Source organism: Streptomyces sp. Isolate_45 (assembly GCF_024721315.2).
In the GTDB taxonomy this organism is placed as follows: Bacteria; Actinomycetota; Actinomycetes; order Streptomycetales; family Streptomycetaceae; genus Streptomyces.
In genome coordinates this window covers 1-55,907 of sequence record NZ_JANFAK020000045.1, presented here as the reverse complement: position 1 = coordinate 55,907, position 55,907 = coordinate 1, and the positions used below count along the sequence as shown (strand labels likewise).

General features: G+C 72.1%; 47 protein-coding genes, 2 tRNA genes and 1 pseudogene. 7 read left to right on the top strand and 43 right to left on the bottom strand.

Annotated features, from left to right (window positions below; genetic code table 11):
- Positions 1–270 precede the first annotated feature (270 nt).
- The 12 genes from NOD94_RS17150 to hrcA all read right to left on the bottom strand — a co-directional run bounded on the left by NOD94_RS17150 (position 271) and on the right by hrcA (position 10,906).
- The gene (locus NOD94_RS17150; RefSeq protein WP_281206813.1) at positions 271–645 is read right to left on the bottom strand and encodes a cytidine deaminase; all 375 of its coding nucleotides are present in this window, start codon (positions 643–645) and stop codon (positions 271–273) included.
- A gap of 49 nt (positions 646–694) precedes the next feature.
- A complete protein-coding gene (locus NOD94_RS17145) occupies positions 695–1,048 on the bottom strand; it encodes an MmcQ/YjbR family DNA-binding protein (RefSeq protein ID WP_281206812.1) in 354 nt (117 codons plus the stop codon).
- On the bottom strand, positions 1,045–2,349 hold the full coding sequence (locus NOD94_RS17140; RefSeq protein ID WP_281206811.1) for a hemolysin family protein: 1,305 nt from the start codon (positions 2,347–2,349) through the stop codon (positions 1,045–1,047). The genes NOD94_RS17145 and NOD94_RS17140 overlap by 4 nt, the downstream gene beginning before the upstream one ends.
- Positions 2,346–2,843, bottom strand: coding sequence for an rRNA maturation RNase YbeY (gene ybeY, locus NOD94_RS17135; protein WP_281206810.1), 498 nt, complete (start codon positions 2,841–2,843; stop codon positions 2,346–2,348). The genes NOD94_RS17140 and ybeY overlap by 4 nt, the downstream gene beginning before the upstream one ends.
- A gap of 13 nt (positions 2,844–2,856) precedes the next feature.
- Positions 2,857–3,894 (bottom strand): PhoH family protein, encoded by a 1,038-nt coding sequence (locus NOD94_RS17130; RefSeq protein WP_281206809.1) that lies wholly within the window; start codon positions 3,892–3,894, stop codon positions 2,857–2,859.
- Positions 3,895–4,033: 139 nt separating this feature from the next.
- On the bottom strand, positions 4,034–5,119 hold the full coding sequence (locus tag NOD94_RS17125) for a PfkB family carbohydrate kinase (protein WP_281206816.1): 1,086 nt from the start codon (positions 5,117–5,119) through the stop codon (positions 4,034–4,036).
- A 244-nt stretch (positions 5,120–5,363) separates the two neighbouring features.
- Entirely contained in the window at positions 5,364–6,269 is a 906-nt protein-coding gene (locus NOD94_RS17120; RefSeq protein WP_281206808.1) for a ribonuclease Z, read from the bottom strand.
- A 3-nt stretch (positions 6,270–6,272) separates the two neighbouring features.
- Positions 6,273–6,632: a histidine triad nucleotide-binding protein gene (locus NOD94_RS17115; RefSeq protein WP_281206807.1), complete on the bottom strand. Its 360-nt coding sequence runs from the start codon at positions 6,630–6,632 to the stop codon at positions 6,273–6,275.
- A gap of 133 nt (positions 6,633–6,765) precedes the next feature.
- Positions 6,766–7,509: a 16S rRNA (uracil(1498)-N(3))-methyltransferase gene (locus tag NOD94_RS17110; RefSeq protein WP_281206806.1), complete on the bottom strand. Its 744-nt coding sequence runs from the start codon at positions 7,507–7,509 to the stop codon at positions 6,766–6,768.
- Positions 7,506–8,597 carry a nitronate monooxygenase gene (locus NOD94_RS17105; RefSeq protein ID WP_281206805.1) on the bottom strand — a complete coding sequence of 364 codons (1,092 nt, stop codon included), beginning with the start codon at positions 8,595–8,597 and terminating at the stop codon, positions 7,506–7,508. Before NOD94_RS17105 ends, NOD94_RS17110 begins: the two co-directional genes overlap by 4 nt.
- Positions 8,598–8,752: 155 nt before the next feature.
- Entirely contained in the window at positions 8,753–9,889 is a 1,137-nt protein-coding gene (gene dnaJ / locus NOD94_RS17100; RefSeq protein WP_281206804.1) for a molecular chaperone DnaJ, read from the bottom strand.
- Positions 9,890–10,906 carry a heat-inducible transcriptional repressor HrcA gene (gene hrcA, locus NOD94_RS17095; RefSeq protein WP_281206803.1) on the bottom strand — a complete coding sequence of 339 codons (1,017 nt, stop codon included), beginning with the start codon at positions 10,904–10,906 and terminating at the stop codon, positions 9,890–9,892.
- 204 nt (positions 10,907–11,110) lie between these two features.
- Between hrcA and NOD94_RS17090 the strand changes: the two genes are divergently transcribed.
- Positions 11,111–11,842 (top strand): MBL fold metallo-hydrolase, encoded by a 732-nt coding sequence (locus NOD94_RS17090; protein ID WP_281206802.1) that lies wholly within the window; start codon positions 11,111–11,113, stop codon positions 11,840–11,842.
- Positions 11,843–11,870: 28 nt separating this feature from the next.
- Positions 11,871–12,671 (top strand): DUF3097 domain-containing protein, encoded by an 801-nt coding sequence (locus tag NOD94_RS17085; protein ID WP_281206801.1) that lies wholly within the window; start codon positions 11,871–11,873, stop codon positions 12,669–12,671.
- 54 nt (positions 12,672–12,725) lie between these two features.
- Here the strand turns inward: NOD94_RS17085 and hemW are convergent, their stop codons facing one another.
- The 3 genes from hemW to lepA all read right to left on the bottom strand — a co-directional run bounded on the left by hemW (position 12,726) and on the right by lepA (position 18,125).
- Positions 12,726–13,958 (bottom strand): radical SAM family heme chaperone HemW, encoded by a 1,233-nt coding sequence (gene hemW, locus NOD94_RS17080; protein WP_281206800.1) that lies wholly within the window; start codon positions 13,956–13,958, stop codon positions 12,726–12,728.
- 101 nt (positions 13,959–14,059) lie between these two features.
- Positions 14,060–15,952: a long-chain fatty acid--CoA ligase gene (locus NOD94_RS17075; RefSeq protein WP_281206799.1), complete on the bottom strand. Its 1,893-nt coding sequence runs from the start codon at positions 15,950–15,952 to the stop codon at positions 14,060–14,062.
- Positions 15,953–16,259: 307 nt separating this feature from the next.
- Complete coding sequence (lepA, locus tag NOD94_RS17070; protein ID WP_281206798.1) at positions 16,260–18,125, bottom strand: translation elongation factor 4; 1,866 nt, start codon at positions 18,123–18,125, stop codon at positions 16,260–16,262.
- 241 nt (positions 18,126–18,366) lie between these two features.
- On the opposite strand from lepA, the gene rpsT reads away from it, so the two are divergent.
- Positions 18,367–18,633 (top strand): 30S ribosomal protein S20, encoded by a 267-nt coding sequence (gene rpsT, locus NOD94_RS17065; RefSeq protein ID WP_281206797.1) that lies wholly within the window; start codon positions 18,367–18,369, stop codon positions 18,631–18,633.
- Positions 18,634–19,049: 416 nt separating this feature from the next.
- Here rpsT and holA read toward each other — a convergent pair whose 3' ends face one another.
- A complete protein-coding gene (gene holA, locus NOD94_RS17060; protein ID WP_281206796.1) occupies positions 19,050–20,042 on the bottom strand; it encodes a DNA polymerase III subunit delta in 993 nt (330 codons plus the stop codon).
- A 61-nt stretch (positions 20,043–20,103) separates the two neighbouring features.
- Between holA and NOD94_RS17055 the strand changes: the two genes are divergently transcribed.
- Positions 20,104–20,346 (top strand): hypothetical protein, encoded by a 243-nt coding sequence (locus tag NOD94_RS17055; RefSeq protein ID WP_281206795.1) that lies wholly within the window; start codon positions 20,104–20,106, stop codon positions 20,344–20,346.
- Between the two features lie 38 nt (positions 20,347–20,384).
- Here NOD94_RS17055 and NOD94_RS17050 read toward each other — a convergent pair whose 3' ends face one another.
- From NOD94_RS17050 to NOD94_RS16985, 14 genes and pseudogenes are all read right to left on the bottom strand, one after another.
- Entirely contained in the window at positions 20,385–21,245 is an 861-nt protein-coding gene (locus NOD94_RS17050) for a YceI family protein (RefSeq protein ID WP_281206815.1), read from the bottom strand.
- Between the two features lie 157 nt (positions 21,246–21,402).
- Positions 21,403–23,814: pseudogene (locus NOD94_RS17045) on the bottom strand (ComEC/Rec2 family competence protein); the annotation flags it as partial.
- 491 nt (positions 23,815–24,305) lie between these two features.
- Positions 24,306–24,902 carry a ComEA family DNA-binding protein gene (locus NOD94_RS41420; protein ID WP_348652335.1) on the bottom strand — a complete coding sequence of 199 codons (597 nt, stop codon included), beginning with the start codon at positions 24,900–24,902 and terminating at the stop codon, positions 24,306–24,308.
- A 695-nt stretch (positions 24,903–25,597) separates the two neighbouring features.
- Positions 25,598–26,443, bottom strand: coding sequence for a DegV family protein (locus NOD94_RS17035; RefSeq protein WP_281206793.1), 846 nt, complete (start codon positions 26,441–26,443; stop codon positions 25,598–25,600).
- A gap of 314 nt (positions 26,444–26,757) precedes the next feature.
- Positions 26,758–27,531: a hypothetical protein gene (locus tag NOD94_RS17030; RefSeq protein ID WP_281206792.1), complete on the bottom strand. Its 774-nt coding sequence runs from the start codon at positions 27,529–27,531 to the stop codon at positions 26,758–26,760.
- Positions 27,532–27,651: 120 nt separating this feature from the next.
- Positions 27,652–30,525 carry a leucine--tRNA ligase gene (gene leuS / locus NOD94_RS17025; protein ID WP_281206791.1) on the bottom strand — a complete coding sequence of 958 codons (2,874 nt, stop codon included), beginning with the start codon at positions 30,523–30,525 and terminating at the stop codon, positions 27,652–27,654.
- A 283-nt stretch (positions 30,526–30,808) separates the two neighbouring features.
- Positions 30,809–30,881, bottom strand: a tRNA-Ala gene (locus NOD94_RS17020).
- 162 nt (positions 30,882–31,043) lie between these two features.
- Positions 31,044–31,277 carry a hypothetical protein gene (locus NOD94_RS17015; RefSeq protein ID WP_266577344.1) on the bottom strand — a complete coding sequence of 78 codons (234 nt, stop codon included), beginning with the start codon at positions 31,275–31,277 and terminating at the stop codon, positions 31,044–31,046.
- A gap of 143 nt (positions 31,278–31,420) precedes the next feature.
- Positions 31,421–31,493 (bottom strand) — tRNA-Ala (locus NOD94_RS17010).
- Between the two features lie 133 nt (positions 31,494–31,626).
- Entirely contained in the window at positions 31,627–32,283 is a 657-nt protein-coding gene (locus tag NOD94_RS17005) for a histidine phosphatase family protein (RefSeq protein WP_281206814.1), read from the bottom strand.
- Entirely contained in the window at positions 32,280–32,726 is a 447-nt protein-coding gene (gene rsfS / locus NOD94_RS17000) for a ribosome silencing factor (protein ID WP_073915048.1), read from the bottom strand. Before rsfS ends, NOD94_RS17005 begins: the two co-directional genes overlap by 4 nt.
- A 129-nt stretch (positions 32,727–32,855) precedes the next feature.
- Entirely contained in the window at positions 32,856–34,568 is a 1,713-nt protein-coding gene (locus tag NOD94_RS16995) for an LCP family protein (RefSeq protein WP_281206790.1), read from the bottom strand.
- A 24-nt stretch (positions 34,569–34,592) separates the two neighbouring features.
- The gene (nadD, locus tag NOD94_RS16990; protein WP_281206789.1) at positions 34,593–35,210 is read right to left on the bottom strand and encodes a nicotinate-nucleotide adenylyltransferase; all 618 of its coding nucleotides are present in this window, start codon (positions 35,208–35,210) and stop codon (positions 34,593–34,595) included.
- A gap of 43 nt (positions 35,211–35,253) precedes the next feature.
- Entirely contained in the window at positions 35,254–35,418 is a 165-nt protein-coding gene (locus NOD94_RS16985; RefSeq protein WP_281206788.1) for a hypothetical protein, read from the bottom strand.
- Between the two features lie 140 nt (positions 35,419–35,558).
- On the opposite strand from NOD94_RS16985, the gene NOD94_RS16980 reads away from it, so the two are divergent.
- Complete coding sequence (locus NOD94_RS16980) at positions 35,559–36,662, top strand: M48 family metallopeptidase (RefSeq protein ID WP_281206787.1); 1,104 nt, start codon at positions 35,559–35,561, stop codon at positions 36,660–36,662.
- On the opposite strand, the gene NOD94_RS16975 is transcribed toward NOD94_RS16980, so the two are convergent.
- The 7 genes from NOD94_RS16975 to NOD94_RS16945 all read right to left on the bottom strand — a co-directional run bounded on the left by NOD94_RS16975 (position 36,634) and on the right by NOD94_RS16945 (position 43,276).
- Positions 36,634–37,854 (bottom strand): hypothetical protein, encoded by a 1,221-nt coding sequence (locus NOD94_RS16975; protein WP_281206786.1) that lies wholly within the window; start codon positions 37,852–37,854, stop codon positions 36,634–36,636. The genes NOD94_RS16980 and NOD94_RS16975 overlap by 29 nt on opposite strands.
- Before the next feature lie 68 nt (positions 37,855–37,922).
- A complete protein-coding gene (locus tag NOD94_RS16970; protein WP_281206785.1) occupies positions 37,923–38,480 on the bottom strand; it encodes a hypothetical protein in 558 nt (185 codons plus the stop codon).
- 76 nt (positions 38,481–38,556) lie between these two features.
- A complete protein-coding gene (locus NOD94_RS16965; protein WP_281206784.1) occupies positions 38,557–39,840 on the bottom strand; it encodes a glutamate-5-semialdehyde dehydrogenase in 1,284 nt (427 codons plus the stop codon).
- Between the two features lie 270 nt (positions 39,841–40,110).
- Positions 40,111–40,563, bottom strand: coding sequence for a hypothetical protein (locus tag NOD94_RS16960; RefSeq protein ID WP_348652336.1), 453 nt, complete (start codon positions 40,561–40,563; stop codon positions 40,111–40,113).
- Between the two features lie 81 nt (positions 40,564–40,644).
- Entirely contained in the window at positions 40,645–41,772 is a 1,128-nt protein-coding gene (gene proB / locus NOD94_RS16955) for a glutamate 5-kinase (protein ID WP_281206782.1), read from the bottom strand.
- A 92-nt stretch (positions 41,773–41,864) separates the two neighbouring features.
- The gene (locus NOD94_RS16950) at positions 41,865–42,302 is read right to left on the bottom strand and encodes a GtrA family protein (RefSeq protein WP_281206781.1); all 438 of its coding nucleotides are present in this window, start codon (positions 42,300–42,302) and stop codon (positions 41,865–41,867) included.
- Positions 42,299–43,276, bottom strand: a complete 978-nt coding sequence (locus NOD94_RS16945) for a glycosyltransferase family 2 protein (protein ID WP_281206780.1) — start codon at positions 43,274–43,276, stop codon at positions 42,299–42,301. Before NOD94_RS16945 ends, NOD94_RS16950 begins: the two co-directional genes overlap by 4 nt.
- 158 nt (positions 43,277–43,434) lie before the next feature.
- Here NOD94_RS16945 and NOD94_RS16940 point away from each other — a divergent pair, with 158 nt between their 5' ends.
- Together NOD94_RS16940 and NOD94_RS16935 are read left to right on the top strand one after the other, a co-directional pair.
- The gene (locus NOD94_RS16940) at positions 43,435–46,305 is read left to right on the top strand and encodes a bifunctional glycosyltransferase family 2 protein/CDP-glycerol:glycerophosphate glycerophosphotransferase (protein WP_281206779.1); all 2,871 of its coding nucleotides are present in this window, start codon (positions 43,435–43,437) and stop codon (positions 46,303–46,305) included.
- Positions 46,302–47,483 (top strand): glycosyltransferase, encoded by a 1,182-nt coding sequence (locus tag NOD94_RS16935; RefSeq protein WP_281206778.1) that lies wholly within the window; start codon positions 46,302–46,304, stop codon positions 47,481–47,483. The genes NOD94_RS16940 and NOD94_RS16935 overlap by 4 nt, the downstream gene beginning before the upstream one ends.
- A gap of 80 nt (positions 47,484–47,563) precedes the next feature.
- Here the strand turns inward: NOD94_RS16935 and galE are convergent, their stop codons facing one another.
- The 6 genes from galE to NOD94_RS16905 form a co-directional block, all read right to left on the bottom strand.
- A complete protein-coding gene (galE, locus tag NOD94_RS16930; protein ID WP_281206777.1) occupies positions 47,564–48,583 on the bottom strand; it encodes a UDP-glucose 4-epimerase GalE in 1,020 nt (339 codons plus the stop codon).
- A gap of 16 nt (positions 48,584–48,599) precedes the next feature.
- On the bottom strand, positions 48,600–50,237 hold the full coding sequence (locus NOD94_RS16925) for a glycosyltransferase family 2 protein (RefSeq protein ID WP_281206776.1): 1,638 nt from the start codon (positions 50,235–50,237) through the stop codon (positions 48,600–48,602).
- A 57-nt stretch (positions 50,238–50,294) separates the two neighbouring features.
- A complete protein-coding gene (gene obgE, locus NOD94_RS16920) occupies positions 50,295–51,740 on the bottom strand; it encodes a GTPase ObgE (protein ID WP_281206775.1) in 1,446 nt (481 codons plus the stop codon).
- Positions 51,741–51,908: 168 nt separating this feature from the next.
- Positions 51,909–52,163 (bottom strand): 50S ribosomal protein L27, encoded by a 255-nt coding sequence (gene rpmA / locus NOD94_RS16915; protein ID WP_048480572.1) that lies wholly within the window; start codon positions 52,161–52,163, stop codon positions 51,909–51,911.
- A 13-nt stretch (positions 52,164–52,176) separates the two neighbouring features.
- Complete coding sequence (gene rplU, locus NOD94_RS16910; RefSeq protein ID WP_030159347.1) at positions 52,177–52,497, bottom strand: 50S ribosomal protein L21; 321 nt, start codon at positions 52,495–52,497, stop codon at positions 52,177–52,179.
- Between the two features lie 280 nt (positions 52,498–52,777).
- Positions 52,778–55,907: Rne/Rng family ribonuclease (locus tag NOD94_RS16905; protein ID WP_281206774.1), on the bottom strand; the 3,130-nt coding region annotated here is incomplete at its 5' end.

The following is a 55,907-nucleotide window of genomic DNA, read 5'->3' as shown; positions in this document are numbered from 1 at the left end:
GGGACGGGCATGATTTATGGCGCCCTGTCCGCTGCTGCGTTGGTGGGGCGGTACCGCGCGCCAACAAATCACGTTTTGGTCCCGGACGACACCCCACCCCGCCCCCGACCCCGACCTGCGGCCCACTGTTCCGTCCGGCCCCGCCGATCCAGCCTCGCCGGCGTTTGAGGCGCGGGGTCCGGGGCGGAGCCCCGGGGGCCCGGCGCCCCGCGCCGATCGACCTGCCTGCGCCGCCCCGCGCAGCGGGGCTCCGTGTGGTGACCGGGCAGGTCAGGCGGTGGGTCCGGCCGGGGTGGTCGACTTCAGGGCGCCGTCCGGGCCCGCCAGGAGGACCGGGGTGTCCGGACCGCCCAGGTCCGCGACGGCGGCCCGGTCGGCCTCCGCCGGAGCCCCGGCCTCCGTCACCACGGCCGCCGCCTCCAGGGACCGGGCCCCGCTCGCCACGGCCATCGCGACCGCCGTCTGCAGGGCGCTCAGCTTCAGGGAGTCCAGCGCCACCGTCCCGGCGACGTACGTCCGGCCGGTCTCGTCGCGCACGGCCGCACCCTCCGGCACCCCGTTGCGGGCGCGGGCACTGCGGGCCAGCGTGATGATCTTGGTGTCCTCGGGGTCGATGCCCGTGCTCTCCGTCATGGTCGAAAGCATAGGGAGAGCGCGGGCGGGGCCCTACGACCGGCCCCGCCCCCGAACCCGCTCAGGGCCGGTCGAGCCGTAGCCGCTCCGCCTTCGGGAGCCCCGCGACGACCAGGTCGTACGAGTCCTCCACCAGCTCGCGCACCAGCGCGTCCGGCAGTCCGCCCACGGTGACCGTGTTCCAGTGCCGCTTGTTCATGTGCCAGCCGGGCACGATCGCCTCGTGCTCCGCGCGCCGGCGCACCGCGAGCTCCGGCTCGCACTTGAGGTTGACCTTCAGCGGCTCCGCGTCCAGGGCGCTGAGCGCGAACATCTTGCCCAGCACCTTGAACACCGAAGTCTCCGGGGTGAACGGGAACTCCTCGACCGCCGCGTTGAAGCCCAGGCAGAACGCGCGCAGTTCGGCGGGGGTCATTCGCCCTCCTCCCCGTCGGCCGCCGCCGGGGGCACCGGCTCGACCAGCACCGTCACGATCTTGTTCCGGCGGCCCGCCGGGGATTCGGCCGTCAGCCGCAGCGGGCGTCCGTCGGGCAGGTCGACCGTCGCCGAGGCGCCGGCGATCGGTACCCGGCCCAGGGCCTTCGCCAGCAGCCCGCCGACCGTCTCCACGTCCTCGTCGTCGAAGGCCAGCGCCCCGAATAGCTCGCCGAGGTCGGTGATGTCCAGGCGCGCCGTGACCCGGTAGCGGTCGCCGCCGAGGTCCTCGACGGGCGGCAGCTCGCGGTCGTACTCGTCGGTGATCTCGCCGACGATCTCCTCCAGGATGTCCTCGATGGTGACGATCCCGGCCGTGCCGCCGTACTCGTCGATGACGACGGCCACGTGGTTGCGCACGGACTGCATCTCGCGCAGCAGGTCACCGGCGTTCTTCGTGTCGGGCACGAACACCGCCTGCCGCATCGCCGTGGAGACCAGGTCGGCCTCCGCCTCCCGACTGATGTGGGTCTTGCGGACGAGGTCCTTCAGGTAGACGATCCCGACGATGTCGTCCTCGTTCTCCCCGGTGACGGGGATCCGCGAGAAGCCGGACCGCAGCGCGAGCGTGGTGGCCTGACGGACCGTCTTGTACCGCTCTATGCAGACCAGGTCGGTGCGGGGCACCATCACCTCGCGCACGAGGGTGTCGCCCAACTCGAAGACCTGGTGCACCATCCGGCGCTCGTCGTCCTCGATCAGCGATTCCTTCTCCGCGAGGTCCACCATCGCGCGCAGCTCGGCCTCGGAGGCGAACGGCCCCTTGCGGAAGCCCTTGCCGGGCGTGAGCGCGTTGCCGATGAGGATGAGCAGTTGCGGGATCGGCCCCATGATCCGGGCGAGCGGTACGAGGACGTACGCGGCCGCCGTCGCGGTGTTCAGCGGGTGCTGGCGGCCGATGGTGCGCGGGGACACGCCGACCGCGACGTAGGAGACCAGCACCATCACGCCGATGGCGACGAACAGCGCCGTCCAGTTCTCGCCGAACTCGTCGAGGCAGACGTACGTGACGAGCACGCCCGCCGCCATCTCGCAGGTGACGCGGACCAGCAGCGCCACGTTGACGTAGCGGGTGGGGTCCCCGGTGACCTGGGCGAGCTTCGCGCTGCCGCGCCGGCCCTCCCGTACGGCCTGCTCGGCGCGGAAGCTGGAGACGCGGGCGATCCCGGACTCGGCGCACGCCGCGAACCAGGCCACCACCACCAACAGGACCGCCCCCGTGATCAGCTGGGGGGCGTTCACGAGACGGTCGGTGCCGGGGACGGACCGGTCATGCCGCGCTCACCGCGCCAGCCGTCGACGATGGCCGCCTGGAGGCCGAACATCTCGGCCTTCTCGTCCGGCTCCTCGTGGTCGTACCCGAGGAGGTGCAGCACCCCGTGGACGGTGAGGAGCTGGAGCTCCTCGTCCATGGAGTGCTGCGTGGCCGCGTCCTCGCCCTGCTTCTTCGCCACCTCGGGGCACAGCACGATGTCGCCGAGGAGCCCCTGCGGGGGCTCCTCGTCGTCCTTGGACGGCGGACGCAACTCGTCCATCGGGAAGGACATGACGTCGGTCGGGCCGGGCAGGTCCATCCACTGGATGTGGAGCTGCTCCATGGCGTCCTCGTCGATGACGATGACGGAGAGCTCGGAGAGCGGGTGGATCCGCATCCGGGTGAGCGCGTAGCGGGCGATGTCGAGGATCGCCTGCTCGTCGACCTCGGTTCCGGACTCGTTGTTGACGTCGATCGACATGGTGCGCTGAGCTCTACTTCCGCTGGTGGCCGTTCGGGGCCTGCTGGCTGTCGTCGTACTTCTCGTACGCGTCGACGATACGGCCGACCAGCTTGTGGCGGACGACATCCTCGGACGTGAGCCGCGAGAAGTGGATGTCGGGCACGCCTTCGAGGATGTCCTGGACCTGTCGCAGACCGCTGCGCGCGCCACCGGGCAGGTCGACCTGCGTCACGTCACCGGTGATCACGATCTTCGAATCGAATCCGAGTCGGGTCAGGAACATCTTCATCTGTTCGGTGGTGGTGTTCTGCGCCTCGTCGAGGACGACGAACGCCTCATTGAGAGTGCGCCCCCTCATGTAGGCCAGGGGCGCCACCTCGATCGTTCCGGCCGCCATGAGGCGGGGGATGGAGTCCGGGTCGATCATGTCGTGCAGGGCGTCGTAGAGCGGCCGCAGGTACGGGTCGATCTTGTCGAACAGGGTGCCGGGCAGGAAGCCGAGGCGTTCGCCGGCCTCGACGGCGGGGCGGGTCAGGATGATCCGGCTGACCTGCTTGGACTGCAGGGCCTGGACCGCCTTCGCCATGGCGAGGTAGGTCTTTCCGGTACCGGCGGGGCCGATGCCGAAGACGATCGTGTTCTTGTCGATCGCGTCGACGTACCGCTTCTGGTTGAGCGTCTTGGGGCGGATGGTGCGACCGCGGCTGGAGAGGATGTTCTGCGTGAGCACCTCGGCGGGCGTCTCCGCCTCGCCGCCTCCCGATCCGTTCGCCTGGAGCATGGCGATCGAGCGTTCCACTGCGTCCTCCGTCATCGACTGCCCGGTGCGGAGCACCAGCATCATCTCGTCGAACAGGCGCTGGATGAGGGCGACTTCCGCCGCCTCACCGATCGCGCTGACCTGATTGCCCCGAACGTGGATGTCGGCCTTCGGGAAAGCCCTCTCGATCACGCGCAGCAGTGCGTCGCCGGATCCGAGCACCGTCACCATCGGGTGCGTGGCCGGAACAGTGAAGTGGGCGCGCGCCTGACCGGGCGCGGGGGTGTGGCCTGTCGGTGTCTGAGTCATGGGCCGGCACTGTGGCCTGCGCATACCTCCCGCTGAGGGGTCGCGCGGATCGCCGACCTCCGGAGTACCAAGCGTACGTCCGGGACGGCGCTTCCCCGAGGGGTTTTCCGGCGCCGCCGCGCCGGGAACGGGCGTGCGGTCACACGGGGTGCTTGAAGCCGATCGTCGGGACGGCGCGGCGGCGCGCGGAGGGCGTCGCTCCGGGGGGCACCAGGGCGTCGAGGAAGCCGTAGCGGTCCCGCAACGGGTCCGGGGCCGCGCGCCACCAGTGGGCCACCTCCGGCCAGCCCGGGGCGGAGAGGGAGCCGCCGAACTCCTGGACGGAGAGGGCGGCCGTCAGCCCGGCGAAGGCCAGCCGGTCGGCGAGCGGCCACCCGGCAAGGCTGCCGGTGACGAACCCGGCGACGTACACGTCCCCGGCACCGGTGGGGTCCAGCGCGTCGACGGTGATCGCGGGCACCTCGGCGGTCTCCCCGGTGCGGGAGTCGACCGCGTACGAGCCCTCGGAGCCCATCGTCACCACCGCCACCGGCACCTTCTCGGCGAGCGCCCGGGCCGCCGCGCGCGGACACTCGGTCCGCGTGTAGCGCATCGCCTCGCCCGCGTTGGGGAGGAAGGCCTCGCAGTGCTCCAGGTCGGCGAGGGCGCCCAGGTCCCAGCGCCCCGTCTCGTCCCAGCCCACGTCCGCGAAGATCCGCGAGCCGCGCCGGGCGGCCTCGGCGATCCACCCCTCGCCCGGCCCGGCGGCCAGCGAGGCCACGGCGGCGCGGGCCTTCGGGGGGCAGCTGGGGACCGCCCCGGGGCCGGCCGGGGGCGGGGCCTCGTGGCCGTGGGAGACCATCGTGCGCTCGCCCTCGTAGGCCATCGAGACGGTGACGGGGCTGTGCCAGCCGGGGATGGTCCGCGACATGGTCAGGTCGATGCCCTCGCCCTGTTCGAGGGCGTCCCAGCAGTACTCGCCGTAGTGGTCGTCGCCGAAGGCGGCGGCGAGGGAGGTCCGCAGGCCGAGCCGGGCCAGCGCGGTGGCCATGTTGGCTACGCCGCCGGGGCTGGAGCCCATGCCGCGCGCCCAGGACTCCGTACCGCGCACCGGGGCGGAGTCGAGGCCGGTGAAGATGATGTCGAGGAAGACCGTGCCGGTGAGGAAGACGTCGCAGCCCGGTTCGTGGGGATCGCGGAGCGGTCCCAGCGGGTCCAGCTTGTCCAGCTTTTCCTGCGGGCTGATGAGGCTGTCCCGACTGGTCACGGTGTACTCCCCGGTGCGCGAAGGTCTGCGAAGCTGTGCGGAGGTCTACGAGGGTCTGCGATGTGCCGTTTCTTCCGGTGGGCTCGCGACGGAAGGCCGCGGAAGACCCGGTGCCGCCCCGTCCGGCGGAGCCGAAACCCAGTGTGACGCACCTCACCACCGGATCGCCGCCCTCCGCGGCGCGAGCCCGGGGACGGCACCGGGGGCGGGCCCGGTCGGCCGGTCAGGTGCGCTTCGGTACCGCGACCGTGACCAGGTCCGCAGCGATCGTCAGCTCGCCCTCGAACCCGGCCGCCCGCGCCTCCCGCTCGAACGCGGAGGGGTCGGAGTACCGCTGCGAGAAGTGCGTGAGGACCAGGTGCCGGACGCCGGCGTCCCGCGCCACCCGGGCCGCCTGCCCCGCGGTGAGGTGCCCGTGGTCGGTGGCGAGCCGCTCGTCGGCCTCCAGGAACGTCGACTCGATCACCAGCATGTCGCAGCCCCGCGCCAGCTCGTCCACCCCGGAGCACAGCCGGGTGTCCATGACGAAGGCGAACCGCTGACCGGCCCGGTGCTCGCTGACGTCGTCGAGACCGACCCCGCCCAGCCGCCCCTCGCGCTGGATCCGCCCGACGTCCGGCCCCTTGATCCCGTGCCGCGCGAGCAGTTCCGGCACCATCCGGCGTCCGTCCGGCTCCGTGATCCGGTAGCCGAAGGACTCCACCGGGTGCGAGAGCAGCCGCGCTTCCAGGACGTACGAGGGCCCGTGCGCGAGCACCCCGTCACGCGACACCGGCTCCTCGGCGAGCGCCACCGTCTCCCGGTAGGCCGTCGCGTACCGGAGCCGGTCGAAGAACTTCTGCCCGGAGGCCGGGTAGTGCGCGGTGACCGGGTGCGGGACCTGGTCCAGGTTGATGCGCTGGATCACCCCGGCCAGGCCGAGGCTGTGGTCGCCGTGGAAGTGCGTGACGCAGATCCGGTTGATGTCGTGCGCGGCGACCCCGGCCCGCAGCATCTGCCGCTGCGTGCCCTCGCCCGGGTCGAAGAGGATGCCCTCGCCGTCCCAGCGCAGCAGGTAGCCGTTGTGGTTGCGGTGCCGCGTGGGCACCTGGCTGGCGGTGCCGAGCACCACGAATTCGCGTACGGACACGTCTTATCCCGGGGGCCATTCGAGGCCGCGTCCGCCGAGGACGTGCGCGTGCGCGTGGAAGACGGTCTGCCCGGCGCCGGCGCCCGTGTTGAGGACGATCCGGTAGCCGTGCTCCTCGATCTTCTCGTCGGCGGCGACCCGGCCGGCCTCGCCCAGTACGTCGGCGGCGATGCCCGGCTCGGCGGCCGCGAGGGTGGCCGCGTCGGGGTAGTGCGCCTTGGGGATGACCAGGACGTGGGTCGGCGCCTGCGGGTTGATGTCCCGGAACGCGATGGTCGTCTCGGTCTCCCGGACGACGGTCGCCGGCACGGCACCCGCGACGATCTTGCAGAACAGGCAGTCCGCCTGCGGTTCCCCGGCCATTGCTGCGCCTCCCGTGACGTTGATCGGTCCGGGCATCGTAACCGCCCCGGAGACGGGAACGGCCCGGTCCGCCGGAGATCCGCCGGAGCCCGTCCCGACCCCGCGCGGAGCGGGGCCGGGACGCCTCACGGGCTCAGGACCAGCGGCCGGTGCGCGCCAGCAGGACCGCGGCCGCGGCCGTACCGGCGGTGGAGGTGCGCAGGACGCTGTGCCCCAGCCGGTAGGGCCGGGCTCCGGCCTGCGCGAAGACGGCCAGTTCCTCGGGCGAGACCCCGCCCTCGGGGCCGACGACGAGGACCACGGAGCCCGCTTCGGGCAGCGGGGCCGTCGCGAGGGCGCCGGAGGCGGCGTCGCGGTCCTCGTGGAGCACCATGGCCAGGTCGGCCTCGGCGAGCAGCGCGGCGACCTGCTTCGTGGACAGGGCCTCGGCCACCTCGGGGAAGCGGACGCGGCGGGACTGCTTGCCGGATTCCCGGGCGGTGGCCCGCCACTTGGCCAGGGACTTGGCGCCGCGGTCGCCGCGCCACTGGGTGATGCAGCGCGAGGCCTGCCAGGGGACGATCGCGTCCACGCCGGTCTCGGTCATCGTCTCGACGGCGACCTCGCCCCGGTCGCCCTTGGGCAGGGCCTGGACCACCGTGATGCGGACGGCCGGTTCGGCCTCCTCGGACACCTCGGCGACGGAGACGACGAGCCGGTCCTTGCCCTCGGCGGACTTCACGACGGCCTCGGCCCAGCGGCCCCGGCCGTCCGTCAGGACGACCTCCTCGCCCGGGTTCAGCCGCTTCACGGACACGGCGTGCCGGCCTTCGGGGCCGTCCAGTACGAACTCGGTCCCCGCGGGGACCTCCTCGACCACGAACACGGGGGCCGTCATGACGCTCTCCTCATCTGCAACACCTTCAACGCGCTCTGCGCCTCGGCCAGTTCGACCGCCAGTACCTCCACCAGGTCCCCGGCCGGCATCACCCGCGCCAGCCGGTGCCCCTGCCCGGCCCACAGCGACATGCCCTGCGGGTCGCCGGCGGCGGCCGCCGCCTTGCGCAGCCCCGAGGTCATGTGGTGGACCTGCGGGTAGGCGGCCGGGGCGTACGGTCCGTGCTCGCGCATGAACCGGTTGACGAGACCTCGGGCGGGGCGGCCCGAGAAGGCCCGGGTGAGTTCCGTGTGGGCGAACAGGGGGTCCGTCAGGGCCTTCTTGTGCAGCGGGTGCGCGCCGGACTCCGGACAGGCGAGGAAGGCCGTGCCGAGCTGCGCCGCCTCCGCGCCCGCCGCGAGGAGCGCGGCGATCTGCGCGCCGCGCATGAGGCCGCCCGAGGCGATGAGGGGGAGGGTGACCGCCTCCCGCACCTGGGCGACCAGGGCGAGCAGGCCGACGGCGGCGGTGCCGTCGGTCTGCGGGTCGTCGCGGTAGGTGCCCTGGTGGCCGCCGGCCTCGACGCCCTGGACGCAGAGCGCGTCGGCGCCGGCCTCCTGCGCGGCGCGGGCCTCGTCGACGGAGGTGACGGTGACGATGCCGTAGGTGCCGGCCTTGCGCAGCCGGGTGAACACGGCGGGCGCGGGACAGCCGAAGGTGAAGGAGACGACCGCGACGGGGTCGTCGAGGAGGATCGCGAGCTTGGCCTCGTAGCCGTCGTCGCAGGTCCCCATGACGTCCTCCTCGGCGAGGGAGACCTCGTACCAGCTGGCCTCCCCGGCGAGCTGCCCGCGGTACGCCTCGACGGCGGCCGGGTCGACGTAGCCGTTCTGCGGCATGAAGAGGTTCACGCCGAAGGGGCGTCGGGTGAGCCCGCGCGTCTGCTTGATCTCCTGGTACATGCCGTCGGCCGTCTTGTAGCCGCCCGCGAGGAAGCCCAGCCCGCCGGCCTCGCACACGGCGGCCGCCAGGGGCGGGCAGGAGGCGCCGCCCGCCATGGGAGCCTGCACGATCGGGTACGGGGAGAGACCGTTCGGTGCGGAGGACATGGACTGCATCGTGCCACGTCCCGACCACCGGGCCGAATCACGGCATTCGCCTGGCATAGTCCGCTTCCCGGAGGCCCGTACGGGTCCCCGGGAACGCGCGGGAGCCCGGCCCGGTTTGACACCGGACCGGGCTCCCGCACGCTGTCGCGGGCCGCTCAGCGGCCGTTGAACGCGTCCTTCAGGCGACTGAACAGGCCCTGCTGGCCGGGCGCGAACTGACCCGTGGGCCGCTCCTCGCCGCGCAGCTTCGCCAGCTGGCGCAGCAGGTCCTCCTGCTGGGCGTCCAGCTTGCTCGGGGTGGTCACCTCGACGTGGACGATCAGGTCGCCCCGGCCGCCGCCGCGCAGGTGCGTGACGCCGCGCCCGTGCAGCGGGATCGACTGGCCGGACTGGGTGCCGGGCCGGATGTCGATCTCCTCCATGCCGTCCAGGGTCTCCAGCGGGCACTTGGTGCCCAGGGAGGCCGCGGTCATCGGGATGGTGACCGTGCAGTGCAGGTCGTCACCGCGCCGCTGGAAGGTCGGGTGGGGCAGCTCGTGGATCTCCACGTAGAGGTCGCCGGCGGGGCCGCCGCCGGGGCCGACCTCGCCCTCGCCCGCGAGCTGGATCCGGGTGCCGTTCTCGACACCGGCGGGGATCTTCACCGTCAGGTTGCGGCGGGAACGGACCCGGCCGTCGCCCGCGCACTCGGTGCACGGGGTGGGGACCACGGTGCCGAATCCCTGGCACTGGGGGCAGGGGCGCGAGGTCATGACCTGGCCCAGGAAGGACCGGGTGACCTGCGAGACCTCGCCGCGTCCGCGGCACATGTCGCACGTCTGCGCGGAGGTGCCGGGTGCGGCGCCCTCACCGGAGCAGGTGGTGCAGACGATGGCCGTGTCGACCTGGATGGGCTTGGTCGTCCCGAAGGCAGCCTCGTCCAGTTCCAGGTCCAGGCGGATCATGGCGTCCTGGCCCCGGCGGGTCCGCGAGCGCGGTCCGCGCTGCTGGGACTGGCCGAAGAAGGCGTCCATGATGTCGGAGAAGTTGCCGAAGCCGCCGGCACCGAAGCCGCCCGCACCGCCACCGCCGCCGGAGGACAGGGGGTCACCGCCCAGGTCGTGGACCTGCTTCTTCTGCGGGTCCGAGAGGACCTCGTAGGCGGCGTTGATCTCCTTGAAGCGCTCTTGCGTCTTGGGATCGGGATTGACATCCGGGTGCAGCTCGCGGGCGAGCCGCCGGAATGCCTTCTTGATCTCGTCCTGCGATGCGTCGCGGCGCACGCCGAGTACGGCGTAGTAGTCCGTGGCCACTTACGACTCCGCCAGGATCTGTCCGACGTAACGTGCCACTGCGCGTACCGCTCCCATCGTTCCGGGGTAGTCCATGCGGGTCGGTCCGACCACGCCGAGTTTGGCGACTGCCTCGCCGCCCGAACCGTAGCCGACGGAGACGACCGACGTGGAGTTGAGCCCCTCGTAGGCGTTCTCGTGACCGATCCGTACCGCCATCCCCGACTCCCCTGCCTCGCCCAGCAGCTTGAGCAGCACGACGTGCTCCTCCAGCGCTTCGAGCACCGGCCTGATCGTCAAGGGAAAATCATGTCCGAAGCGAGTGAGGTTGGCGGTGCCGCCGATCATCAGCCGCTCCTCCGCCTCCTCCTCCAGCGTTTCGAGGAGGGTGTCGAGGACGGCCTTGACCGTCACCCGGTCCTCGGTCTCGAACGACTCCGGAAGGTCCTGCACCAACTGCGGCACGTCGGTGAACCGACGGCCGACGACCCGACTGTTCAGCCGCGCCCGCAGATCGGCCAGGGAGTTCTCCCCGAAGGGCGTCTGGCAGTCCACGAGCCGCTGCTCGACCCGCCCGGTGTCCGTGATCAGTACGAGCATCAGCCGGGCCGGGGCCAGGGAGAGCAGCTCGACGTGCCGGACGGTGGAGCGGGTCAGGGACGGGTACTGGACGACGGCGACCTGGCGGGTGAGCTGTGCGAGGAGGCGCACCGTGCGACCCACCACGTCGTCGAGGTCGACGGCGCCGTCGAGGAAGTTCTGGATGGCCCTGCGCTCGGGCGTCGACAGCGGTTTGACCCCCGCCAGTTTGTCGACGAAGAGGCGGTAGCCCTTGTCCGTGGGGATCCGGCCGGCGCTGGTGTGGGGTTGGGCGATGTAGCCCTCCTCCTCCAACACGGCCATGTCGTTGCGCACGGTCGCCGGGGAGACGCCGAGGCGGTGCCGCTCGGTGAGCGCCTTGGAACCGACCGGTTCCTCCGTCCCGACGTAGTCCTGGACGATGGCGCGCAGTACCTCGAGCCTGCGTTCACTGAGCATCGCGCACACCTCCGGATGCGGTCGTATCGGTCGGTCGTCGGTCGGTCGTCGGTCGGTCTCGGGTCCGGCTTCGGTCGATCTTCGGTCCGGCCTGGTCGGCCGTCGTTGGCACTCTGTGCGTGCGAGTGCCAGAGATCCCCCGGTCAGTGTACGGCCGGGTGGTACGCGGCGGGCAAGGGCGGCCCGTCAGGGTAGCGTCGCGCCATGGACGTACGTTGGGAAGAGGCGGGCTGGGAACGGCTCACCGGACGGGCCGGCCGGCGCCGCCTTCCGGTGTGGGACTGCACGGTGGGACTGGTGGTGGGGGACGAGTCGGTCCTCCTGATCGACCCGGGTTCCTCCGTGCGCGAGGGCGTCGAGGTGCGTGCCGAGGCGGAGCGGCTGACGGGGCGCCGCGTGACCCATATCGCATTCACACACGGACATTTCGACCACGTGATGGGCGCGCCGGCCTTCCCGGAGGCCGAGGTCTTCGGCGCGGTCGGCCTGGAGCGGCTGCTGACCCCCGCCGGGGGCCGCGAGGAGCTGCGGGCGAGCGCGGTCCGCAACGGGCTGGCCGAGGACGAGGCCGCCACGGCCGCGGAGCTCCTGCGGGCGCCCCAGCACCTGGTGTCGGGCGAGTGGACGCTGGAGCTGGGCGGGGTGCAGGTGCTGCTGGCGAACCTGGGGCCCGCGCACTCGCAGTACGACCTGACCGTCTTCGTGCCGGGCGAGCGGGAGGTGGTGTTCTGCGGGGACCTCGTCGAGGAGTCGGGCGAACCCCAGGCGGGCAGCGACGCGGTCCCGGGGCAGTGGCCCGCCGCCCTGGACCGGCTGCTGTCCCTCGGCGGTGACGACGCCGTGTACGTGCCGGGTCACGGAGCGCTGGTCACGGCCGGCTTCGTGCGTGAGCAACGCGCCACACTGGCGGCCCGGTTCGGCGTGTCGGAGGCGTGAGCGGCCCGGCTCTCCTACGCTCGGCCGGATGCGCGAGTACTCCCCCGACCTGACCCCGCAGTGGAAGCGTCCCCGGGCGGTGCCCCGGGTGCCGGCGGACCCCGGCCTGGTGGTCGAGGTGGCGGGCGGTGACTTCTGCGGCGCGGTCGTCGAGTGCGAGGCGGGCACGGTGACCCTGGAGGACCGCTTCGGCAAGCGCCGGGCCTTCCCCCTGGAGCCGGCCGGCTTCCTGCTGGAGGGCGCCACCGTGACCCTGGTCCGGGCCTCGCGGGCGCCGGCCGCGCCCGCCCGTACGGCGTCGGGCTCGGTGGCCGTCCCCGGGGCCCGGGCCCGGGTGGCCCGAGCCGGACGGATCTACGTCGAGGGCCGGCACGACGCGGAGCTCGTGGAGCGCGTCTGGGGCGACGACCTGCGCGTCGAGGGTGTGGTCGTGGAGTACCTGGAGGGCGTCGACGACCTGCCCGCCGTGGTGGCGGAGTTCGACCCGGCTCCGGACGCCCGCCTGGGCGTCCTGGTGGACCACCTGGTCCCGGGCTCGAAGGAGTCCCGGATCGCGGCGGCGGTGACCGGCACGGACGTCCTGGTCGTGGGCCACCCGTACGTGGACGTCTGGCAGGCGGTGAAGCCGTCCGCGCTGGGCATCCCGGCCTGGCCGGTGGTGCCGCGCGGGCAGGACTGGAAGACGGGCGTCTGCCGCGCCCTGGGCTGGCCCGAGAACACCGGGGCCGCCTGGCAGCACATCCTGTCGCGGGTCACCTCGTACCGGGACCTGGAACCGGCCCTGCTGGGGCGCGTCGAGGAACTGATCGACTTCGTCACGGCCCCCTGAGGGCCGCGGCGGCCGGGGCCCGGCGTCACACGCTCCCGGCTCCCGGCTCCCGGTCTAGTCGACCAGGTCCCGGACCACCGCGTCGGCCAGCAGCCGCCCGCGCAGGGTCAGCACCGCCCGGCCGGCCGCGTACGGGCCCGGCTCCAGCAGGCCGTCGGACAGGGCCCGGCCGGCCGCCGCGAGCCCGGCCGGGGCGAGCAGCGACAGCGGGACGCCGTCCACGAGGCGCAGCTCCAGCAGGATCCGCTCCACCCGGCGGTCCTCCGCCGACAGGAGTTCGCGCCCCGCGCCCGGGGAGCGACCCTCCGCGAGGGCGGCCGCGTAGGCGCCGGGGTGCTTGACGTTCCACCAGCGGACCCCGCCGACGTGCGAGTGGGCGCCCGGTCCGGCGCCCCACCAGTCGGCGCCGCGCCAGTACAGCTCGTTGTGCAGGCAGCGGCCCGCTTCCGAGGTGGCCCAGTTCGACACCTCGTACCAGTGGTAGCCCGCGTCGGCCATCACCGAGTCCGCGATCAGGTACCGGTCGGCGTGCACGTCGTCGTCGGTCATGGGGACCTCGCCGCGGCGGATGCGGCGGGCCAGCTGGGTGCCCTCCTCGACGATCAGCGCGTAGGCGCTGACGTGGTCGGGCCCGGCGCCCAGCGCGGCCTCCAGGGAGGCCCGCCAGTCGTCGTCGGACTCCCCGGGCGTGCCGTAGATCAGGTCCAGGTTGACGTGCTCGAAGCCGGCTTCCCGGGCCTCCGCCACGCACGCCTCGGGCCGCCCCGGGGTGTGGGTGCGGTCGAGGACCTTCAGGACGTGCTGCTTGGCGCTCTGCATGCCGAAGGAGATCCGGTTGAAGCCGCCGGCCCGCAGTTCGGCGAGGTAGGCGGGGTTCACCGATTCGGGATTGGCCTCGGTGGTGATCTCCGCGTCCTCGGCCAGGCCGAACTCGTAGCGGATCGCCGCGAGCATCCGTACGAGGTCGCCGGCGGGCAGCAGCGTGGGCGTGCCGCCGCCCACGAAGACGGTGCGCACGGCCCGAGGGTCGTCGCCGAGCACCTTGCGCGCGAGGCGGACCTCGTCGATCAGGGTGTCGGCGTAGTTCTCCCGGGAGGCGAGCACGCCGCCGGTACCCCGCAGCTCGGTGGCCGTGTAGGTGTTGAAGTCGCAGTACCCGCAGCGGGTGGCGCAGTACGGGACGTGCAGGTAGAACCCGAGCGGCCGGTCCCCGGCACCCGCGAGGGCGTGCGACGGCAGCGAGCCGTCTTCGGGCATGGGTTCACCGTCGGGCAGTGCGGAAGGCATGCCCCCATTGTCCCGCACCCGTCGCCCCGGGCGTCCCGCCCGGGGCGGGGCGCCGGGAACCCGCCCGCGAGGTGCCCGCGGGCGGGACCGGCCGGGCGGTGTCAGGCCTCGCGCGAGCCCTCGTACATCTCCTCGATGAGGTACTTGAACTCGCGCTCGACGACCGGGCGCTTCAGCTTGAGGCTGGGCGTGAGGTCGCCGTGCTCGACGTCCAGGTCACGGGGCAGCAGCCGGAACTTCTTGACCGTCTGCCACCGCTGGAGGCCCTCGTTCAGGGTCTGGACGTACGTCTCGATGAGGCGGCTGGTCTCCGGCGCGGCCAGGACCTGCCCGTACGTCCTGCCCTCCAGACCGTTGTCGGCGGCCCAGGTGAGGATCGAGGGCTCGTCGAGGGCGATCAGCGCGGTGCAGAAGTTCCGGTCGGCTCCGTGCACGACGATGCTGGAGACGTAGGGGCAGATGCCCTTGAACTGGCCCTCGATCTCCGCGGGGGCGACGTACTTGCCGCCGGAGGTCTTGATCAGGTCCTTCTTGCGGTCGGTGATGCGCAGGTAGCCGTCGGGCGAGAGCTCGCCGATGTCACCGGTGTGCAGCCAGCCGTCGGACTCCAGGACCTCGGCGGTCTTGTCGGGCTGCTGGTGGTAGCCCTGCATGATGCCGGGGCCGCGCAGCATGACCTCGCCGTCGTCGGCGATGCGGACCTCGGTGCCGGGGAGCGGCTTGCCGACGGTGCCGGTGCGGTAGGCCTCGCCGGGGTTGACGAAGGAGGCGGCGCTGGACTCCGTGAGGCCGTAGCCCTCAAGGATGTGGATGCCGGCGCCGGAGAAGAAGTAGCCGATCTCGGGGGCGAGGGCGGAGGCCCCGGAGACGGCGGCGCGGAGGTTGCCGCCGAAGGCCTCGCGGAGCTTCGAGTAGACGAGCGCGTCGGCGATCTTGTGCTGGGTGTTGAGGCCGAAGGGGGCGCTCGCCCGGCCGGTGCGGCGGAAGTTGTCCTGGGTGACCTTGGCGTACTCGCGGGAGACGCCGGCCGCCCACTGGAAGATCTTGTACTTGGCGCCGCCGCCCGCCCGGGCCTTGGCCGCGACACCGTTGTAGACCTTCTCGAAGATGCGCGGGACGGCCGCCATGTAGGTCGGCTGGACGATCGGCAGGTTCTCGATGATCTTGTCGATGCGTCCGTCGACTGCGGTGACGTGCCCGACCTCGATCTGACCGGAGGTGAGCACCTTGCCGAAGACGTGCGCCAGCGGCAGCCACAGGTACTGGACGTCGTCCGCGGTGATCAGACCGGTGGCGACGGTGGCCTTGGCCATGTACGACCAGTTGTCGTGCGGCAGCCGGACGCCCTTGGGGCGGCCGGTGGTGCCGGAGGTGTAGATCAGGGTGGCGAGCTGGTCGGCGGTGATGTCCGCGATCCGCCGCTTCACCGCCTCCGGGTGCTTGGCGAGGTACTCCGCGCCGCGCGCCTCCAGGTCGGCGAGCGAGAGCACCCAGCCCTCCGGGTCGCCGTCGGCGGCGATCGCGTCGGCGGTCTCCAGGACGACGACGTGGGCGAGGTGCGGCAGGTCGGCGCGGCGCTCGCGCGCCTTGGCCAGCTGTGTGCCGTCCTCGGCGATCAGCACCCGGCTCTCGGAGTCCGCGAGGATGTACGCCGACTCCTCCGCGTTGGTGCTGGGGTAGATCGTGGTGACGGCGCCGCCCGCGCACATCACTCCGAGGTCGGCGAGGATCCACTCGACCCGGGTGTTGGAGGCGAGGGCGACCCGCTGCTCCGGCTGGATGCCCAGGGCGATGAGCCCGGCGGCGATGCCGAAGACGCGTTCCGCGGCCTGTCCCCAGCTGAGCGACTTCCAGTCGTCGGGTCCGCCCTCGGGGCCGGCGGCCGGCACGGGGAAGCGGTAGGCCTCCCTGTTCGGCGTTGCGGCGACGCGGTCAAGGAAGAGGGCCGCCACGGAGGGCGGACGGTTCTCGATCATGGTCTGTGTGTCGCTCACGACATCCTCCGGACCGGGTCCACGCGGCAGGGCGTGGGCGTGGGGCGCTTGGGACTGGCGGGGTGCAGCCGCCACCCGTGCGGATGGCGGTTCGACTGGCGCAATTGAACTGGCGAGTAACCATGGAGCAGTGATCAGACTAGAGGCCGCGTGCCCGGCACGTAAGAGCCCGCGAGCGGCCGCTTCATAACGAAACGGGCCCCCATGCGTGTGCATGTGGGCCCGTTTCGCACGACTTGGGCGATGCCGCTTCTTGACCCGCCCTTGGTGTTCCCTTGGCCGCCCCGCGCGGCGGCCGCGGGTACGGCTACTTCTTCTTGCCGCCGGACTCGTCGCTGGAGAGGACGGCGATGAAGGCCTCCTGCGGGACCTCCACGGAGCCGACCATCTTCATCCGCTTCTTGCCCTCCTTCTGCTTCTCCAGCAGCTTCCGCTTACGGGAGATGTCACCGCCGTAGCACTTGGCGAGGACGTCCTTGCGGATGGCGCGGATCGTCTCGCGGGCGATGACGCGGGAGCCGACGGCCGCCTGGATCGGGATCTCGAAGGCCTGACGCGGGATGAGTTCGCGCAGCTTGGCGACCAGGCGCACGCCGTAGGCGTAGGCGGCGTCCTTGTGGCAGACGGCGGAGAAGGCGTCGACCTTGTCGCCGTGCAGCAGGATGTCGACCTTGACCAGGCTGCCGGACTGCTCGCCGGTGGGCTCGTAGTCCAGGGAGGCGTAGCCGCGCGTCTTGGACTTCAGCTGGTCGAAGAAGTCGAAGACGATCTCCGCGAGCGGGAGCGTGTAGCGGATCTCGACGCGGTCCTCGGAAAGGTAGTCCATCCCGAGGAGGGTGCCGCGGCGCTGCTGGCAGAGCTCCATGATCGCGCCGATGAACTCGGAGGGCGCGAGCAGGGTGGCCCGGACGACCGGCTCGAACACGTCCGAGATCTTGCCCTCGGGGAACTCGCTCGGGTTGGTGACGGAGACTTCCTTGCCGTCCTCCATGACGACGCGGTAGACCACGTTCGGCGCGGTGGCGATCAGGTCGAGCCCGAACTCGCGCTCCAGGCGCTCGCGCACCACGTCCAGGTGCAGCAGGCCGAGGAAGCCGACGCGGAAGCCGAAGCCGAGGGCCGCGGAGGTCTCCGGCTCGTAGACGAGCGCGGCGTCGTTGAGCTGGAGCTTGTCCAGGGCCTCGCGCAGGTCCGGGTAGTCCGAACCGTCGAGCGGGTACAGGCCCGAGAAGACCATCGGACGCGGGTCCTTGTAGCCGCCGAGGGCCTCGGTCGCGCCGTTGTGCAGGCTGGTGATGGTGTCACCGACCTTGGACTGACGGACGTCCTTCACGCCGGTGATGATGTAACCCACCTCGCCGACGCCGATGCCGTCGGCCGGGGTCATCTCCGGGGAGGAGACACCGATCTCCAGCAGCTCGTGCGTGGCGCCGGTGGACATCATCCGGATGCGCTCGCGCTTGTTGAGCTGACCGTCGACGACACGGACGTACGTCACGACACCGCGGTACGAGTCGTAGACCGAGTCGAAGATCATGGCGCGGGCCGGGGCGTCCTTGGGACCGACCGGGGCCGGCACCGTGGCGACGATCTTGTCCAGCAGCGCGTCCACGCCGAGACCGGTCTTCGCCGAGACGCGCAGCACGTCCTCCGGCTGGCAACCGACCAGGTTCGCGAGCTCCTCCGCGAACTTCTCCGGCTGGGCGGCCGGCAGGTCGATCTTGTTCAGGACCGGGACGATCGCGAGGTCCTTCTCCATCGCCAGGTACAGGTTGGCGAGGGTCTGGGCCTCGATGCCCTGTGCGGCGTCCACGAGCAGGACCGTGCCCTCGCAGGCCGCCAGCGAGCGCGAGACCTCGTAGGTGAAGTCGACGTGACCGGGCGTGTCGATCATGTTCAGGATGTGCGTGGTGCCCTTGCCCTCGCCCTCCGTGGGGGACCAGGGCAGACGGACCGCCTGCGACTTGATCGTGATGCCGCGCTCACGCTCGATGTCCATGCGGTCGAGGTACTGGGCGCGCATCTGCCGCTGGTCGACGACACCGGTGAGCTGGAGCATCCGGTCGGCGAGCGTCGACTTGCCGTGGTCGATGTGCGCGATGATGCAGAAGTTGCGGATCAGCGCCGGGTCGGTACGGCTCGGCTCGGGCACGTGGCTGGGGATCGCGGGCACGCAGTGTCCTGATTCTCGGTCGCAGTCGGAAGCGTTGTCTGAAGCGAAGTCTGCTCTCGTCGCCTCGTCGGCGCGATGTGGGATCTGTACGCAGGCTCCCATGGTCCCATGGACGGGGCAGTGCGCTCGGTTTGGGCCGGTCGGAACGTGCCTGGTAGCCTGGGCCGCTGTGTCTCGTATGCCCTCTCAGCTGCGGGACGCAATCCGAAGAACAAAACTCTGAACCTGAAAAGGCTCTTTCGTGGCGAACATCAAGTCCCAGATCAAGCGGAACAAGACGAACGAGAAGGCGCGCCTGCGCAACAAGGCCGTCAAGTCCTCGCTCAAGACCGCGATCCGCAAGGCCCGCGAGGCCGTCGTCGCCGGTGACGTCGAGAAGGCCACCGTGGCTTCTCGCGCCGCCTCGCGTGCGCTCGACAAGGCTGTCTCGAAGGGTGTCATCCACAAGAACGCCGCCGCCAACAAGAAGTCGGCGCTGGCCACCAAGGTTGCCTCCCTCCAGGGCTGAGCTCTCGATGTGAATCGCCGGTAGGGACTCAGCGGGCCCTCTCTCCCGCTCCGTACCGGCACACCGCGCCGCACGCGGCCTGCGTTCGCCACGCGGGTGCGGCGCACCAAACGCAGTGACCGAAGGCCCCGGGCCTCCGCCCTTCCCCAGGACGGAGCCCGGGGCCTTCGCGTTACCCGGACTCCCCCTTCCGCCACGGTCCGAGCCGTGTGCCGGGCGGGCAGCGGCGTGCGGGGACAGGAGCCGGGCCGTCCGGAGCCGGCGGCGTCAGGCTCCAACGGTGGGGCCGGACGAGGAACGGTCACCGCCCCGGGGCCTCGCGGGGCCCGAAGAACCCGGCCCGCCGGGCCCGAGCCGCCCGGCACCCGCGCGCAGCGGCGTTACCGCCGCGCCGGAGTGAGCCCACACGACAGGGTCTAGCGGCGGGGCGGGCGGGCGGCGTGGGCCACGGCCACGACCGCCTTCTCCAGGGCGTACTCGGGGTCGTCGCCCCCGCCCTTCACGCCTGCGTCGGCGGCGGCCACCGCGCGCAGCGCGTCGGCGACGCCGTCCGCGGACCAGCCCCGCATCTGCTGCCGGACCCGGTCGATCTTCCAGGGCGGCATGCCGAGGTCACGGGCGAGGTCACCGGGGCGGGCCCCGCGCGGCGCGGAGGCCAGCTTGCCGATCGCCCGGACCGCCTGGGCCAGCGCACTGGTGATCAGGACCGGCGCGACCCCCGTGGAAAGGGACCAGCGCAGCGCTTCGAGCGCTTCCGCCGCCCGCCCCTCGACCGCCCGGTCGGCGACGGTGAAGCTGGAGGCTTCGGCCCGGCCGGTGTAGTAGCGGCCGACGACGGCCTCGTCGATGGTGCCCTCGACGTCCGCGCACAGCTGCGCCGCCGCACTCGCCAGTTCCCGCAGGTCGCTGCCGATGGCGTCGACCAACGTCTGACAGGCCTCGGGGGTCGCGGAGCGTCCCAGCGTCCGGAACTCGCCCCGCACGAACGACAGCCGGTCCGCCGCCTTGGTCATCTTCGGGCAGGCGACCTCTCGGGCGCCCGCCTTCCGTGCCGCGTCGAGCAGGCCCTTGCCCTTGACGCCTCCCGCGTGGAGGAGGACGAGGGCGATCTCCTCGTACGGCGCTCCGAGGTAGGCCTTGACCTCCTTGACCGTGTCCGCCCCCAGGTCCTGCGCGTTGCGCACGATCAGGACCTTGCGCTCGGAGAACAGCGAGGGGCTGGTCAACTCGGCCAAGGTGCCGGGCTGGAGCTGGTCGGAGGTGAGGTCCCGCACGTCCGTGTCGGCGTCGGCCGCGCGGGCCGCCGTCACCACGTCCCGTACGACACGGTCGAGCAGCAGGTCCTCCTGCCCCACCGCGAGGGTGAGCGGGGCGAGCAGGTCGTCGGTTGAGTTCTTCCTGGTGGCCATCGGCTCCAGCATCCCACGCCGCACCGACAGTCCCCCGCGTCCGGTACCCGAGAATGGTCGGGTGAACGTGCGACATGTACTGGTCCTCCCGGACCGCGACGCCGCCGAAGAGGTGGCCCAGGAAGCCGTCGACCGCTTCGGCCTGCCCGAAGAACCCCAGCTGGTGCGCGATGCCCTCGCCGGTGAGGACGACGCCGAGGACGCCCAGTGGCTGGTGGTCGTGGAGGACCCCCGGGAACGGCTCGACGCCGGTTCCCTGGACGACCTCGCCGCCGAGTACGAGGGCTGGCTCGAAGCCCCCTGACGCCCGCCGGGGCCCGGCCGGGCCCCGGGGACGGCGTGTCAGGCCTTGTGGACGATCTGCACGTCCAGCGCCACTTCCACGCTCGCGCCGATCGCCGCGACGCCGGCCGCCAGCATCGACTGCCAGTTCAGGGTGAAGTCCTCGCGGTTCAGCTGGGCCGTGGCCCGGCAGGCGGCCCGCGGTTCGCCCTCCAGGCCCGTGCCGTGGCCCAGGTAGTGGGTGTCCAGGGTGACGGAACGGCTCACGCCGTGGAGGGTGAGTGCGCCGGCGACCGCCCAGCGGCTGCCGGAGCGGTGGATGAACCGCTCGCTGTAGAACTCCACCGTCGGGTGCCGGGCGGCGTCGAGGAAGTCCGCGGACCGCAGGTGGTCGTCCCGCAGGCGCAAGCCGGTGTCGATGCTCGCCGCGTCGATGATGACGTGCATGGAGGACTCCTCCATGCGGTCCGCGATCCGGACCGCGCCCGCGAAGGTGTTGAAGCGGCCGTGGATCCGGGCGAAGCCGATGTGCCGGGCGGCGAAGCCGATCGAGGAGTGCGACGGGTCGAGCTCCCAGTGCCCGGGCTGCGGCAGCCGCGGCGGTTCCACCGCGTCCAGGATGATCTCCGCGGTGCCGAGCTGCGCCGGGTCGCCGACGAGCGTCGCCCCGTGGAACGGCGCGTACCCCTCGGCGGTCACCGAGAGCCGGTACTCGCCCTCCGGCATGGCCGCGGTGAATCCTCCGTACGGATCGGTTTCCCCGCTGACGACCCGTCGGCCGATCGGATCGGTGACCTCGAACTTGGCTTGCCGGATGGGCTGGTGGACCGTGTCGAGGACCCGACAGCTCAACAGCCGCGCCGTCGGCGGCAGCGTGAGCGTCGCGGTTCTCTGCGAGTCGACGCTTCCGGCCGACTCCATCCCCCGTCGGCGACCGAACATGGTTGACGCACCCCCGTGCTGTGTGGACTTGGACCGGTCTGGCGAAGACGCATTCGATCATGCTGCCGGGTTGTGGGCAAACAGAATGGTCGCGCCCGGTATGCCCGGCCCCGCTCCGACGCCGGCCGGCCGGAAACGCCCTCATCCTGGGACCGCTGCCGGAGATGGCGACCGAACCGTCGGTATCGGTGCGCAGGACGGTCGCTCCCCGGGCCCTCAAGCGGGCCAGCGTGCCCGGCGCGGGGTGGCCGTAGCGGTTGTCCGCACCGACAGGAACGATCGCGAGCCGCGGTCGCACCCGGTCGTGGAGGGCGGGGTCCTGGCGTGCCGAACCGTGGTGGGCGACCTTCAGCACGTCCACCGGTCCCAGCTCCGGATGCTCCCTCAAGAGAGCTTCCTGGGAAGGCGGTTCGAGGTCTCCCAGCAGCAGGAACGTCAGTCCGGAGGTGCGCACCAGGAGGGCGACGCTCGCGTCGTTGGCCCCCTCGGGCGGAGGGCCGGCCGCCGAAGGCCACAGCACCTGCCACTCCAGTCTTCCGGCCCTCCGACGCTCCCCCGCCAGGGCCTGCACGACGGGCACCCCGGCGGCCGCCGCGGTCCGCCCGACGAACGCCGCCTGCCCGGGAGGCTCCCGCACGGTGGTGGTTTGAATCACACCCACGGACCGGCCCCGCAGCACCCCTCGGAGCCCTCCCACGTGGTCGGCGTGGAAGTGCGTCAGGAGCAGGAGTGGGACGCGATTCACACCGAGGGTCCGCAGGCAGGCGTCCACCGGCCCCGGCTCGGGCCCCGTGTCCACCACGACGGCCGAGCCCGGGGCGACGGCCAGCACGGCGGCGTCGCCCTGGCCCACGGCGCACTGCGCGTAGCTCCAGTCGGGCGGCGGCCAGCCCGTGAGCGAACGGATCAGCTGCGGCGGCCGCAGTACCGCGATCAGCAGCACCACGGCGACGGCGGCGCACACACCCCGCCGCCGGCCGAACCTGACGCCGAGTCCCACGAGGGCCACCGTGGCGGCCACCAGCAGCAGGGCTCCGCCGAGCCCGCCCGGCCAGGGCAGCTCCGCCCCGGGCAGCCGCGCCCCGGTCCGCGCGACCGCGGCGATCCACCCGGCGGGCACGGCCGCGCACCGGGCGAGCAGCTCCGCCAGCGGCATGCACCACGGAGCCGTGGCGAGGACCGCGAAGCCCAGCACCGTGGCCGGCCCCGCCGCGAGTTCCGCCAGCAGGTTGCACGGCACGGCGACGAGGCTCACCCGGGCGGAGAGCACGACCACGACGGGGGCGCACACGGCCTGCGCCGCGGCGGCGGCCCCCAACGCGTCGGCGAACCGGGGCCGCGTCCCCCGCCGCCGCAGGGCTTCGCTCCAGCGGGGCCCGAGGGTGAGCAGCGACCCGGTGGCCAGGACCGAGAGCAGGAATCCCGGGCTGCGGGCGAGCCACGGGTCGTACAGCACCAGCAGCAGGACGGCCGCGGCCAGTGCGGGGATGAGCGACCTGCGCCGCCCGGTGGCGAGGGCCAGCAGGGTGACCCCGCCGCAGGCTGCGGCGCGCAGCACGCTCGGCTCGGGGCGACAGACCACGACGAAGGCGAGGGTCAGCGCCGCCCCGCCCACCGCGGTGGCCCTGAGCGACAGCCCCAGGCGGGGCGCCAGCCCACGCCGCTCGACGTGCTGCGCGCGGGCCGGGGGCCCGATCAGCAGGTACAGCACGACGGTCAGGTTCGCCCCGGAGACGGCGAGGAGGTGGAGCAGGTCGGTGGCCCTGAACGCGTCGTGGAGGTCGGGCGGGACCCGGGAGGTGTCGCCGACCACCAGGCCCGGCAGCAGGGCCCTGGCATCCGGCGCGAGGTCCTCGGTGGCGTCCCGCAGGCCGGCCCGCAGGGTTGCGGCGATGCGCTGCGCGGTGTCCGGGCCGGCCGTCACCCGGGGCGGCGTGTCGCCCGACGGGCGGACCAGCGCCACGGCCCGTTCCCCGCTCCGCGCCGGGGCGAGGCGGGCCACCACCGCGACCCGGGTGGAGGGCTGCAGTCGTGCCCATCCGGGGTGCGCGGCGAGCACCCGCACCGGGGTCCGGATCCGGCTCTGCTTTCCGTCGGGGCCCGTCACCCGGGTGGCCACGGCGTCCAGCACCACCACGGGCGGCCCGGCTCCCGTGCGGGCCGCCCGGGGGTCCGAGCCGACGGTGAGCTCCGTGAGGACCCGGGCGTGGTCCCCGGCGAGCCGGGGCAGGGGGCCCGCCCGCGCCTCGGCCCGCTCCAGCCCGGCCACCCCCGCCCCGGCGGCCGCACAGAGCAGGGTGGCGGCCGCGGTCACGCCGACCCGCCGCAGGAGCTGCGTCCCGCGGGCCCCGGCCGACAGCAGCACCCCCGCCGCGACCACCGCGAGCCCCACTCCGACGGCAGTCCGGAACCCCGGGACCACGAGGGCCACCGCAGCCGCCACCCAGGCGCCCAGAGCCGGCACGACGAGCCGCAGGTCCACCGGCCCGACCCCCTCGCCACGCCCACCGGACCCGCGACGGTCCGCCGCACCTCCACCGGCTCCCACGGTCCGACTCACGGCCCCGACCGCCCCCGACCCCCGGGGCCCCGCCCCCTCCGCACCGTTCCCGCCGACCCGGCGGCGCGCCGCCCCCACGATCGACCCCGCGTATCCGAACCCCTCAGGTCCGCAGCCCACGGGTCCACGCGCGCCCGGACCGGAGCGTGCAGCCGCACCACCAAGCGGCCGCAGCACCACCGATCGCCGGACGCGCCCTACGGGCCCGGCGCCCACAGTCCCAACGCCCTCGGTCCCACCCCCCTCCGGCCCACACCGGCCGGGCACACACCCACCGGCACAGCACCCACCCGGGCCACACCCACCGGCGTCGCACCCACCCGGGCCACACCCCTCGGGACCACACCCACCGGTGCCACACCCCGCGAGACCACACCCATCAGGGCGACGCCCGCCGACCCCACACCCACCCGAGCCAATCCCGCCGACGCCGCGCCCACCCGAGCCAATCCCGCCGACGCCACGCCCGTCCGGGGGACTCACGGCCGCACCAAGGGGCGCAGGTCGGCGAAGCGACGCTCCCCGATGCCGTTGACCTGCCGTAGTTCCTCCACGGCCCGGAATCCGCCCCGGGCGGTCCGGAAGTCGACGATGTGCCGGGCCAGTACCGGCCCCACCCCGGGCAGCCCGTCCAGCTGCTCAACGGTCGCACTGGCAAGGCTCAGCGGCACGGCACTCGCACCCGCACCCGCGCCCGCACCCGGAGCGCCCCCGACCGGTGGCGGCTGCGGTGCTGTCCCCACCAGTACCTGTTCGCCGTCCACGAGGATCCGGGCCCGGTTGAGCCCGGTGGTGTCGGCGCCCGGGCGCACTCCCCCGGCGGCCGCCAGCGCATCCTCCACCCGTGAGCCGGCGGGCAGCCTCCGCACGCCGGGGTCCCGGACCTTGCCGCCCACATCCACCACGATGCGCCCGCCCGGCCCGGCCGCGGCGACGGGCACCGGAGCCGGGCCGGGAGCCGGTGCGGGGGCCGGAGTGATCACCGCGGGCGCTGTCACCGGCTGCGGCCGGCCCGACCAGTACTGCTGGGCGGCGAATCCGACCGCCGCGACCAGCACGACGGCAACGGCTGCCACCGTGCGCCGCTCCACCCCGCAACGGGCCTGCACCCACACGGGCAGCCGCTCCCGCACGGCGAGCCACCGCCCGGCCGGTCCGATCGACCCACCGGCGCCCTCCCCCAGCCCGCCCGGCCCGCCCGGCCCGCCCGGCTCACCCGAGCCACCCGACACCCCGGATTCGGCACGGACACCCCCCACACCAGGCCCACCGACCTCATCCCGCACGCCGAACTCATCCGCGCTTCCCCGCACGTCGGGCGGCGGTGGGTCGGGCGCCGGCCCACCCCCTGGTTCCGGCCCACCCCCTGGTTCCCACCCGCCCGTGGCCGCGCCGCCGGACAACAGCGCCTCGGCTCGGCGCCGCAGGCGGTCGGGGTCGGGATGGGCACGACGGCGGTCGCGCAGACGGCCGTCGGGACGTCGGGGCCGGCCGGTACCACTGGTGGTGACGGAGGCTACGGGGTGGCGCGAGGAGCGCGTTCGCAGAGTCATGCCACGACGCTAGGCCCGCATCCCGATCCCCGCTCGGAGCCTTCAATTCCAGTGGATATCAGGCATGTTGTGGATAACCCGGCCACCCGTTCCGGTGACAGCTCCCAGAACCCGACGCCCCGCCCCGCTCGCCCCGGCCCCCACTCCCACCCCGCGCCCGCACCCGCACCCGCACCCACACCCACACCCACACCCACACCCACACCGACACACCCGCCTCAGCGCGGCGAAACGACCGCCGCCAGCAGCCCCGGGCCCGTGTGTGCGCCGATGACCGCGCCGACTTCGCTGACGTGCAGCTCGACCAGCCCCGGGATCCGTTCCCGAAGCCGCTGGGCGAGCTTCTCCGCGCGCTCGGGGGCCGCCAGGTGGTGCACGGCCACATCGACGCTGCGCGAACCCGCCCGCTCGACGGCCAGTTCCTCCAGCCGCGCGATGGCCTTGGAGGCCGTACGGACCTTCTCCAGCATCTCGATGCGCCCGCCGTCCAGCGTCAGCAGCGGCTTGACCGCCAGTGCCGAGCCGAGGAGGGCCTGCGCGGCCCCGATCCGGCCGCCGCGGCGGAGGTAGTCGAGGGTGTCCACGTAGAAGTACGCCGACATCTCCGCGGCGCGCTTCTCCGCGGCGGCCACGGCCTCGTCGGCGGAGCCGCCGGCTTCGGCCGCTTCGGCGGCGGCGAGGGCGCAGAAGCCGAGGGCCATCGCGACCATGCCGGTGTCGACGACGCGCACCGGTACGGGCGCGGTCCTCGCCGCCACCACGGCGGCGTCGTAGGTGCCGGAGAACTCGGCGGAGAGGTGCAGGCTGACGATGCCGGTCGCACCGGCGTCCGCGGCAGCCCGGTAGGCGCGTACGAACTCCTCCGGGCCCGGCCTGGAGGTCGTGACCGAGCGGCGCTTCTGCAGGGCGATGGCGAGGCTGCGCGCGGAGATCTCGGTGCCCTCTTCCAGGGCCTCGCCCCCCAGGACCACGGTCAGGGGGACGGAGCTGATCCCGTGCCGCGCCATCGCCGGTGGGGGCAGATAGGCCGTGGAATCGGTGATGATCGCGACATGGCGGGACATGAGCCGGAGGTTACCGCCACCGGGGGCGATCCGGCAGCCCGGCCCCTCGGCTCACGAAGAACCCCAGCTCCGAGCCCCACGAAAACGGCAGGCCGAGCCCCACCGCCACGACGGTCCGAGCCCCACGAAATACGAGGTCCGGGCCCCACCACAACGACGGTCCGAGCCCTGACCCCACGAGATGCCGGGCCCGAGCCCACCCAACGACGGTCCGGGCCCACGAAATCGCGACCCGTCGGCCGCCGCCCCGGACGCACCCCGCCGTCCCCCGACGCCCGCAACCCGACCCCGAACCCGACGCCGAACCCCACCCCTCAGGTGGTCGCCTCGGGCCTCGGGGTCTTCTGCCACGGGTACCGCACCTCGGGCGCCGGCGGATTCAGCGCGGCAGGCTGCGGCCGGGCCTCCCGAGCCGTCCGCCCGGAGGGCTCCTGCGAACCCGGCGCCCCCTGCGCGGCACCGGACCCCGAACCGGATCCGGAGCCCGCCTGCTGTGCGTCCCACGCGGCCGCGGCGGCCGCCAGTTCGTCGACGGATTCCGGGGACCAGTCGCGGAGCGCGTCCGACTCGACCCCGATCTGGGCCGACAGCAGGTCCAGGTCGTCCTCCGCGAACCGGCGGGCACGATCCCGTGCGGCCCAGCGCAGCGAGTCCGCGGCCTGCGTGATCTTGGCTGTGCGTTCCCGGAGGTCCGGGAGGCTCTCCTCGATGCGCTTGCGGTCCGGGTCGTGCTCCAGCCTCTTCAATTCGTCGTCCAGCTCGTACCCGTAGGCGCTGAGCCGCTCGAAGAGGCCGATCGACTCCTTCAGCGAGCTGTCCGCCTGCACGCCCTGGTACAGCGCCTGCTGCGTGGCCCGCATGGAGTTGCGCAGGTCCAGTCGCAGCTGCGCCAGCGCCCCCGTGACCCCGACCTGGCCGAAGCTCTTCGCCTTCAGGGTCGTGTCCTCGACCGTCCTGCGGGCCTGCGTGATCGTACGGTCCACGCCTCGCTTCGCCGCGCCCACCACCTTCACGGTGGCCCAGGCACCCAGCCCCAAGAAGGCGAACAGCACCAACAGGGCAAACATGATCAAAGCGCCCGCCTCCATGAGGTTCCCTTCCTCCGCCGGTTCCTTCCCCTCCACCGTAAACGCCAAGGGCAGGTCGGGGGTTCCCGTGGAACCCCCAACCTGCCCTTACGGGATGTCCCCCACGTCGGGGGACCACCCTCAGATGACGATGTTCACCAGCTTCGGCGCCCGCACGATCACCTTGCGGATCTCCGCGCCGTCCAGCGCCGCGACCACGCCCGCGTCGGTGACGGCCAGCTGCTCCAGGTCCGCCCCGGAGATCGTGGGCGGCACCTCCAGCCGCGCCTTGACCTTGCCCTTGACCTGGACGACGCACGTGACGGTGTCGTCCACGACGTACGCCGGGTCCGCGACCGGGAAGTCCTGGTGGACCACCGAGTCGCTGTGGCCCAGGCGGTGCCACAGCTCCTCCGCGATGTGCGGGGCCAGCGGCGCGACCAGCAGCACCAGCCGCTCGGCGACGGAGCGCTCCAGCGGCCGGCCGGCCTTCGTCAGGAAGTTGTTCAGTTCGGTGATCTTGGCGATGGCGGTGTTGAACCGCAGCGCCGCCATGTCCGCGCCGGCCCCGTCGATCGCCTTGTGCAGCGCCCGCAGGGTGTCCTCGCCCGGCTCCGCGTCGACGACGGTGACCTCGCCGCTCTCCTCGTCCACCACGTTGCGCCACAGGCGCTGCAGCAGTCGGTACGAGCCGACGACGGCGCGGGTGTCCCACGGACGCGAGACGTCCAGCGGGCCCATGGCCATCTCGTACAGGCGCAGGGTGTCCGCGCCGTACTCCTCGCACATCTCGTCGGGCGTGACGGCGTTCTTCAGGGACTTGCCCATCTTGCCGTGCTCGCGCTTGACGGGCTCGCCCTGGTGGAACCAGCCGCCGTCGCGCTCCTCGACCTCGGCCGCCGGGACGTACACACCGCGCGAGTCGGTGTACGCGTACGCCTGGATCATGCCCTGGTTGAACAGCTTGTGGAACGGCTCCACGGAGGAGACGTGGCCCAGGTCGAACAGGACCTTCGACCAGAACCGGGCGTACAGCAGGTGCAGCACGGCGTGCTCGGCGCCACCGACGTACAGGTCGACTCCGCCGTGCGGGGCGCCGTCCCGCGGGCCCATCCAGTACTGCTCGATCTGCGGGTCGACCAGCGCGTCCGCGTTGTGCGGGTCCAGGTAGCGCAGCTCGTACCAGCAGGAGCCGGCCCAGTTCGGCATGGTGTTGGTCTCGCGGCGGTAGCGCTTGACGCCCGCCCCGTCGCCCAGGTCCAGCTCGACGTCGACCCACGCCTCGTTGCGCGACAGCGGCGTCTCGGGCTTGGAGGCGGCGTCGTCCGGCTCGAAGGTGCGCGGCGAGTAGTCCTCGACCTCGGGCAGTTCCAGCGGCAGCATCGACGCGGGCAGCGGGTGGGCGATGCCGTCCTCGTCGTAGACGATCGGGAAGGGCTCGCCCCAGTAGCGCTGCCGGCTGAACAGCCAGTCGCGCAGACGGAAGTTGACGGTGCCCTCGCCGATGCCGCGGTCGGACAGCCAGTCGGTGATGGCGGCCTTGGCCTCGACGACACCCAGGCCGTCCAGGGAGATGCCCTCGCCGGCGGAGTTGACCAGCGTGGCGTCGTACGAGACGAACGCGGCGTCCCACTCGGCCGGGTCGGTGCCCCGGCCGTCCGTCGGCTGCACGACGCAGCGGATCGGCAGCTCGAAGGCGCGCGCGAACTCGAAGTCGCGGCTGTCGTGGGCGGGGACGGCCATGATCGCGCCGGTGCCGTAGCCCATCAGCACGTAGTCGGCGATGAAGACCGGGACCTGCTCGCCGCTGACCGGGTTGGTCGCGTACGCGCCGGTGAAGACGCCGGTCTTGTCCTTGGCCTCGGCCTGCCGCTCGACGTCCGACTTCGACGCGGCCTGCTTGCGGTACGCGTCGACGGCGTCGGTGGGGGTGGCGTGGCCGCCGGTCCACACCGGGTGGGTGCCCTCGGGCCAGGCGGCCGGCACGACGGCGGTGACCAGTTCGTGCTCGGGCGCCAGGACCATGTAGGTCGCGCCGAACAGGGTGTCCGGGCGGGTGGTGAAGACGGTGATCGCACCGGCGTCGCCGACGGCGAAGTCGACGCGCGCGCCCTCGCTGCGGCCGATCCAGTTCCGCTGCTGCAGCTTGATGGCCTCGGGCCAGTCCAGCGCGTCCAGGTCGTCCAGCAGGCGGTCCGCGTAGGCGGTGATCCGCATGTTCCACTGGCTCAGCTTGGCCTTGAAGACGGGGAAGTTGCCGCGCTCGGAGCGACCGTCCGCGGTGACCTCCTCGTTGGCCAGTACGGTGCCGAGCCCGGGGCACCAGTTGACCGGCGCGTCGGAGGCGTAGGCCAGCCGGAAGCCGTTCAGTACGTCGGCCCGCTCGCCCGCGGTCAGCTCGGCCCAGGCGCGGCCGCCGGGGACCTCACGGCTGCCGTCCTCGAAGGCGGCGACCAGCTCGGTGATCGGGCGGGCCTGCCGCGCGTCGGTGTCGTAGAAGGAGTTGTAGATCTGCAGGAAGATCCACTGCGTCCACTTGTAGTACTCGGGGTCGATCGTCGCGAACGAGCGGCGCTTGTCGTGGCCCAGGCCCAGGCGGCGCAGCTGGACCTTCATGTTCTCGATGTTCGCCTCGGTCGACACGCGCGGGTGCGTGCCGGTCTGCACGGCGTACTGCTCGGCCGGCAGGCCGAAGGCGTCGAAGCCCAGGGTGTGCAGGACGTTGTGGCCGGTCATCCGCTGGTGGCGGGCGAAGACGTCGGTGGCGATGTACCCGAGCGGGTGGCCGACGTGCAGGCCCGCGCCGGAGGGGTACGGGAACATGTCCATGATGAACTTCTTGGGCCGCGCGACCACGGCGGGGTCTCCGGCCAGGTCACCGGTCGGGTTCGGGGCCTCGTACGTGCCCTCCGCGTCCCATACGTCCTGCCAGCGTGCCTCGATGTCGGCGGCCATGGCAGCCGTGTAACGGTGCCCCTCGGCCGCCTCGGGGGCCGGGGTGTTCGTCTCGCTCATGATTTCTGAAGCTCCATCGATCGTCTCTGCCGTCTCTGCCTGCCCAAACGAAAAAACCCCTCGCACAGGAGGGGACGCCGCGCCGATGCCGACCTCATCCGTGGTGCTCGACGGGTCGGTGCTGATCAGCGCGGCTCGGTAAGCAGAAGGCGTACGGCACGCATGGCGTCAGGGTACCGCAGCGGCCCCCGCGGCCGCTCTGCCGTTCCGAGCGGCGGGCACTGCCGGAAGCGGACACAACGAGAAGCGGGCCACCCGATCCGGGTGGCCCGCTTCTTCACTGTGGAGCTATGGAGAATTGAACTCCAGACCTCCTGCATGCCATGCAGGCGCTCTACCAACTGAGCTATAGCCCCTTGCCCTGCTTGCCGCTTCGGTTTCCCTTGCCGGTTCCCCTTGGCGACGTCCCAAACATTACACGGTCATGGCCCTGGTCCAAAAATCGGTTTCCGCCGACCACGGGCCATGTCCGTTTTGGGGTGTATCGCCGTCTTCTCGCTACCCTCTCGTCGGGCTCGTCAGGCTCTGGCGAACTGGTAGAACCGCTTCAACGTGCAGTGCTCGTCGAGCAGCCGGCCGTAGATCGGCTCCCCTTCGAGCTCCCGGTACGTCTCGATCGGGTCGCCTTTTATGATCAGCGCCCGCGCGCATTCCTCGCACCAGTACTGGTAGTCGGGGTTGACCGGCTCCATGTCCCGCACGATCGGCGTGCCGTTGTCGCACCAGTCGCACCGCCGCCGGTGTGCACCCATCCGTCAGCGACTCCCTCCCGCGTCGGGCCGTCGTGACCCCCTCCGGCCGTCCGATTCTGCCATGCCGGTGCCGGCGGGGGCAGCCGTCGCAAAAGGAACAAACGCAAGGATCCCGCCCCCTGTTGGGGACGGGATCCTGATTGTGGAGCTATGGAGAATTGAACTCCAGACCTCCTGCATGCCATGCAGGCGCTCTACCAACTGAGCTATAGCCCCGCTCTCCGCCGCGTTCCCCCCGTTTCCGGTGTTCTTCGCTGCGAACAAGAAGAACTCTAGCCTGTGACCAGCCGGAAAGTGAAATCCGGGTGGGAGGCCCGTTCCGACGCGTCAGGCCGGGCTCCGCGCGGGCTCAGTCGTCGTCGCCGAGCACCGGTTCCGGCAGCGTGCCGGCGTTGTGCTCCATCAGTCGCCAGCCCCGCGCGCCTTCGCCGAGGACGGACCAACAGCAGTTGGAGAGCCCGCCGAGACCCTCCCAGTAGTACGCCTCCAGGCCGAGCAGGCGGCCGATCGTCGTACGGATGGTGCCGCCGTGGCTGACGACCACGAGGGTGCCGCCCTCGGGCAGCGCGTCGGCGTGGCGCAGCACCACCGGCGCGGCGCGGTCGGCGACCTCGGTCTCCAGTTCACCGCCGCCGCGGCGGACCGGCTCGCCGCGCTTCCAGGCGGCGTACTGCTCGCCGTACTTCGCGAGGATCTCGTCGTGGGTGAGGCCCTGCCACTCGCCGGCGTAGGTCTCGCGCAGCGCCTCGTCGTGCTGGACGGGCAGGCCCGTGACGGCGGCCAGCTCGGAGGCCGTGTCCGCGGCCCGCCGGAGGTCGGAGGCCACGATGGCGTCCGGCCGCAGCGAGGCGAGCAGCCGAGCGGCGCGGCGCGCCTGCGCCACACCCGTCTCGGTCAGCTCTATGTCCGTGGAGCCCTGGAAACGTCGTTCCAGGTTCCACGAGGTCTGGCCGTGCCGCCAGAGGACGATCTTCCTGCTGGTCGTGCCCGTTTTGCTGGTGCTCAGAACAGATCACCGTCCAGTTCGTCGTCGCCCGCCGCCTCGCGCAGCTTGGCGTGCTCCTCGGCCTTGCCGATGGTGAGCTTGGCGTCCTCGGGGAGCTCGATCTCGGGGCAGTCCTTCCACAGGCGCTCCAGCGCGTAGAAGACGCGCTCCTCGCTGTGCTGGACGTGGACGACGATGTCGACGTAGTCGAGCAGGATCCAGCGGGCGTCGCGGTCACCCTCGCGGCGCACCGGCTTGGCGCCGAGCTTCTTGAGGAGCTGCTCCTCGATCTCGTCCACGATCGACTTGACCTGGCGGTCGTTGGGCGCGGAAGCGAGGAGGAAGGCGTCGGTGATCGACAGCACGTCGCTGACGTCGTACGCGATGATGTCGTGCGCGAGCCGGTCGGCCGCGGCCTGGGCGGCGGCGGTGATGAGCTCGATGGAGCGGTCCGTGGCGGTCACGTGGCCATGCTTTCGGGTTGACGGGCAGATCCTTACAAGGGTCTCATGTACCGCCGACCCCGCCCGCGCAGAACGTTCCGCGCGGACGGAAGCCCAGCTCAGGGCCGTTCCGCAGGGGCCTGGGACCTCTCAGGACGCCTTGTAGTCCTTGCCCAGGGTCACCACGACGTCCGCGTTCACCGCGTTCTCCGCCTTCCTCACGGCCGTTTCCGGCAGTCCGAGCGTCTTGGCGACCTCGATCGCCCGATCCCGCTGCGCGTCGTCCTGGTAGGTGATCCGCGAGGTGGCGTCGGTCCTGTCGGCCTTCCCGCCGTCCACGAACGCGTAGCCGCCGTTGAGCAGGGCCGCCTTGGCCGCGGTCCCGGTCCGTTCGTCGCCCGTGGCGTCCTTGAGGCCGACCCGTGGGGCGGCGCCCGGCTGGGCCGCGGTGAAGGAACCGCCGAGGACTTCCTTGACGACCTTCTTGTTCGCCTCGTCGGTGAGGCCGCCGTCGGGCTTCACCGCGAGGATCTCGGTGCGGTACGCGCCCACCTTGGCGTGCTCGCCGATCCGCGACAGGAGCGCGCCCAGGTTCTGCGAGTCGAGTCCGGGGTCGAGGATCTGGCCCATGCTCTCCACGGTCGTCGCGGCCGACTTCGGGTCGCCGGGGATCTTGCGCAGGACGGCGTGGAGCACCCGGCCGGTGCGCTCCAGCTGTTTGGCCTCCGGTTCACCGGGGCCTCGGTGGGTGGCGTACGCGACGGCCATCGCCCCGGTGAGGCTCTGCCTCGGTCCCTGCGCGACCGCCGGCGTCCTGGCCTGCTCGTCGGCCGGGACCGCGGTGTCGGTGTCCGTCTCGATGCCGCCGACCAGCTCGACGAGGCGCTCCAGGAAGGGCGTGTCCAGGCGCCAGGTCCCGCCGATGCGGGTGCCGAGGACCGTGTCGAGGGATTCGCGGGTGCCGAGGGCGCCCTCCTCGACGGTCTTCCCGAGGGCCGCCGGGGTGCCGTCCTGCTGCGTGACGCCGAGGGTGTTGGGCAGCAGGACGGTGGCGCCCCGGCGGGTGGTGACGTTGTCCACGAGGAGGGCGGTGGAAGTGCCGCCGCGCTTGGTGTTGTGCAGGTGGACGACGATGATGTCGCGCTTCTGCTCGCCGGTGGCCGCCGCGGTGTTGCGCTGCCCGTCCGGGCCGTCGAGGAAGGGCAGCCGGTCCGCGTACCAGAGGTAGCCGGCACCGCCGACGACGAACAGGGACAGGACGACGATCAGCGCGACCCCGCGGTTGCGGCCCCTGCGGCGGGCCTCCTCGCGGCGCTCGGTGCGGCTCTCGGTGAAGGCGAGCCAGTCGATGACGTCCTCGGAGTCCTCGTCCGGCTGGTCGACGAAGGCGAACTGCCCCGTGCCGTGGTCCGTGCCGGGGGCCGGGGCGCCGGCCGGCTCGCGGCGCGGCTCGGGGACCTGCGGGGGCGGTTGCGCGGCCCCCTCGTACCGCTGCTGCGGCCGCGGCTGTTCCTGGGGCGGGTACGGGGGCTGGTACGGGGGCTGGTACGCCGGTTCGGGGGCGGTCTGCTGCGGGATCCACTGCTGCGCCTGCCGGGTGTCGTACCCGGGGTCGTGGGGCTGCTCGTAGGGGGGCTGCTGGTACTGCTGCTGCCCGTACGGCTGCTGGTACTGCTGTTGCTGTTGGTGGTACTGCTCCTGCTGGTACTGCTGCTGTTCGTACGCGTACGGAGGAGGGGCGGCGGGGGGCGGGGCGGGCCGCGCGGCGACCGGGCCGTACACGGGCCTGCCGTACGGGTCGTAGCCGATGAGCCGCTGTTCCTGGGCGGCGTACGGGTCGTACGGATCCTGTGGGTCGTTCACCGCGGGCCCCTCTCTTCCGGAAGCTCAGGCTCCCCGGTACAGCTCACGCTTGTCGATGTAGCGCACCACACCGTCGGGAACGAGATACCAGACCGGATCGCCCTGGGCGACCCGGGCTCGGCAGTCCGTGGAGGAGATGGCCAGCGCGGGGACCTCGACGAGGGAGACGCCGCCCTCGGGCAGTCCGTCGTCGGTGAGCACGTGGCCGGGGCGGGTCACTCCGATGAAGTGCGCGAGGGAGAAGAGTTCCTCGGCGTTCCGCCAGGTCAGGATCTGGGCGAGGGCGTCGGCGCCGGTGATGAAGAACAGGTCGGCGTCGTCGTTGAGCGCGCTCAGGTCCCGCAGGGTGTCGATGGTGTACGTCGGGCCGCCGCGGTCGATGTCGATGCGGCTCACCGAGAACTGGGGGTTCGAGGCCGTGGCGATCACCGTCATGAGGTACCGGTCCTCGGCGGGGGACACGGCCCGCTGCGACTTCTGCCACGGCTCACCGGTCGGTACGAACATCACCTCGTCGAGGTGGAACAGCGCGGCGACTTCGCTGGCGGCCACGAGGTGGCCGTGGTGGATCGGGTCGAATGTCCCGCCCATCACGCCGAGCCGGCGCTTGACCGGGCCGGTAGGCATTTCCTGCTCTCCCATGAGCGCAGAGCCTACTGGCCCGGTGCCGCGTCCACGGAGGGGCTTAGCGGTCGCGGTTCAGGCGCGTGGTCACCCAGAGCATCAGCATCAGGATGACGAACGCAGCGCCACCGGTGAGGTAGGGGTTCAGGCTGTCGTGGTTGCCGCCGTGCTCGGCGCCCCCCGATGCGAGAACGACCATGTTGTGAGTGGTGGTGGAGAGGCTCATCAGGCAGATACCTATCGAGTCGGGGAGCGTGCGGAGACTTCGCTCACATCGTATGCGGGGCCCCTGGGCACGCTCACGCCGACTCAGTCGTTGGGGAGGATGGACACCACACGACACAGGCCGATCCAGGGGGAGGCGCAATGACGGACACCGGTTTCGAGAAGGCACCGGCACGCAATCGCAGGAGGTTCCCCGGAATCTCCTCACGGGCGTACGAGCACCCGGCGGACCGTTCCGCGCTGGTGGCGCTGCGCAAGCTGAGCGGCTTCGACACCGTGTTCAAGACCCTGAGCGGGCTCCTTCCGGAGCGCAGCCTGCGGCTGCTCTTCCTGTCGGAATCGGTGCGGGTCGGCGAGACGCAGTTCCCGCACCTGCACGGGATGTTGCGCGACGCGTGTTACATCCTGGACCTGGAGAAGGTCCCGCAGATGTACGTCCAGCAGGACCCGAAGCCGAACGCCATGTGCATCGGGCTGGACGAGCCGATCATCGTGGTGACGACGGGGCTCGTGGAGCTGCTCGACGAGGAGGAGATGCGGGCGGTGGTGGGCCACGAGGTGGGTCACGCGCTGTCCGGGCACTCCGTGTACCGCACGATCCTGCTGTTCCTGACGGGGCTGGCGCTGAAGGTCGCGTGGATCCCGCTGGGCAACGTGGCGATCATGGCGCTGGTCACCGCGCTGCGCGAGTGGTTCCGCAAGTCGGAGCTGTCCGCGGACCGGGCCGGTCTGCTGGTGGGCCAGGACCTGAACGCCTCGATGCGCGGCCTGATGAAGATCGCCGGCGGCAACCACCTCCACGAGATGAACGTCGACGCGTTCCTGGAGCAGGCGGACGAGTACGAGAAGAGCGGGGACCTGCGCGACTCCGTGCTGAAGATCCTCAACGTGCTGCCGCGCACCCACCCCTTCACCACCGTGCGGGCGGCCGAGCTGAAGAAGTGGTCCCAGCACCGGGACTACCAGCGGATCATGGACGGCCACTACCCGCGGCGCGAGGAGGACAAGGACACCTCGGTGACCGACTCGTTCCGCCAGTCGGCCTCGCACTACGCGGACACGGTGCGCACCAGCAAGGATCCGTTGATGAAGCTGGTCGGCGACATCGCGGGCGGCGCGGGTGACCTGGGCGGGAAGCTCCGGGACCGGTTCACCGGGGCGGGCGCGGGTTCGGGTACGGGGGCCGCCGGCGACGGCGGTTCCGAGGGCAAGGGCACTACCCGGCCGGGGCCGGAGCGGGGCTGACGGGGGCCGCGGTCCCCGGCGTGGCGCCGGAGGGCCCGACGGTCCGCGTCACGGGCGGCGGCTGCGCCGTGGGCGTTCCGCCCGGGGCGAGGACGCCGCACAGCCCGGCTGTGCGCCGGGGTCGGCCGTCGGTCCAGGGATCGGTCGCGGGCGGGCCGACCGTGGTGGGCTCCGACCCTGCCGTCAGCGGGCGGAAGCCCGCCGCGGGGTCGCTGGCGCAGTCCTGCGGGCCCGCCATCACGTAGGCGGAGGTCACCTCGGTCCGGCGGGCCGTGAGGTCCTCCCTGTCGAAGCGCATCCGCAGTTCGCGCCGGACGGTGAAGAGCGAGGCCCCGTCGGCGGTGGCCGCCGGGCCGCCCACCGGGCGGACGGCGTACACGAAAGTGTGGTCGGTGGTCACTTCCAGGACCTCCGGGTTCAGCTCCCGGAAGGCGAGGGTGCCGCTGACCCGGACCCTGGTGTCGGCGACGAGCACGACGGCGGGGTCGAAGCGGACGAGCCAGCCGGTGGCGGCGTGCCTGCCGTCCCCGGAGGGCGCGGTCATGCTCTGGTCGAACTGGGTGAGCTGGCCGGGGTCGAGCAGGACCCGGACGGGCCGTGAGGCCGTCCCGGACAGCACGTCGGGGTCCAGCGAGGACTGCACCAGGTAGTCCTTGGCGATGGACAGCGCGGCGACGACCTGGCCCTCGGTGAAGTGGTGGGTGCGGCGCAGGGCCGGGAGGGTGATCCCGGCCGCGCCGACCCGGTAGTCGGCCGCCCGGCTCCTCTCGTACAGGTCGACGGGTTTCCCGCCGGGGACCCGCTCGGCCGGGGCGAGGGGGACGACGACGCTGCTGAGCGGCTCGGCGGTGCCGCCGGGAGGCGGGACGTACGGGTTGCGCAGGCCCATGTAGACGGCCACCGCGAAGGCGGTGGCGATGAGCAGCACGAGGAGCATGCCCTGGCGGGCGCCGCGGCCCGGGGTGCCCGTCCCCGGCGTGGAGGAGGCTCCGCCGGACGACCAGAGGGAGCGGCTGCGGACGGCTCGGGCGTGCTCGCCCATGCGTTCTTCCGCGGAGTACTCCTGGAGCCGGGCAGCGCGGACGAAGTCCTCGTCGAACACCACCGACCGGTACTCGTCCGGGCGCAGTTCGTCATCGCCCCCGCCGATGCCGTCGGGGGTGCCGCCTGGTGGATCTCCTGGAACGGCCATCGCTTCTCCCCGCTGTCCCCGCTTCAGAGAAGCCCCCGTCTCCGGTTACCGCAAGCGGGGTCGTACCTTCAGGGTTGGCGAACCACGGGGTACGTAAACGCGCCGACGTCGCCGACTTCCCTGAGCGGGGTACTGGCGGGCGCCGGGGCGGGGTCCGCCTCGCCGGAGGCGTTGCGGTAAACGGCGCTGAAGGCGAGGGCGACCATGCCGAGCCCCATGACGAAGGCGAGCACCCAGGCGACCGGGCGCAGCCACGGTGACCGGCCGCGGTAGGGGCGCAGGCTCCCGCCGTAGGCGCCGTACGGGCCCTCGGCGTATCCGTAGCCGTGGTGGTCGGGATCCCAGCCGGGGTCGTCGTCCAGCCCGGAGCCGTCGGGGTGGCCGTAGCCGTAGTCGTCGTCGCCGTTCCAGCCCCCGGCGACGCGGGCGGCCTCGGCCTCGGCTCTGGCCCGGTCCGCGGCCCGCTGGCGCTCGGCGGCGCTCGGTTCATGGATCTCGGCGCTCCGGACGAAGGCCTCGTCGAACACCACGGAGGCGAAGTCCTGTTCCGCGCCTCCGCGGTCGCCTGCATCGTCTTCGGGGGTCCCGTCGTCCGGGAACGGCTTGCCCCCCACGTCGTCCGGCACAGCACCAGCGTAGACCTGGGGGGCGGCTTTGGGCAGGCGTACGCCGGGATCCGGCCACACCGTGTTCGTGGGGCGGTTACCGGATGTGACCGTCGCCGGTGACGATGTACTTGGTGGAGGTGAGCTCGGGAAGGCCCATGGGGCCCCGGGCGTGCAGCTTCTGGGTGGAGATGCCGATCTCGGCGCCGAAGCCGAACTGACCACCGTCCGTGAACCGGGTGGAGGCGTTCACGGCGACGGTGGTCGAGTCGACCAGCTGGGTGAACCGGCGCGCGGCGGCCTGGGAGGTGGTGACGATCGCCTCGGTGTGGCCGGAGGTCCAGCGGCGGATGTGGGTGACGGCGTCGTCGAGGGAGTCCACGACGGCGGCGGCGATGTCGTAGGACAGGTACTCGGCGGCCCAGTCCTCGTCGGTCGCGGGCAGGGCGGTGGCCTTGGTGCCCTCGGCCGCGGCCAGGACCCGCTCGTCGCCGTGGACGGTGACGCCGGCCTCGGCGAGGGCGTCGAGGGCGAGCGGGAGGAAGTCCGCCGCGATGTCGCGGTGCACGAGGAGGGTCTCGGCGGAGTTGCAGACGGAGGGCCGCTGCGCCTTGGAGTTGATGAGGATGTCCACCGCCATGCCGAGGTCCGCCCGGGCGTCGACGTAGACGTGGCAGTTGCCGGTACCGGTCTCGATGACCGGGACGATGGACTCCTCGACGACGGTCTTGATGAGGGAGGCGCCACCGCGCGGGATGAGGACGTCGACGAGGCCGCGGGCGCGCATCAGCTCGCGGACGGAGTCGCGGGACTCACCGGGGACGAGCTGGATCGCGTCGGCGGGCAGGCCGGCGCTCTCGACGGCGTCGCGCAGGATCGCGACGAGGGCCGTGTTGGAGGCGTAGGCCGACGAACTGCCGCGCAGGAGAACGGCGTTGCCGGACTTCAGGCAGAGGGCGGCGGCGTCGACGGTGACGTTGGGGCGGGCCTCGTAGATGATGCCGACGACGCCGAGCGGTACCCGGACCTGGCGGAGGTCGATGCCGTTGGGGAGGGTCGAGCCGCGGACGACCTCGCCCACGGGGTCGGGGAGGGCGGCGACGTCGCGCACGTCGGAGGCGATGGCCTTGACCCGCTCCGGGGTGAGGGTGAGTCGGTCGATGACCGTCTCGCTCGTACCGGCCTCGCGCGCCTTGGCCGTGTCCACGGCGTTGGCGGTGACGATCTCCGCCGTACGGGCCTCCAGGGCGTCCGCGATGGCCAGCAGGGCCGCGTCCTTGGCGGACCGCGGGAGTGGCGCGATGGTCGCGGCGGCCGTGCGGGAGCGCTGCGCGGTGGCGAGGACGGGGGAGGTGGCGGTGGCGTCGTCGAGCGTGGTCATGCGGCCAGGGTAGTCCCCGGCCGCACCGGGTCCGAAGGGGTTCCATCCCCCGAGACGCGGGGGCGCGGGTCGCTGCGCGGGTCGCTGCGCGGGGCTTCTCCCCCGGCCCTCCCGCGGGTCGGGGTGGGGCCGCTGCGCGGGGCCGTCTCCCCGCCCCGCCCCTTCGCCGCTTCCCGGGCTCCGCCCGGACCCTTTCGGGGCTCCGCCCCGGACCCCGCGGCTCGAACGCCGGCGGGGCCGGATCGGCCCGGCCCCGCGCACGGAATCCGGCTAGTACGGGTGTACGCCCACCGGGTGGGCCGGGGGTGGGCCGTAGCCCTCCGCCACCCGTTGGTGGTACGTCGCGCGGTCGATGACCTCCAGGCCGACGATCTCCCAGGGCGGCAGTTGCGCCGAGGATCGGTGTTCGCCCCAGAGTCGCAGGGCGACGGCCGCCGCGTCGTGCAGGTCGCGGGCCTCCTCCCAGTACCGGATCTCCGCGTGGTCGTCGGCGTACCGGCTGGTCAGCAGGAAGGGGTGGTCGTGGGCGAGCTGTTCCAGCCCGCGCCGGACCTCCGAGAGGGGCGCGGGCTTGCCGGAGACGCTCAGGGTGATGTGCCACAGGCGGGACTCGTCCCGGTCCCCGTGGCCGTCGTCCCCGTGGCCGTGGTCCCCGTTTCCGTGACCGTTCCCCTGTCCGTGGCCGTCCCCGGTGCCGACGCTGGTCAGCGCTCGTCTCACCAGCCGCCTCCTGTCTGCGCTACGCGTGTCCGCCCCTCACAGTTGACCAGTCCCCGGCCCCCCGCGCGGCGGTTTTGCCGAACCTCAGCCCTGGAGCAGCACCAGATCGTCACGGTGTACGACCTCCCGCTCGTACGCCGGTCCGAGCTCCCTGGCGAGCTCGCGGGTGGAGCGGCCGAGGAGCTGCGGGAGCTCCTTGGCGTCGAAGTTGACCAGGCCCCTCGCGACGGCGCGGCCGTCCGCGGACCGCAGCTCCACGGGGTCCCCGGCGACGAAGTCGCCCTCGACGGCGGCGATCCCGGCGGGCAGCAGGGAGCTGCCGCGTTCGGTGACGGCGCGCACGGCGCCGTCGTCCAGGACGAGGTGGCCCTGCGGGGTCGATGCGTGTTGGAGCCACAGGAGCCGGTCGGCGGAGCGGCGGCCGGTGGCGTGGAAGTGGGTACCGGTCGAGCGGCCGGAGAGCGCGTCGGCGGCCTGACTGGCGGAGGTGAGGACGACGGGGATGCCCGCGGCGGCGGCGATCCGCGCGGCTTCGACCTTGGTGACCATGCCGCCGGTGCCGACGCCCGCCTTGCCGGCACTGCCGATGGTGACGTGGGCGATGTCCTGGGGGCCGCGGACCTCGTCGATGCGGGTGGTGCCGGGCTGCGACGGGTCGCCGTCGTAGAGGCCGTCGACGTCGGAGAGGAGGACGAGGAGGTCGGCGCGGACCAGGTGGGCGACGAGGGCGGCCAGCCGGTCGTTGTCGCCGAAGCGGATCTCGTCGGTGGCGACGGTGTCGTTCTCGTTGACGACGGGCAGCGCGCCCATGGCCAGGAGCTGGTCGAGCGTCCGGTAGGCGTTGCGGTAGTGCGCGCGCCGGCTGGTGTCGTCGGTGGTGAGCAGCACTTGGCCGACGCGGACGCCGTAGCGGGCGAAGGAGGCGGTGTACCGGGCGACGAGCAGGCCCTGGCCGACGCTGGCGGCGGCCTGCTGGCGGGCGAGGTCCTTGGGTCGGCGGCGCAGGCCGAGCGGGGAGAGTCCGGCGGCGATGGCTCCGGAGGAGACCAGGACGATCTCCTTCTCCCCGCCGCTGCGCGCCTTGGCCAGTACGTCGACCAGGGCGTCCACCCGGTCGGCGTCGAGTCCGCCCTCCGCCGTGGTCAGGGAGGAGGAACCGACCTTGACCACGATCCTGCGGGCGTCCAGCACGCCTTGCCTTGCCCCTGACACGTCTGTCCCCTTGCCCCTTGCCGGACGGCCGGACGAGGGTCCGGCCGACCTGCCCAATCTACGGGGTGGCCGTGAGCGCGCGCTCGGCGGTTTCAGACCGTGGACGACGGCGACGACGACGCGGGCGCGGGCGCGGGTTCCGCCGCGCGGGCCGCTCCCGGCACCAGGATCTTGCGGGACAGCAGGAAGGTGAAGGGGATGGCGACGACGGCCGCGACGAGCGGCGCGATCCGGGTGTCCATCCCGGCCCAGGTGACGAGGGCGTAGAGGCCGACGGACTGGATGACGTAGTTGGTGACGTTGGTCAGCGGGAAGAACAGGAACTTCTTCCAGGTGGGCCGGGTGCGGTAGGTGAAGTAGGTGTTCATGAAGAACGACCCGATCATCGACAGCACGAAGGCCAGGGTGTAGGCGGCGAAGTACGGCATCCACGGGTGCAGCAGCAGGTAGAACCCGAAGAAGGTGCCGGTGTTGACGCCGCCCACGAGGGCGAACCGAAGGATCTGGCCGAGCTGGTCCTTCTTCGTCATCGGCGGCTGCGCTCCGCGATCACGGCTTCGGAGATGCCGGGCATGCGCTCGGCGCCGTGGGCTTCCTTGACCAGGAAGTGGGGGCGGCGCTTGGTCTCGTAGTAGATGCGGCCGATGTATTCGCCGATCAGACCCAGCATGATCATCTGCACGCCGCCGATTCCGGCGATCATCGCGACGAGGGTGACGTAGCCCGGCGAGTCGATGCCGTTGGTGATCGCCATGATGGTGATCCACAGCGCGTACAGGCCGGTCAGGCCCACCAGCGACACGCCGAGCCAGATCCCGATCCGCAGCGGGCGATTGTTGAACGAGATCAGCCCGTCCATGCCGTAGTTCAGCAGGCTGCCGAACTTCCACTTCGTCTCGCCGGCCTCGCGCTGGGCGTTGCGGTAGTCGAAGTGGACGGTGTCGAAGCCGATCCAGGAGAAGAGTCCCTTGGAGAAGCGGTTGTACTCGGGGAGCGCGAGCAGGGCGTCCACGGCCGGCCGGGACAGCATGCGGAAATCTCCGACGCCGTCGGCGAGCTCGACGTCGACCCAGCGGTTGACGCCCCGGTAGTAGAGGCGGCTGAGGGCCGAGCGGACCTTCTTGTCGCCCTCGCGGGTGCGACGGGCGATGATCTGGTCGTGGCCCTGCCGGTAGTGCTCCAGCATGGTGGCGATCAGCTCCGGCGGGTGCTGGAGGTCGGCGTCCATGATGACGACGGCGTCGCCGGTGGCCTCGCGCAGGCCGGCGAGCATGCCCGCCTCCTTGCCGAAGTTGCGGCTGAAGGACACGTACCGCGTCCGGTCGGCGTACTCGGAGGCGATCTTACGAAGCTTTTCGAGAGTTCCGTCACGGCTGCCGTCGTCGACGTAGCAGACCTCGTACTCGACGGGCAGGTCGTCCAGTACCCGCCTGATCTCCGCGTCGAAACTGTCGATCACGGCTTCTTCGTTGTAACAAGGGACAACTACCGACAGCTTGGTCATGAGCACTTCCTGCTGGGTCCGAACGGGTGATTGTCGGCGACCGGACCCGCCACTCACCTCTTCCTTAGAAGTATGCACGCCGGTGGCCGGCCTGCCGGAGTCGCGTGCGGCACACGGTAGCTTTGACTGGATAAGCGGAATGGAACGAAGGGATCGAGGTGCACGTGCCTGACGTCTCCGTGGTCGTCATCGTCTACAACGACGCAGAGCGTCTGCAGACAGCCGTCCAGTCGGTTTTGGACCAGACCCTGCGCGGGGTCGAAGTCGTGATCGTGGACGACTGCAGCAAGGACGGGTCCTACTCGGTCGCCAAGGAGCTGGAAGCGGCGCATCCGGGACGGGTGCGCGCCTTCCAGCTACCCGAGAACAGCGGCGGCTGCGGCGCGCCCCGCAATCACGGCATCCAGCGGGCCACGGGCACGTACGTCATGTTCCTGGACAGTGACGACGTACTGGAGCGCAACGCCTGCCGGAACATGCTGGCGGCCGCCGAGCGCACCGGGTCCGACCTGGTGTCGGGCATGTGCGTGCGCGTGCACCTCGACAACCGGTGGAACAAGACCACCGAGTGGTACCCGTGGATCTACGCGCGCACCCGCACGCTGGAGTCGATCACCGAGTACCCGGACCTGCTGGTCTACGACACCCTCTCCACGAACAAGTGCTACCGGCGCGAGTTCCTGCTGGAGCAGGGCCTGGAGTTCCCGGTCGGCATCCACTACGAGGACCTGCTGTTCTCCGCGCAGGCCTACGTGGCCGCCCGGCGGATCACCCTGATCCCGAACCACGTCTACTTCTGGAACGTGGTCGAGAAGGCCGCGGCGAAGTCGATCAGCAACCGGCGCCACGAGATCGCGAACTTCGTCCACCGGATGGAGATCCACCGCCGCGTCGACGAGCTGCTCGCCGCCAAGGGCCACACCGCGATCAAGTCGGCGAAGGACGCCAAGTTCCTCAAGCACGACCTGGTGCTGCACCTGCGTGACCTGCCGCTCCTCGGTGACGACTACCGGCAGCAGTTCGCCCGGCTGGCGAACGGTTACCTCGCGGACCTCGACCCCGCCGCGTACGACAACGTCACCCACCTCCAAGCCATCTGCGCCTACCTGCTGGGCAAGGAGGACTGGGACAACCTCCTCGCCGCGGCCGACGCGATGACCAACAAGGGGCGGCTGTCCTCCCCGCTCGCGGAGCGCGACGGCCGCGTCTACTGGTGCGCGGGCCACCTCGACGACGCCGAGGGCCGCCGGATACTGGACGTCACCGAGCAGGGCTTCCACACCGCCCCGCTCTCCTCCCTGTGCCTCGGCAACCGTCTGACCTCCTACGAGGACGACGGGCGCGGCACCGTCACCCTGGCCGGTTCCATCGTGAACCCGCTGGGCCGGATCCAGGCCGGCACCGAGCTGAAGGCCTCGCTCGAATTCCGGGCCCGACGGCAGATCGGGGTCCGCTCCTTCAGCTTCCCGGTGGCAACCGTCCGCCACGCCGGTGACTCGATCGAGTGGTCCACCACGGCCGACGTCGGCAGCACCGTCCGCCCGCTCGGCATCATCGACGCCGTCTGGGACGTCCGGCTGAAGCTGACTGCGGGCTCCGACCGGATGACGACCCGTGTTTCCGTCGGCGGCGTCGACCTCGATTCCGCCGCGCGGCTGCGGGTGCGCCCGCGTCTGACCCGACTCGTCTCCGACCGCTTCGAGCCGGAGATGACCAAGAAGGGCAACCTCTCCTACGTCCTGACCGCCGAGGGCCCCGCGGCCGTCCGCACCCAGACGCTCATCAACAGCGCGATGCACGGCAAGGCCGCCGGAGTGGTCAAGCGCGGCCTGCGCCGCGCGCTGAAGGCCCGCCGCAACATCGGCTCGGGCGAGCAGAAGGTGAAGGTCTACCACGAGGTCTTCTCGAAGCTGCCCGTCAAGAAGGGCACGATCGTCTTCGAGAGCCACATGGGCAAGCAGTACAGCGACAGCCCCAAGGCCATCTACGAGGAGCTCGTCCGCCAGGGCGCGCCGTTCGAGGCGATCTGGTCGTACGCGGGCGGCAAGCCGACCGGCTTCCCCAAGGAGGCCACCTTGGTGCGGCGCTGGAGCTGGCCGTACCTGCGGGCGCTCGCGCAGGCCGAGTACTGGGTCGACAACCAGGGGTTCCCGCTGGCCCTGACCAAGCGCCCGGGGACCACGTACATCCAGACCTGGCACGGGTCCGCGCTCAAGCGGATGGGCTTCCACGAGCCCCGTACCAAGGCGCAGGGCAAGGCCGGGCAGGACCGCTTCCAGGCGGCCGTCGACCGCTTCGACCACTTCCTGATCCGCTCCGAGCACGACACCCGCACCCTCGCCAAGGGCTTCCGGCTGCGCGACGAGGTCCTGCTGCGCACCGGATACCCGCGCAACGACGCCCTGGTCGAGGCGCACCGCGCCGAGGCGGACAGCGGGGAGCGGCTGCGCGGACCGCTCGCCGCGGAGCTGGGCATCGACCCGGACAAGAAGGTGCTGCTGTACGCGCCGACGTTCCGGGCGAACGCGGACGGCACGGTGGAGAACTTCGAGTTCCCCTTCGACGTGGAGGAGTTCGCCGACCGACTCGGCGACCGCTTCACCCTGCTGGTGCGCACGCACTACCTCAACAGCGTGTCGCTGCCGCCGTCGGTCGCGGGCCGCGTCCTCGACGTGTCCCGGCACCACGACGTCACCCCGCTGCTGGCCCTCGCCGACGGACTGATCACCGACTACTCGTCCGTGATGTTCGACTACGCGGTGCTGGACCGGCCGATGCTGTTCTTCGCCTACGACTACGACGCGTACGCGACGGACATCCGCGGCACGTACTTCGACCTGAAGGAGAAGGCGCCGGGCCCGGTCGTGTCCACGGCCGACGAGCTGATGCAGGCCGTCGCGGCCTTCGACGAGGCGGACGCCAAGTACGCCGAGGCCCGTCAGCGTTTCCTCACCGAGTTCGGCGAGTACGACCGGGGCGACGCCGCCCGCCGGATCGTCGAGAAGTTCTTCACCAGGAGCGGCAAGTGAGCCAGCAGCCCCACGAGTCCACAGCGCCGGGCGGCCGCGACGTCTTCCTCGTCTCCAACAGCGTCGACGAGCTCGGCGGGGTGACGACCTGGTCGCACCAGATGGCCCGGCTGTTGACCGACCGCGGGCACCGGGTGCACGTCGTCGGCATCGCCCCCGTCGCCGAGGAGATCCGCCAGAAGCTGCCCGCCGACCTGCCGTACGCGACGACGACGCTCTACGACGCCCACCCGCCGAAGGCACGCCGGCTGCACGGCATCAAGGGCCGGCTCAATGCCCCCGAGCGCCGCCGGCAGGCTGTCCGGCGGGCCGGGATGCGGGACCGGGCGGAGACGCTGAGCGGTCTCTTCCGCGCGGCCCGGCCCGGCGGCGTGGTCATCGTCACCCAGGTCTGGGCGATGGAGTGGGTGGCCCTCGCCGACACCAAGGGGCTGTCGGTCATCGGCATGAGCCACGAGTCCTTCGAGGCCAGCCAGAAGTCCACGCGGGGCGATCGGGTCCGCCGCCACTACTCCCAGGTCGACCGGCTGCTGGTACTGACCCCGGAGGACGCCGACCTGTGGATCCGGGCCGGTATGGAGAACGTCGACAGCATGCCGAACCCGTTGCCGTTCATGCCGGACTCCCCCGCCCCGCGCACCTCGAAGGTCGTCGCGAGCGTCGGCCGCCTCGCCTTCGAGAAGGGCGTGGACCTGCTTCTCGACGCGTGGGCGGACGCGGCACCGCACCACCCCGACTGGACCCTGCGGATCCACGGGGCCGGCATCGAGGAGGAGTCCCTGCGGGCCCACTGCGCCTCGCTCGGGCTCGACGACTCCGTGGAGTGGATGGGCAGCACCGACGACGTGCTGGGCGCCCTGCGCGGGGCTTCGGTCTTCGCCCAGGCCTCCCGCGCCGAGGGCTTCCCGATCACCTTGCTGGAGGCGATGGCGGCGGGCCTACCGGTGGCCGCCTTCGACTGCGCGCCGGGCGTACGGGAGATCGTGGAGCACGGCGAGGACGGGCTGCTGGCCCGCCTCGGCAACACTATGGAACTCGCCGGGCACCTGGACGCCCTGATGTCGGACGCGGACCTGCGCGACCGGCTCGGTGACGCCGGTTTCCGCAGCGTGCGGCGCTTCTCCAGCGACGAGATCACCGACCGCTGGGAAGCCCTGTTCGCGTTCCTGGACCGCTGAGGGACCGCCCGGCCCCGTTGGACGCGAAGCCGCCCGCCCCGGACCTTTCCGGGGCGGGCGGCTTCGTCGGCGGTGACGGATCAGACCGTGTGGACGTCCTTGTGCGGGTCCTGGCGGGTGGTGCCCGCCTTGTTGGCCTCCCAGCCGGCCCACGCCGAGGTGATCATCTCGCGTACGTCGTGCCGGGCCTTCCAGCCCAGCTCGGCGGCGATCCGGTCGGCCGAGGCCACGACCTTCGCCGGGTCGCCGGGGCGTCGCGGGGTGACGACCGGCGCGTGGGTGTGGCCGGTGCCCTCGTTCAGCAGCTCGACCATCTCCTTGACGGAGACGCCCTCGCCCCGGCCGATGTTGACGGTGAGGTCCTTGTGGTCCCCCGCCGCACCCCATTCGGCGAGCCGGCGCGCGGCCACCACGTGGGCGTCGGCGAGGTCCTCGACGTGGATGTAGTCGCGGATGCAGGTGCCGTCCGGGGTCGGGTAGTCGTCGCCGAAGATGCGGGCGCCCTCACCGGCGTCGTAGCGCTCGAAGACCATCGGGACCAGGTTGAAGACCCCGGTGTCCGCGAGCTGGGGGGTGGCGGCGCCCGCCACGTTGAAGTAGCGCAGGCAGGCGGTGGAGATGCCGTGCGCCTTGCCGGCGGCCCGGACCAGCCACTCGCCGGCCAGCTTCGTCTCGCCGTACGGGCTCAGCGGCCGGCAGGGGGTCTCCTCGGTGACCGAGTCCACGTCGGGCATCCCGTACACGGAGGCGGAGGAGGAGAACAGGAAGTTGCGGATGCCCGCGGCGGCCACGGCCTGGAGCAGCACCGTGAGGCCCTGCACGTTCTCGTGGTAGTAGTACATCGGCTTCTCGACGGACTCGCCGACCTGCTTCTTGCCCGCCAGGTGCACGACGCCCGTGATCTGGTGGCGGCGGATCGTGTCGTCGAGCACCAGCCGGTCCAGGACAGATCCGACCACCAGCGGAACGCCCTCCGGGACCCGGTCCTCGTTGCCCGTGGAGAGGTCGTCGAGCACCACGACCTCCTCCCCGGCGAGCAGCATCGCGCGAACGACGTGCGCGCCGATGTAGCCGGCGCCACCGGTGATCAGAAATGTCATGCGTGTCTCCCGAGCTCTAGCGCGACCGGCGCGTGCGGGCGCGGTCGAGGCGGTTGCGTACGAAGGTCAGTGCGCCCCCGGCTCCGGGGGCCAGGCGCAGGGCCAGTGCTCCGGCCGCCGTCCGGTAGGGCTGCGCCAGCAGAACACCGTACCGGCTGCTGGGCAGTGCGCGGCGACGGAGCAGACCGCCCAGGGGGCGCAGGGAGGTGACCAGGGAGCTCCCGTCGGAGCAGTGCACGCCTGCCCGGACGTCCCAGGCCTGCATGCCGCGCAGGCCCCGGCGGCGGCCGAGGGCGGCCAGCGCGGCGGGCCGCAACGGCACCTCGGCGGTCCAGCCGTCGCCGTCGGCGGCGGGGCGCAGTTCCACGGGGCGGGCGGGCACGGGCTCCGTACCGGTCCGGGGGTGGAAGGTCAGCGCGACGGTCTCCGGCCCGGCCTCGGCGAGGCGGCCGTACAGGTCACGGACGCGGAGCCGGACGGCGCCGCCCCCGGCGGGTTCGGCGTCGACGGTGACGGGCAGCTGCGCGACGGGCAGCGCGGCGAGGCCGTCGAGGGGGACGGGCAGTTCCTCGCTCCACACCGGCAGCCCGGCCGGGTCCGTGGCGTACGGGGGTTGCAGCCGGGCCGGCTCGGCGGCGAGGCGGGTCAGGCGCTCCACGTCGGCGGGCGGGACCTCGCCCGCCAGCAGGACGCGTGCGGCCCACCGGGCACGGGCGGGGGCGGCTGCGATGTCGGCCTCGGCGAAGCCCTTCAGGTAGGCCCGGGTGAGCTCCCACCAGGCCGCCCGGTAGCCGGGGTCCTGGCCGAGTTCGCGCAGGTACATCCGCAGGTCGTAGTCGAGGAACTTGACCTGGCAGGCGCGGCCGAGCTCCGGGGAGGACTCGGCGAGGGTGGCGGAGGCGGCGCGGTGGGCCTCGACGCGGGACCGCCAGTTGCTCACGTCGGCGCGGTCGAGGGAGATCGACTTGCGGGCGGCGCTGCGGCGCACGTGCCACACGTAGACGAGGTCGCCGATGACGGCGATGCGGGGGGCGGCGGCGAGGACGCGCGCGGTGAAGAGGAAGTCCTCGTAGACGAAGCGGCCGTCGGGGAACCGGATGCCGTGCTTCTCGAGGAAGGCGCGTTCGTAGAGCTTGTTGACGCAGAGGGTGTCGCGGACCAGTTCGGGCCGGTCGGCGGGCCGTTCGATGACCTCGCCCGGCGTGTGCAGGCCGGGCATCCACGGCACGTCGCGGCCCTCGGGCAGCTCGCGGCGCACGCACGCGCCGACGGTGACGGGGGCCCGGTGTTCCTCGGCGGCCGCGAGCAGCGCGGCGGCGGCGCCGGGGGGCAGGACGTCGTCGCTGTCCAGGAACAGGACGTACGGGGAGGTCGCGGCGGCGATCCCGTCGTTGCGGGGGGTGCCGCAGCCGCCGCTGTTCTCCGTGCGGTGGACGACCTTGAGCCGGGGGTGGGCCGCGGCCAGCTCGTCCAGCACCCGTCCGGTGCCGTCCGAGGAGGCGTCGTCGACCGCGATGACCTCGGCGACGACCGGGCCCTGGGCGAGGGCCGAGGCAACGGCCTCGCCCACGAGCCCGGCGTCGTTGTACGCGATCACCACGACGGAGACGGCGGTGGCCGCGGCGGCGTCAGTGCCGGAATTGCTGCTGTTCACCCGCAGGATCCTAGGCGAACGGTGTAAAGCCGGCTTCAAGCCCCCGCGGCCGCGGGATCAGAACGGGCGGAACTCGTCGTACTCCTGCTGCGAGGAGTCGCCGCGCTTGGCTTCCTTGTCCTTGCGGCGCGTGGTGGCCGGGCGCGGTGCCTCCAGGCGGTGGTCCTCGCCTCGGCGGCCCAGCATCTCGGCGCCGGCCATCATGGTCGGCTCCCAGTCGAAGACGACGGAGTTCTCGTCGGAGCCGATGGCCACGCCGTCGCCGGCACGGGCACCGGCCTTCTTCAGCGCGTCCTCGACACCCAGCCGGTTGAGCCGGTCCGCGAGGTAGCCGACGGCCTCGTCGTTGTTGAAGTCGGTCTGGCGGACCCAGCGTTCGGGCTTCTCGCCGCGCACCTGGTAGACGTCCTCGACCTCGTCGTAGGTGACGGTGAAGCCGGAGTCGTCCACGGCCTTCGGACGGATGACGATGCGGGTCGCCTCCTCCTTCGGCTTGCGGGAGCGGGCCTTGGCCACGACCTCGGCGAGGAAGTAGGACAGCTCCTTCAGGCCGGTGCGGGCGACCGCGGAGACCTCGAAGACCTTGTAGCCGCGGGCCTCCAGGTCGGGGCGCACCATGTCGGCGAGCTCCTGACCGTCGGGGATGTCGACCTTGTTGAGGACGACGAGGCGGGGCCGCTTCTCCAGGCCGCCGCCGTAGATACGCAGCTCTTCCTCGATGACTTCGAGGTCGGCGAGCGGGTCGCGGTCCGACTCCAGGGTGGCGGTGTCGAGGACGTGCACCAGTACCGAGCAGCGCTCGACGTGGCGCAGGAACTCCAGGCCGAGGCCCTTGCCCTGGCTGGCGCCCGGGATGAGGCCCGGTACGTCGGCGATGGTGTAGACCGTCGAGCCGGCGGTGACGACGCCCAGGTTCGGGACGAGGGTGGTGAAGGGGTAGTCCGCGATCTTCGGCTTGGCGGCGGAGAGCACCGAGATCAGCGAGGACTTGCCCGCGCTCGGGAAACCGACCAGCGCGACGTCGGCGACGGTCTTGAGCTCCAGGACGATGTCGCCGGTCGTGCCGGGCACGCCGAGGAGCGCGAAGCCGGGCGCCTTGCGGCGGGCCGAGGAGAGCGCGGCGTTGCCGAGGCCGCCGCGGCCGCCCTCACCGGCGACGTAGGTGGTGCCCTGGCCGACGAGGTCGGCGAGGACGTTGCCCTCCTTGTCGAGGACGACGGTGCCGTCCGGCACGGGCAGGATCAGGTCCTGGCCGTCCTTGCCGGAGCGGTTGTCACCCGCGCCGGGCTGACCGTTGGTCGCCTTGCGGTGCGGGCTGTGGTGGTAGTCCAGCAGGGTGGTGATCGCCTGCTCCACCACCAGGATGACGTCGCCGCCACGGCCGCCGTTGCCGCCGTCGGGGCCGCCGAGCGGCTTGAACTTCTCCCGGTGAACGGAGGCGCAGCCGTGGCCCCCGTTACCCGCGGCGACATGCAGCTCGACGCGGTCCACGAAGGTGGTCATGGTTGTTCCTCCAGATACATGCGGGAATGTCCCGGGCAGGCCTTGCTACCCATTTAACGTGTCTATGTGACAACGCGCCGAGGGCGGACCTCTCTTCCCGGCATGCGCCGGGAAGAGTTGAGATCCGCCCTCGGGGAGTTCAGTACGCCTTGATCAGCAGGAGCTGGATCAGGCGGCCGGAACGATGTTGACGACCTTGCGGCCACGGTGGGTACCGAACTCGACGGCACCTGCCTGCAGCGCGAACAGCGTGTCGTCGCCGCCACGGCCCACACCCGAACCCGGGTGGAAGTGGGTGCCGCGCTGGCGGACGAGGATCTCACCAGCGGAAACGACCTGACCGCCGAAGCGCTTCACGCCGAGCCGCTGAGCATTGGAATCGCGCCCGTTCCGGGTGGACGATGCGCCCTTCTTGTGTGCCATGTCTCAGTCCCTCTTACTTCGCAGCCGTGGGGATACCGGTGACCTTGATCGCCGTGTACTGCTGGCGGTGACCCTGGCGACGGCGGTAGCCGGTCTTGTTCTTGTAGCGCAGGATGTCGATCTTGGCGCCCTTGTGGTGGTCCACGATCTCGGCCTGGACCTTGATCCCGGCCAGCACCCACGGGTCGCTGGTCACGGCGTCGCCGTCGACAACGAGCAGGGTCGAGAGCTCGACCGTGTCGCCAACCTTGGCAGTGGAAATCTTGTCAACTTCAACGATGTCGCCGACAGCAACCTTGTGCTGGCGACCACCGCTGCGCACGATGGCGTACACGCGGATCTCTCTCTCACTCGGGACGGATGCTCCTGAAGCCAGCCACTCACGCGGGCCGGGGCCCACGGTGATCCGGATTGGACGAGCGGCCTCTCCCGTGACCCGTCCGCTCGCGCGGACGATGTGGGAGGAAGGTGCTCAGGAGCGCGACGCACGTTGAACGGTAATCGTCCAAGACACGCCGACGGTCTAGGTTACGGGCCTGGTTCCGGAGGGTCAAACCGGGCCCCGCAAGGCCGTGGGCCCCGCCTTCCGGCGGGGCCCACGGTCATGGAGCGGATCAGGCTTCGTCGGTCGGAGCCGAGACGGACGGGAGCGTCTGCTCCGCCGCCGCGGTCTTCTTCGTCGCCCGCTTCGCCACGGTCTTCTTGGCCGTCGTCTTCTTCGCGACGGTCTTCTTCGCGGCCGCCGCCTTCTTGGCCGGGGCCTTCTTCGCGGCCGTGGTCGTCGCCTTCTTGGCCGGCGCCTTGCGCGCCTTCTTCACCGGGGCCGGCTCGGCCTCGGCCTCGGCGGCCGGGGCCTCGGCCCCGGTCACCGGCTCGGCGACGTCGGCAGCGGCGCTCTCGACCACCACGACGGCCGCCTCCGCCGCACCCGCGGGTGCGGTGGCCTTGCGGACGGCGCGGCGCCGCGGACGGGACGGAGCGGCCTCCACGACGGCCTCGGCGACCGGCTCGGGCTCGACAGCGGCCGGCTCGGCCTCCGTCACGACCGGGGCGACGGACTCCGGCTCGACGGCGGCCGGGGCCACCGCCGCTTCCGGCGTGGCGGGGGCTGCCGGGGCAGCGGCCTCGCCGGCCGGGGCGCCCGCCGGAGCGGTCGCCTTACGGGTGGCGCGGCGACGGGTCCGGCCCTTGGGCGCGGCCTCCTCGACGGGGGCCTCCGGGGCCTCGGCGGCGACCGTCTCCGCGGCCTCGACGGCCTCGGGGGCGGGCTCCAGGACCGTGTCGGCGGGCTCCACGACCGGCTCGTCCTCGACCACCGGGGTCACCGGGGCCGCGGCGGGCCGCACCGCACCGCGCGGGGCGCCCGCCGGAGCGGTCGCCTTGCGGGTGGCGCGGCGACGGTTGCGACGACCGCTGACACCGGCGGCGGCCTCCGCCTCGGCGGCGCTGCCGTACAGCTCCTCGTCGGCGACGAACTCCGGCTCCGGCAGCGCCCGCGGCGCGGCGGCCTCGGCGGCCACCTCGGCCTCGGTCTCGATCTCCGTGTCGGCCTCGTACACGTCGGTGCCGGTCTCGACCGTCTCGGTGTCGTGGTCGTGCTCGTGCTCGGGGCCACGGCCGCCACGGCGCTTGGAACGCTTGCCGTTGCCACCGCCGCCCACCACGGTCGGGGTCTCCATGTGGACGATGACGCCGCGACCGTTGCAGTGGACGCAGGTCTCGGAGAAGGACTCCAGCAGACCCTGGCCCACCCGCTTGCGGGTCATCTGCACCAGGCCCAGCGAGGTGACCTCGGCCACCTGGTGCTTGGTGCGGTCGCGGCCCAGGCACTCCAGCATGCGCCGCAGGACCAGGTCGCGGTTGGACTCCAGGACCATGTCGATGAAGTCGATGACGACGATGCCGCCCAGGTCGCGCAGCCGCAGCTGGCGCACGATCTCCTCGGCCGCCTCCAGGTTGTTCCTGGTGACGGTCTCCTCGAGGTTGCCGCCCTGACCGGTGAACTTGCCGGTGTTGACGTCGATGACGATCATCGCCTCGGTCTTGTCGATCACGAGGGAACCGCCCGAGGGCAGCCACACCTTGCGGTCGAGCGCCTTGGCGAGCTGCTCGTCGATCCGGTACGTCGCGAAGACGTCGACCTCGGAGGTCCAGCGCGACAGCCGGTCGGCCAGGTCCGGAGCCACGTGGTTCACGTAGCCGTGGATGGTCTCCCAGGCGGTGTCGCCGCTGACGATGACCTTCGAGAAGTCCTCGTTGAAGATGTCGCGGACGACGCGGACGGTCATGTCCGGCTCGCCGTACAGCAGGCTCGGCGAAGAGGTCGAGATCTGCTTCGACTTCTTCTGGATGTCCTCCCACTGGGCCTGCAGGCGCTCGACGTCGCGGCGCAGCTCGTCCTCGCTCGCACCCTCGGCGGCGGTGCGCACGATGACGCCCGCGTCCTCGGGGACGATCTTCTTGAGGATGGTCTTCAGGCGCGCGCGCTCGGTGTCGGGCAGCTTGCGGCTGATGCCGGTCATCGAGCCCTCGGGCACGTAGACCAGGTATCGGCCGGGCAGCGAGACCTGGCTGGTCAGGCGGGCGCCCTTGTGGCCGATCGGGTCCTTGGTGACCTGCACGAGGACCGACTGGCCGGACTTGAGGGCGGACTCGATGCGGCGCGGCCCGTTGGCCATGCCGAGCGCCTCGAAGTTGACCTCACCGGCGTAAAGGACGGCGTTGCGCCCCTTGCCGATGTCGATGAAGGCGGCCTCCATGGACGGCAGCACGTTCTGGACCTTGCCCAGGTAGACGTTGCCGACGTAGGAGGTGGCCTCCTCCTTGTTGACGTAGTGCTCGACGAGGACGTTGTCCTCCAGCACGCCGATCTGGGTGCGCTCGCCGGACTGGCGGACGACCATGACGCGCTCGACGGCCTCGCGGCGGGCCAGGAACTCGGCCTCGGTGATGATCGGGACGCGGCGGCGGCCCTGCTCGCGACCTTCGCGGCGGCGCTGCTTCTTGGCCTCCAGGCGGGTCGAGCCCTTGATGGACTGGACCTCGTCGGAGGACGTGGACTCGCTGCGCTCGCGCGCCGGGCGCGGCTCGCGGACCTTGACGACGGTGCGTACGCCGTCCTCCTCGGCCGCCTCGGCGTCGGGGCCGGAGTCACCACTGCGACGGCGACGGCGACGGCGGCGACGGCTGGACGAGGAGCCGAGCTCGGCGTCGTCCGCGTCATCGGCGTCCTCCTCCTCGGCCTCCTCGGCGGCGCCGGTCTCCTCCTCGGCGGACTCGTCGAGGTCGGCGGCCTCACCGCGACGGCGACGACGGCCACCGCGACGGCGACGGCGCGAGGGGCGCTCGCCCGACTCGTCGGCCTCGTCCTCGTCGAGCTCGGCGGCCTCGACCTCGGCGTCCTGCTCCTCGTCGAGGAGCTCGACGTCGGCCAGCGACACGGGGGCGCTGGGCGCGGGCGCGGCGGGCGCGGCGACGGGCTCGGCGGCGGCGCCACGACGGCGGCGGCGACGGCCCGCGGGCTGCTCGACGGGGGCCGGGGCCTGCGCCTCGACCTCGGTCTCGTCCTCGTCCTCCTCGACTTCCTCCGCCTGGGACGCGGCGGCGGCGGCCGCGGCGGCCATGGCGGCGGTCTCCGGGGTCTGGAACATCGGCTCGGCGAAGACCGGGGCCTGGAAGACGGCCACGGCGGGACGCGCGGCGCGGCGGGCGGCGCGGTTCGGAGCCGGGGCCGCGGCCTCGGGC

Excerpts from the sequence above, each read along its gene's own strand:
- NOD94_RS16950 (WP_281206781.1), bottom strand. The coding sequence starts at position 42,302 with ATGACGAAGAAGGACCAGCTCGGCCAGATCCTTCGGTTCGCCCTCGTG.
- NOD94_RS16945 (WP_281206780.1), bottom strand. The coding sequence starts at position 43,276 with ATGACCAAGCTGTCGGTAGTTGTCCCTTGTTACAACGAAGAAGCCGTG.
- NOD94_RS16965 (WP_281206784.1), bottom strand. The coding sequence starts at position 39,840 with ATGACCACGCTCGACGACGCCACCGCCACCTCCCCCGTCCTCGCCACC.
- NOD94_RS16975 (WP_281206786.1), bottom strand. The coding sequence starts at position 37,854 with ATGGCCGTTCCAGGAGATCCACCAGGCGGCACCCCCGACGGCATCGGC.
- nadD (WP_281206789.1), bottom strand. The coding sequence starts at position 35,210 with ATGGGAGAGCAGGAAATGCCTACCGGCCCGGTCAAGCGCCGGCTCGGC.
- NOD94_RS16980 (WP_281206787.1), top strand. The coding sequence starts at position 35,559 with ATGACGGACACCGGTTTCGAGAAGGCACCGGCACGCAATCGCAGGAGG.
- NOD94_RS17105 (WP_281206805.1), bottom strand. The coding sequence starts at position 8,597 with ATGTCCTCCGCACCGAACGGTCTCTCCCCGTACCCGATCGTGCAGGCT.
- NOD94_RS17130 (WP_281206809.1), bottom strand. The coding sequence starts at position 3,894 with ATGACTCAGACACCGACAGGCCACACCCCCGCGCCCGGTCAGGCGCGC.
- obgE (WP_281206775.1), bottom strand. The coding sequence starts at position 51,740 with ATGACCACCTTCGTGGACCGCGTCGAGCTGCATGTCGCCGCGGGTAAC.
- NOD94_RS17030 (WP_281206792.1), bottom strand. The coding sequence starts at position 27,531 with ATGGAGGCGGGCGCTTTGATCATGTTTGCCCTGTTGGTGCTGTTCGCC.
- NOD94_RS17150 (WP_281206813.1), bottom strand. The coding sequence starts at position 645 with ATGCTTTCGACCATGACGGAGAGCACGGGCATCGACCCCGAGGACACC.
- galE (WP_281206777.1), bottom strand. The coding sequence starts at position 48,583 with ATGACATTTCTGATCACCGGTGGCGCCGGCTACATCGGCGCGCACGTC.
- NOD94_RS17145 (WP_281206812.1), bottom strand. The coding sequence starts at position 1,048 with ATGACCCCCGCCGAACTGCGCGCGTTCTGCCTGGGCTTCAACGCGGCG.
- NOD94_RS17110 (WP_281206806.1), bottom strand. The coding sequence starts at position 7,509 with ATGACGGCCCCCGTGTTCGTGGTCGAGGAGGTCCCCGCGGGGACCGAG.
- hemW (WP_281206800.1), bottom strand. The coding sequence starts at position 13,958 with ATGCCTTCCGCACTGCCCGACGGTGAACCCATGCCCGAAGACGGCTCG.
- NOD94_RS17115 (WP_281206807.1), bottom strand. The coding sequence starts at position 6,632 with ATGGCCGGGGAACCGCAGGCGGACTGCCTGTTCTGCAAGATCGTCGCG.
- NOD94_RS17050 (WP_281206815.1), bottom strand. The coding sequence starts at position 21,245 with ATGGAGTCGGCCGGAAGCGTCGACTCGCAGAGAACCGCGACGCTCACG.
- NOD94_RS17090 (WP_281206802.1), top strand. The coding sequence starts at position 11,111 with ATGGACGTACGTTGGGAAGAGGCGGGCTGGGAACGGCTCACCGGACGG.
- NOD94_RS17015 (WP_266577344.1), bottom strand. The coding sequence starts at position 31,277 with ATGGGTGCACACCGGCGGCGGTGCGACTGGTGCGACAACGGCACGCCG.
- hrcA (WP_281206803.1), bottom strand. The coding sequence starts at position 10,906 with ATGCTCAGTGAACGCAGGCTCGAGGTACTGCGCGCCATCGTCCAGGAC.
- ybeY (WP_281206810.1), bottom strand. The coding sequence starts at position 2,843 with ATGTCGATCGACGTCAACAACGAGTCCGGAACCGAGGTCGACGAGCAG.
- leuS (WP_281206791.1), bottom strand. The coding sequence starts at position 30,525 with ATGAGCGAGACGAACACCCCGGCCCCCGAGGCGGCCGAGGGGCACCGT.
- NOD94_RS16985 (WP_281206788.1), bottom strand. The coding sequence starts at position 35,418 with ATGAGCCTCTCCACCACCACTCACAACATGGTCGTTCTCGCATCGGGG.
- NOD94_RS17035 (WP_281206793.1), bottom strand. The coding sequence starts at position 26,443 with ATGTCCCGCCATGTCGCGATCATCACCGATTCCACGGCCTATCTGCCC.
- NOD94_RS17085 (WP_281206801.1), top strand. The coding sequence starts at position 11,871 with ATGCGCGAGTACTCCCCCGACCTGACCCCGCAGTGGAAGCGTCCCCGG.
- rpmA (WP_048480572.1), bottom strand. The coding sequence starts at position 52,163 with ATGGCACACAAGAAGGGCGCATCGTCCACCCGGAACGGGCGCGATTCC.
- holA (WP_281206796.1), bottom strand. The coding sequence starts at position 20,042 with ATGGCCACCAGGAAGAACTCAACCGACGACCTGCTCGCCCCGCTCACC.